Origin of the sequence: Clostridium sp. MCC353 (genome assembly GCF_018785315.1) — a bacterium.
Lineage (GTDB): Bacteria > Bacillota > Clostridia > Lachnospirales > Lachnospiraceae > CHH4-2.
This window is the reverse complement of the sequence record NZ_WQPN01000021.1, coordinates 1-57,671: the sequence shown is the minus strand read 5'-3', so window position 1 is coordinate 57,671 and position 57,671 is coordinate 1. Positions and strand designations below refer to the sequence as shown.

Sequence of the window (57,671 nt, the reverse complement as noted above, 5' to 3'; positions counted from 1 at the left end):
TTTCCTATAAGGCAGAGGACAGCTCTGCTACAAAAACAGCGCTTCGAACAGCAAGCGGTTCTCATCGGTAATATCGAATTCGCCGCCTGTCATAATCCATTTGAGGATAATGCCATTGGATAAGCAGCACAATGAGTCGCCCAGTATCTTGGGAGAGGCGGTGCGCTTAATCTGTCCTTCCTGCTGGGCCCGTTCAAGCAAGCTGATTACGATATCCGTTAGCCCGCCCTGTTCCGGCAGCACAGGGATAACCTGGTCCTTTAGGTATATGCGGTACAACTCTTTTGTCAAAGCGACACCGGCCTTTGTGACATGGCGGATGCGCGTTTCGATAATCCTCAAAACCTGATTCGCATAGTCATGTGCGCTCAGAATAGAGGCTAATTCATCACTGCTCAGCATGTTGTCGGCGGAAAAATAATCGCGAACCAATTCATCCTTTGATTTGTAGTAATAATAAAATGCCGTTTTCGTAACATTAATTTCTTTACAGATGTCATCGATGGTGATGTTTTCAAAACCATGTTTCTGAAACAAATCAATGGCGGCCGTCATAAGCGCCTCTTTGGTAGCTCCCTTTTTAGCCATCATAGCACCTCCGTTCAAGTATGTCTTTTATTATAAAATACTTTACTCTAAAAATCAATAACATTACTTGAGTAATAATTTTAATTACTTAGATATTGATTTTTTAGAACAACAGGAGTATAATGTTGCCAATGAAGCCAAAAGGGGGTAATCGTTATGATAGAGACAACAGGGCAGCCGATACTGATTATTGGCGGAACAGGAGTACAGGGCGGCAATGTTGCGCGGGAGCTGCTGAAGCATAATTACCGTGTTCGCATTCTCAGCAGAAACCCACAGTCTGCCGCTGCGCAGGAAATTGCGGCAAAAGGAGCAGAGATTGTGCAGGGCGATCTGGCGGATGTCGATTCACTTGAGCCCGCTATGAGAGGTGTTTCAGCCATCTTTTCCGCCCAATACGCAGACCCGTGCGACCCATCTGTCGAGCTGCGCAATGCGGCGAATATGGTTAAGGCCGCTCAAAAAGCCGGAATTGAGCAGGTGGTTCACACTTCGGTTGCAGGCAGCAACTTATTTCCGCGCTGGAGCAAATACAAAGCATTGACCGGCTATTATGAGCAGAAATACCAGATTGAGGAATTCGTCAGAAGCGGCGGCTTTCGTTATTGGACAATTCTCCATCCATGCCTGTTCATGGAAAGCTTTGAGGAAGAGTCTGCCAAGGTAATGGCGCCGGAGCTGAAAGATGGCGTCCTTTTCGGTGTATTAAAGCCTGATACCCAAATAAAATGGACCTGCGGTGACAATACCGCACAGTTTGCCCGCGCAGCATTTGAAAACCCGGAAGGGTTCAACCGGAGCGATATCGATGTTGCTGGAGATGAATTGTCGATGTCCCAGGCGGCTCAAACGCTGAGCCGCGTGCTTGGAAAAAGCGTGGTTTATGAGGCCGTCAGCCATAAAGAGGCCGTGCGCAGAGGTCTGCTGGAAGGTACGGTATGCGGTCAGGAATGGATGGAGGCCGTCACTCCCAGCTTTGGATTTGATATCGATAAAACCAGGCAGTATGGCGTCCCGCTGACCAACCTCGAAACGTGGGCAGCTACTCACCGGGAAAAAATTTTCATCCGGTAAAGTGCATGCATTTATACCAGTTTAAAAATATGTAGAGAACAAGGAGCTTATAAGAAATGGAACATACAGTGAAATCGTTTTTGATGATCGGTCAATCGAACATGGCCGGCCGTGGTTATCTCCACGAAGTAAAACCGATCGTAAATGAGAGAATTGTCATGCTGCGCAACGGAAGGTGGCAGATGATGGCTGAGCCAATCAACTGCGACCGTTCAGTCGCTGGTATCAGCCTTGCGGCATCGTTTGCGGATGCGTGGTGTCATGAATACAAAGAAGGCCAGATTGGTCTCATACCATGCGCCGAGGGCGGAAGTGAAATCGATGAATGGGATGTCGGTAAAGCGCTCTATAACCACGCGATCAGCGAAGCCCGGTTCGCCATGAAAAACAGTCAGTTGACGGGAATTTTGTGGCATCAGGGCGAATCTGATGGTATGGGAGGCAAGCACGAAAAATATTATGATAAATTGCATAGAATCATGCAGGGGTTTAGGAAGGAACTGGAGGCACCCAATCTTCCGATTATCATTGGCGGATTAGGAGACTTTTTGGGCCGATCAGGTTTTGGAAAGAGCTGCACTGAATATACGCTCATCAATCAGAAGCTGAAACAATTTGCCTTTGAGAACGATAATTGCTATTTTGTGGATGCTGCGGGCCTTACCTGCAATCCCGACGGCATTCATATCAATGCAGTTTCCCAAAGAAAGTTTGGTCTGCGGTATTTCGAGGCATTTTACCACAAGCAACATATATTAGAACCTTTAACAAATGAGGATGAAAAGCTTTTGATTCTGGAAGCGAGAACACACACAAAGGCCGAGAAAATATTCCTTTTAAGTATGAAAATGGCGTTAGGAGATATATCGTACAGAGATTTTGAAGCGCGGATGGCACAGACTCTGGAATGAGTATTTAGAATAATTTAGTAATAAATACGACGCAAGTAACAATGCTAAATCAATACAAACATATTGATTTAGAATTGTATACTTGCTATTCTTATAGTAGAAATAGAGTGGGTATAGGAGGTGGCATAAATGGCAAGTACGATTCAAGTAAGAGTAGATGATGATTTGAAAACAAAGTCAGATGCTTTATTTAAAGATTTAGGAACAGATACCACAACTGCAATTCGTATATTTTTAATACAGGCGCTGGCAGTAAATGGTTTTCCATTTGAAATAAAAAGGGCAAATCCATATGAAGTGTTAACAGAGCATGATATCTTAGATAAGCTGGAAAAATCGCGTGAGCGCGCAGCACAGGGGATGTATAAAGAGGCGACAGATGTTTCTGGTGATATAAGGGCAAAGTATGGATTATAAAGTAGAGACTGCGTCAGCTGGAATATCATCGTATTAACTTCTTAAATCACAGATATTTTATGCTATACCGCATCGTGGATCATATGGTATTTGTGGATAATATTTTTCATGAGTTGCAGGATTATGAAAATAAGATGTATTAGTCCTGGCAAAGGGGGATAACTTTACAAGAGTAATTATGAAATTTAAATTAGATGTAAATTATTCAGAAGAAGAACTGGAATTTATTAAAGAACATAATTGCGGCATTCTTTCCGAGATAAAGCTATCTAAAACAGACTTTACAGGAAGTGAATATCCGCAACGTATGATTAAGTATGGCAGCACCTATATTGCTGAAATCCATGATGATGAGAGTGGTGAGTTGGTGTGGGCCGTTTTATCGAAATGGAAAGGCAGATATCATTTTTCAAGTGTTTATGATAGTTTATGGTTATTAGAACAAGGTTTATAATTTTTGCATTAATAAAAAGCATAATAGCGTGCCAGTTTTGAGCTAAGATGTTTAATCTTACGCTTTGGAATCTATTTATATGAAAATGATTAAAGCTAAGTTTCGCTTATAGCTTACGCAGGGGGTATTATCCTCCTGCCTTTTGTATTTTGGGTAAAATGGCGAATCTTGTCTAAGCAAGAGGAACAAAAAGAAAGGATGTGCTTGTTTTGTTTGTGCCGTAACTGTTATAATAGAGGATAGTGTAAAGTCATGGAGGTCATATTGAGATGGCGGTAGAATTGAAACGTGATATATATGATAAATTGCTGCAGTGGAAAAAAGATGATTCCGGCCAGGTACTTCAGGTCTCCGGTGCCAGACAGGTAGGAAAAACTTATATATTGAAAAAATTTGCATATGAGAACTTTCGACATGTGATTTATATAAGCATGGCGGAATCATCAGGAGAGCAGTTTTTAAAGTGCTTGGATAAAGTGGATGAATGGGAACCAGGGACGCCACGGGAAGAAAAACCGATTCATAAAGCATTTGAACTTTTTGACAGAGAATTTAGAGATACAAAGGATACTGTTATCATCATAGATGAGATACAGGAATCCTCAAGAGTTTTCAATCTGGTACGAACGCTTGCCAGAGAGTTTGACTGCTATGCCATTATTACGGGCAGTTATTTGGGCAGACTGTTGTCAAAGGAATTTTTCCTACCTGCGGGCGATTTTGAGGATCTGACACTGGAAACATTGACATTTCCGGAATTTGCGGAAGTATTTGGCAAACGGGAGTTGTATGAATCCATAGATTTGTTCGGTGGGTCTGATCCGGAACAATATGAAGAATTAAAAGAATGCTTTGAACTTTATCAGAGAATCGGCGGCTACCCATCTGTGGTAAATCTGTATTTGGAACACAAAAGCCTGGAGCGCTGTGATGCAGAGCTGGGCCGGTTAATGAGTATTTTTACCAATGAATCAAAGCGATATTTTGATGATGTGATGGAAACAGATACCTTTGAAAAACTGTTCCATGGAATAGCGGTTACATTGATCCGGGAGAAGCAGGGAGCCGGTGATTTGGTGGAGGATTTGAGCAAAATTGTCTATAAGCAGGAAAGCGGCAGATTCACGAAAAAGATGATTAACCACGCAATCAGCTGGCTGCGGTCTTCACATATTATCGGATATGCAAGTAAAAGCATTGACTGTGATTATTTAAATATAAAAGAGAACGACAGATTTTATTTTCTTGATGTAGGAATCGCGCATTACTTCGTTGCCAGGGCGGGAGCGGATGAAGCGATAATCAGAGGCATTGTAGCTGAGAATTTTGTTTATCTGACGCTGCTTAGGCAAATTTCAGGTGACATAGCAGGGAATGCGCCTTGGTTTGCAACTTATGGGAAGACAAAAGGTGAGCTGGATTTTTATGTCAGAAGTCTTCAGGATTATAAAAACTATGGAATAGAGGTAAAGGCAGGCAGTAACTCCGGTAATACCGTGACACGCTTATTAAAGGATGGCAAGATCGACTATATTTATTATTTGAAGGGGGATACCTACGGAGGAAAGACGGAGGATGGGAAAATTTGGACGGTTCCTCTTTACTTAGCAGACAGGATTGTCTTTGACTTGGGTGTATAGATACACAATCGTTGATAGATTTACTCATGTTACTGTAATACTTGGCCTGGCAGGATGTAGAAATCCAGGCTTTGGGCGATGGCTGACAGTTGGATGAGAAAACGGGATGAGTATTTAGTTGGCAATCATAGAGCACTTCAGAGATGTGAGGACTACTATGAGTTTTAGACTTTACGGATCGTGTTCAATGATGGATAATGCTGTTGCCGTATAGTCAAATTGGTGGATAAAAACTGTATTATACTTGGGACAGATCGTTATCCGAACGCAAAAACTAGAACGTGCCAGGAGGAAATATTTTGCTGCCTCCTGGCAAGATGGATGAGACGTATGATCATACTCGGATAGAATGACAATATCATGGTGCTTGTAAGCATTCTGTAGAAAATCTGAAATTAAATTTCGTCAAATAGATAGTCAATTTCTTCTATCTCTGCTTGCAGCTTTGTAGATATTTCACTTTCAATGAATTCCTGCTTTATTTTTGAGATATAGCGAACATCAGTGAATAAATGCGAAACAGTAGATAATAAACTTCCTATATCGAGATTCTTAGGATTTTTAGTTATTGCTGTATTAATAATACTACTTGTAGAAGCAATGGAATTTGAAATCAGCAGAATCTTTCGAGTCCTTACTTCAAATAAATCTAGCGGTTCCTCTTCTTTGCGGAATAGGCCGTGAACAAGTAATATTAAAATATCAATAATTTTTGAAACTACAAATGAAGCGCCTACAATTTTCAAGTCTCTTGCGAAACATAGCGAATCATAATTACTTTTGTATAGCTTGCTTGCAAAGTTTTCATTAATACTTGACAAAAGGGGTATAGGTAAACCTAGTTTCGTATATTTGTCTGATTTTAAATGTTGTGATTGTGCAAACACAGCGGCAGGTAAATTTAAATAATCGGCATTCGCATATTCATAGCATTCTTGAAACATTTTGCTTAATGGCACAACCTCTGATGTGATTTTCATAGGATCTCTAGCTACTCTTAAAGATAAAAAATTATTAAGGGTAACGACATCCGTGAGGATATTTGCCGTACCGAAAATCCATCCTAAGATGGGGTCATGTCCAAGCGTATAAAGCCTATGATATGCCCCGCCCATATTAATGCCTAAATCAGCAGATCCCTTGGTGATATCATAAGGAGGTGTTTGATATAATATATTAATCCAACGACCAGTTCCGTGATTCTTTAAGTTTTTGTCCCTGAATTTATCGTTTGCTTTTCTATGTGCTTCTTCAATCGACTTGTCATTATGATCAAGGCGTTTGGATTTGTCAATCTGTTCCCCATAGTGGAACTTGTCTGCTACATATGGAAATAGAAGAGCTTTCGTTACCTGCAGGGCTGTTGCAACAGCAAGAAAAGACAAATCTGTCTTATTAACGATAGTTGTCTTTTTTGAAAATACATGGTTAATATCATCTAATTCGCTAAATGCCTCATTGATTTCAGCTTCAGACATAATATCTTCTAAGACAACAGGATTAGGATCATATTCATTCGCCTGAGCGACAATACTTTCCCAACTTTCAATAACAGGACGATGTTCAAGTTTTCGGTCTTTATTTTTTTCTTTAGCCTCTTCTGACAACTTATTAATTGAAGAGCCTTTTCCCAGAGAACGAAGCAATTCCATTGAAGACTCAATATTGTCATCTGCTTGCTTTCTGCTATTACCAATTTCAGAATTATTCAATAGAGATTTCGAAATATCCTGATTCATTTTGAGTATCTTATTAATATCCATCTCATCATTAGAGTACGAGAATTTGCTCATTGATATCCTCCTTGGTTAAGCGGCTATTCCCAAGTCGTGCTGTAATTCTTTGATGGCAGCTTGCAATAAAACATTAAGACCAGTTAAGAGTTCTATTCTTTCTTTATCAGCATTCGATTTATCCTTTAATTCTTTAACTATTGCAGTCTGCTTTGCTAGCGCATTTTTATATACCAGCATCTTTGCATTTTGTAGTTTTTTGTTCTTTATATGAGAAGCAATTCCCACACCTGCACCTCCTAAAACTACAGCAGGGGCTGCTAATACAGCGATACCGGCGACCATGCCACCACCTATTAAGGCTCCGGCTGCTGCTAGACCACTGGTGATACCTGCCGCACTGAGTCCTACAACAGAACCGCCCAAATATAAACCGGCGAATCCAACACCAGCGCCAACACCAGCACCAACAGCTCCAGTAAGTGCTTCATTTAACGGAGAATCTTTTATTGTTCTTGATGTGTCATTTAAAGCTCTATCTGCTTCTGCAATTACATTTTGCACCGCATTCAGAGCCTCCTGACTTTGAAACTTCATATCCTTTTTGCTTTTTACATATTCGCCCATTTCTATTTCTCCTTAAAAATTTTTATTGATATATTTAAAATCATTTATAACATGCTGTGTTAATATTTTATGTGCCTGCCGATCTCTTTTAATAGATTTTCCGGCGTCCCCTTTATGTTGCTGAGAATTAATTTGAGGATAGTTTCTGCTAGGCTAACTGGCAATGTATAGTTATTTGGCTTATGAAAAGTCATATCGACACCACCTTTTCTTTATTCCCATTGATTTCTATGTTTTCGCCTTGTCCTTTCAACCAAAAGTTAAGTCCCTGATTACCATACACTTCCACAGTAACAAGATAACTGCCGCCCTCCTGTCTTTCAGCCATAGCGGTTGGCAGTCTGTCCAATACCGCATTAATATCAGCCCCCTTATAAATAAAACTGGCTTTATGCAGCTTCCCGGTAAACATAAATGGTATTCTCTTCCGAAACTCCCCCTCCTCAAACCGATCCTTATAAGGAACATGAAATCGTTCATCCGTAATCCGATATTTTTTGATACGATCAATCCGGTAAACCGTGGGGTATCCCGGATATTCCTTGTCTTTATCTCCGATATAAGCAATCAAGTAGAAGTAATATTCTGATCCCATGATGCCTACCGGTTTAATATTGACTTTACTGACTTCACCGGATACTTTCTGGTATTCCATCTGAATCATCCGGTGCTGATATACAGCGGCGCCGAGTTCCCAAATCGAATTAATTAATGCTTTGCCATGCCGCGGTTCCACATAATGGAATATTTCATTTTGCAGAAGCTCATACATTTTTTTCCGTTCCTCTGTTGGAAGGCATGCCCCGATTAAATCGGTTATGATTTTTTCCATTTCTTCCTTACAGAGAGAACGGCTTTCCAGAATGACCTTTGCAACAGTAAATAATTCTGCATTGGTAAGTGTAATTGTTTTTGCACTTACAATGCGAAATCCCTTGGCGATACGGTCATATTGGATTTCCGTCAGTTCCCCGTGGCGGTCCATTCGATTTGCATAAAAATCACGGATGGAATCAATATCGCGTTGAATTGATCGTGGATTAACTCCATATTCATCTGCCAGTTCCTGCTTGCGTATGATTTCGCCGGATAACAGCCGGCTGTAAATTTCCAGCACGCGGTCATGTTTACGGGCGGATTCTTTTACTCCCTCCACATTGTCACCCCCTCTTTTTTAAAACTATTATATCAATTGGCAATGACAGCGCATGTCATCGCAGATAAATAGTCATAATAGTACTGTAACTATTATACAATTATTAATGCTTAAAGGCAATCTAAAATAATGCTATTAGAATATTCAAATGACCTGTATTATCTGTAAAATTGAAATGAGAGAGGGGGTTCATAATGAGAAATGTTGATTATGCAGAGATTGGGGCAAGAATCCGGACGGCCCGGCTCATGCAGAAGCTAACCCAGGAAGAAGCCTCCGAGAGATGTGATATCACCACTTCATACTATGGTAACATTGAACGTGGTGATAAGAAGATGAGCGTGGAAACGCTGATTAAGGTTGCAAAGGGATTGAATATTTCTACGGATGAGTTATTATTCGGTGATGCAGCCGGTGAATGGACTGAGGCCGATGAATTTTTAAAGGAAGTGCAGAGAACCGTTGAGCGGGAATATTTTACAAAGTATTTAACCGTCATGAAAGCCATTGCGTCAATCATTCATAAGCTGTAGCGTGAATATAAGTGAAAAGTCCTCTTTTTCAGAAAAATAATATAATAGTGAATGACACCAGAAAGATTTCAGCCATTATGGCTGATTTTTTTTGCCCAAAAACCGGCAAGAGACATCTGCTGTCATCCGAAACAATTATGCTGGAATCAGAAGGAGGATGAAGAAATGGAAACGCACAAAGAAATGAAACCGGAGGAGAAATGTTACAGGATTACATTGCTGCGCTTTGGAAAAGCAGTTGTCAGCGCAAAATCCCAGAATGACGCTGCCCGGAAAGCACTTCTTTTGAAGGAAACAGATATTCACTGGCTTTCCGATCAGGATGGGATACCGGGAGGGCGTCTGGTCAGCTTGGTAGAGCCGCTTGATGAGTCAATGTAAAAGTAAACAGAGGAAGGAGATTATGAGTAATGAATAACTATGACGTAAAAGGAATTTTAATGAAAACAGAAGCTCCATTCGAAAATGCCATGGAGCCGCTTGATAAGGGGTATTATATCCTGGGTGTAATCGGCCTGGCAGTTGGCTTTATCCGCTCCGGAGTGGACGGAGCTGCGCTCATGGCCCTTTTGGGGCTGTTTTTGTGGTGGATTATCAAGGCGAATATTGCTTTGGCAAAGTGGAGAAAACTGCGGACCCGGCAATTTCATATGGACAAACAGATGCCTGGAGAAGAGCTTCTTGGCCATTTGGCTGCTGTTTTGACACCCTATGGACTTCGTGTTGATTCTTTGGAGGGAATGCCCTCTGTGATCTACAAGAATATTCGGATTAAAGTTGTTTATAATGAAAATGGCACCTTTTCTCTGCCTTGGAGCCAAAATCCGGGATTTTTCTTGTTCGATCACCGCTATATTACCAGCTATCTGAACACGGTAGCAATCATGTCCATCGTAGCGTATCATGTACAAAACGCCGGATCTGCTGCAGAAGCGGGAGCGGAACATACCGCCCAGAGAACCAGCTGTGCAGCACAAGGATTCTTTCCGCCCGTTAAACCGGTGAAGAAGAGAATCATACAGTCAGTTGTGATTGGGGTGTTGGCGCTTATAACCGTATTAGGATTGGCAGTGAACGGCGGCGATAAAAAATACATTGATTCTGTTAAACAGGGTTCACCGATTGCATATCCCCAAATTACATATGGAGAAGCGTTTGAGAATTTCTTTAAAAAACCGAGGTGGAGGTATTTTAAATCTGAGGCCGGAGATGATGTTGTGGAATTTTTGGGGAGATGTATGTTCCAGGATACGGAGGTTGAAGCTGTTTTCCAGTTTATCTTATCTAAGGATGATGATACATTTGAAATTGCTTACCTGGGACTGAATGATATTCCTCAGAATCAGCTTGTAATTCTGGGTGTTGTATCTAAAGCATTTGATGAGTATGGCAGCAGTCATGGAGGACTATCAGAGAATACGGAGAACGATCCGGGCGAATCTGAGGCGGACGAAATGCGGGAAGAGGAAGAAATGGAAGAAAGCCGGAAAGCGGCTGAAACAGAATCTAAAGAATTTTATGGGAAAGCAGAGCCAGAAACAGAGCCAGAAACAGAGCCGGTAATTGGTAATATAGCCCAGGAAAGTGATGGAACCGTTCAACCCGGAATGGTTTACGGTATCTACGAGTACCATGATGAATACATGGATGCTGCTGCAGAGATTGGCTGGAACCAGGAAAAGGGAACGGAATATATTTATTTGTCGGGAGTTTCAAAGGATGGAAGGGGTGCGGGAGAATTTTCCGGCGATGTGGTTTCTACAGCCGATAATAATTATACGGCTGTGGACACAGACGGAAATGTAATTGATTTCTATCATAATGGCATAGATACCATAGAGATTCAGAATGATGCCAATTCCGGTTTATATGGCTTGTATTTTCCAGGGTTTAACGGCATTTACCGAAAAACAGAAGAATTGTCTCCGACGGCCAACATAAAAGATCATGGAGATGTAGGGGATACTTATGAGGGTAACTATATTATTCCATACAGTGATATTCAATCCATTGCTGAGATGGGGAGTTTGGCAGAAAATATGTCCAGTGAAGACCTGCGCCTTGCAAAAAATGAGATTTATGCCAGGCATGGAAGAAGGTTTAAGGATTCCGAACTGCAGGGGTACTTTGATTCCCAGCCTTGGTATAATGGAACCATAGAACCGGAGGCATTTGACGAAGGTGTTCTGAATGAGATTGAAAAAAATAATATTAAAATATTAAACAGTTTGCTTGGTAATTAGATCAGGGAAAACAAATAAATCCGGAAGTTTTAAAAATTTCAATCAGATATTATAACCGTAAGAATATTTTCAGGAGGTGAATAATCTATGTATCATCAGATTCTCACGGTTATTCTGCAAGCAATTTCTTGTATCTTTGAAATCTTAGGAAAAGATGAATAACCAAATCATGCCCCAGGCGCTTGGCAGTCTGGAGCATTTTTTTCTGCGGATATTGACTCATTTTAAGGCGAATAGCAGCTTGCAGTAAAGATATAATTTTCCAGAGCAAGTCGGGTAATACGCCATTCACGTCCGGGCTTAAAGGCTTTGATCTCACCATTCCGGCAAAGTCTGGCTGCGGTGGCGGCTGCAGAAATCTGGAGGAAATGGTTAAACTAATTGCAGCCGTCTATCAGGATTGCCGGCAGGAAGCGGAGCAACTGTACAGCAGCCTTGGCGGATTACTGGACTACGAGACGGTCAAAAATAAGATTATTTATAAACGTTCGGAGGATCGAATGATTGTCGCGGAGTAGAATAAAAATGATGTCCACAAAGTGAGCATACCTTTGTGGAGAACTACAAAACGATATCTGTGGAAAGCCGTTTTGAAATATGATATGATGGTGACAGGCAGAGAAATAGGAAAGAGGGTTGAGAGTATGGAAGGAAGAAAAAACTTACCCATCGGAAATGATGATTTCGCAGAGATAAGAAGAGATAACTGCTATTACGTTGATAAAACACTGATGATAAAAGAGTTTCTGGATATGAATGATAAGGTGGCTCTGGTGGCTAGGCCCAGGCGGTTCGGGAAGACGCTCAACATGACGATGCTTCGTGAGTTTTTCGACCTTACAAAGGACAGCCGGGAACTTTTTGAAGGTCTGGCGATTATGAAGACAGAGTATGCGGAGCAGATCAATTCCCGCCCGGTTATTTATTTCACCTTCAAAGACTGCAAAGGCGCAACTGCTGATGAGCTGATGATTCTTGTAAAACGGAATCTGTATCAGGAATATTTACGATACGAGAAGCTGTTGAGAGATAAGATAGATAAGAGTTCCTTTGAAACACAGGATTTTTATGAGATGATAGATGTTCTGAGAAATCCCCAGGCGAGTTATGGGCAATATTCTTTTTCGATACAACTGTTGACACAATTTGTTAAGGATGGCTATGGTGTTGCGCCAATTCTTTTAATTGATGAGTATGACCAGCCGATTATGAGTAGTTATGAATATGATTATCACGATGAGGTGGGCGTGTTTTTCTCTAATCTTTATGGCAGTGCTATGAAGGGGAATCCGAATCTGGATCAGGCGTTAATGACAGGAGTTCAACGTGTAGCTAAGGAAAGCATTTTTTCCCAGTTTAATAATCCGCAAGTCTATACAGTAGTTGATAAAGAATATGCTCCATACTTCGGTTTAAATGAAGAAGAAACGCAGACATTGTTAGAGGCGTATGGACTTGAGTTAGACGATAAAGTGCGCCAAATGTATGACGGCTATCAGATTGGCGGCATGGATATGTATAATCCATGGTCGATTATCTGCTATGCTAAAAAAGGCCGTTTGGAAAATTACTGGCTGAAGACCTCCGCCAATTTCCTGATAAAAACTGCACTTAAATCTGCGGATAAAAACTTTTGGAAGACCTTTGACAAATTGGCGGCAGGACAGGAAGAAATGGTTTTTGCCACCTTGGACACCTCATTTGCGGAACGTGGCAGCCTATATAGTTTATGGGGATTATTGGTTAACGCCGGATACTTGACGGTTACGAAATGGATTGATGCCGAAAGCTGCATAGTTAAAATTCCGAATGGAGAGGTTCTATCTGAATTTCAGACATTGATTACCGAGTTGTCCGGTATGGACAGACTGGATTTACTGCAAATGTTTCAATATCTGATGGATAAGGATATGAATAAGTTTCTTGCCATATATCAAGATATCGTTATATCCTGTACCAGTTATATGGATGCCAAGGAGAATGCGTATCATATGCTGTTCCTTGGTATGTGTATCACACTGCGAGGTTCCTATAAGGTGACAAGCAATCTGGAAGCCGGTTATGGAAGAAGCGATATTACACTGCATGCATTGTCCCCCAAAGATACCAATGTAATTCTGGAATTTAAGCAGGGAGAGGATATTGAACACCTAAAAGAACAGGCATTGCAGCAGATTCTGGAGCAGAAGTATTATTCGGGACTATCGGGAGAAGTGTTGTGCGTGGGCGTGGCTCATCATAAGAAACGGTGTGAAATAGCGCATAAAGTGATTAGCATATAATGGAAAGGATAATTCAATAAAAGTTTGCGTACAGCCATTATCAAATGAATCAGGATGCATTTATGAATCTTTACTGTCGCCGGGAATGCATTTTGCTGAAGGGATACTTACAGAGACGTTTGCGTTTACAGAGTTAAACCGCCTGTATCAGGTTTCGGCTGGGAGAAAGTTAGTGTTGGGGTATAACCGGGCCATACCGTCTAAGGGAGGATGTGGGGAATTGTTGGAGACAATTTCTGTTTATACGGTGGGGAGCAGGTTTCCTTATGGCAAGTAGATAAAAGGGCTGAAACCCACATGATTTTCAAATGGTGAAGGGAAAAATGCAGTGAAGCGCGGAAAATCTGAATTTTTTCAAGGGGAATTTATTCGGAGTATTCATAAAACCGCCATGGATATTACGGTGAAAAAGAGAAAGGAATAAATTATAAGATTTTAAGAAAAAGGATTGAAGATATGACGGCAAACACAATGTCTCAAGCGGACATATGGTTTTTCAAAAATGTTTTTGATCCGGAATTATTTACTTGTGTATACTTAGCATTATGTGCTAGAAGCAATTCAGCCCTGTTATCGTTATATAAAAAAATACTTTAAATCAGATGATATAATAATGGATTTCTTTTTAGAAAAATTATCCCTTGTTATTAATAGGATTATAGTGAATATATGCTGGAGACAGAGGAACAGTGTATGAATAAAAATGCTTATTGTGTTATAGCAGCATTAAATGGGCAATGGAGTTTTTGAGGGGAAAAAATTGCCCCTCTTTTTTGCGCTTTCAAATGAGCAAGTGCTTTCTAAAAAAATATTTTTAGATTCTTGAGGATTTTAACCATTTTGTAATCTAAATGTGGATACAGACCTGAGAAAACTTATTCAAATTAGGAGGTACAAATCGTGAAAGACACCGGAGAGTAGGAGGAGAAGTGATGTGTAATTTGATTGAAATAGGCATCCATGCAGATGGAAAAGTTATGCTGGATATGGATAAATCCAGTAATCCCCATATTGCAATATCCGGAAGATCAGGAGCTGGAAAATCGGTAGCCGGACAGAAAATCATTCGAAATATTGCAGTTAATGGAGCGGGTTCTATTATTGTTTTTGATATGCACCGCTTATTCAGTGATGAAAACATTTTTCCAGAGTATAGAAATGATATAAAGGAAAAGAGTCATGACATCCGCTGTTTAGTCCATTAATGTATACGGATGGGAAAGCGGAAGAAATGCTGGATGTGATAACATCAATCGAATGTTTTAAGCAGTGCTATAAGGCTTGGCGCCAGACAGAGGGAATATTTGGCGCACTTAAAATTAAGATCTGATAAACCGAAGATATATTTTATTCATAAGAAAAAGGTGTAAGACAAGATGTTGATCCGTATACATATAGTAAAAGGCAGAATTGGCGGTGAGGAATATGCAGTTAAGCACTGGTGTGATCCTGGCCATTCGGGCGGCGTATAAAAGCGGCGTAATAAACTTCGAAACGTATCGTGAAATTAAGAAAAAATATGGATTTTAAGATCAGAGGGCCTGGCTGTTATAAGCCGGGCTTTCTTCAAGGAGACCGGCGATGGAAAAAAGGAGAGTAGTTTTTTACGGCAGGGTAAGCACCCAGAGCGATGAACAGCTATCTGCTTTCGACAATCAGATGGTCTGGTACAACCAGCTGCTGGCGCTTCATCCGGAGTGGACCGTTGTGGGGGAATATGAAGATGCCGGAGTAACAGGAACCAGCGTCAGAAAAAGAAAAGGATTCCAGCAGATGCTGGATGACGGAATCAAGTTTCACAAGTATGATCTGATTGTAACGAGGGAAACCAAACGGTTTGCCAGAAATACGGTGGATGCCTTGTCCTATGTACGGCTATTGAAGCAGCACGGTATTGAGATCTATTTTGTCAATGACGGGATTTGGACCATATCGGACAATGACGGCGAACTTCGCCTCAGTATTATGGCAACAATCGCCCAGGAGGAAAGCCGTAAAACCTCTGAGAATGTGCGGGCGGGCCAGAGGATTTCCAGACAGAAGGGAGTGCTCAGGGGAACCGGCAACATCCTGGGGTACCGGCGAGTGGGAAGAAACCAGTATGAGATCGATACGGAGCAGGCGATCATTGTCAAAAAAATTTTCAAGTGGTATTTAAGCGGAGATGGAATCAGGACAATCAAGCGAAAGCTGGAGGAGCATGGATATAAGACGGCTACGGGTAAAAGCAAGTGGCAGTTTCAAGTGATTGATGATATTTTAAAAAATCCTTTTTATACAGGCAGGCAGCGGCAGCTGGGGAAGATTTCTGATGGCTATCTGACTCAGAACCGGGTTAAAAACAGCCCGGATCAGGTCGAATATATCCAGGGAGATTATGAGCCGATCATCTCCAAGGAGGCTTTTGAGGAAGTCGAACGCCTTCGGGAACAGCGTTATAATAAGATGAACAGCAAAGGGAAAAAGGAGAGCAGGAGCGTCTGGTGCGGAAAATATCTTTGTGGCTGCGGCTGCGGTACGGTGCGGAGAATTGCCAGCGGAAATGAATATATTTTCATCTGTCATTCGCAGCATACCCAGGGAATAAAGAAGAAAAGCATGGGCGGCGAGACTGTGGATTCCTGTTCCTTGAGAACCATTCTGGAATGGAAACTTGATATGATCGCCTGGCATGTAATCAACGATGTATGGGGAAGCAGCAAAACCGATATGAGTCAGGCATTAAAAATAATCGAAGAATGCTATAGAGAAGAAACTACGCTGAGTCAGTTGGAGATCAGTGCGATTAAGGACAAAATAGAAAAGCTGGAAAGGAGGAAACGGGGCCTGCTGGATATGAGGGCCGATGGGGAGATCACCAAAGAGGAGTATGCTGTCAAGAGAAATGAGTACGAAACCCAGATCAATAAGCTGAATGTTTCGATTGCGGAAGTGGAAACGAGCCAGATTGCTTCTGCTGATTACAATAAGAAAATCAGCAGCATGAAACAGGCTTTGGAGAAAATCCTGGATTTATCCCAGCCAAAGCTAAACCGCGATATCGTGGATGGCTTTGTATGGAGACTGGTACATATTTCTGATAATGAGTTTGATATCTACTTAAGCATGGGAAATGATAGCTTTGGCGATGTGGGTTCCGAAGAAAAGGTAATTAAATACAAGGTATTTGAAAGCTCAAATCCAAAGAGAGAGGAGCGGGTGAAATGCACAAAGCTAAAGTCCATCCGGCTGACGTATGATGACGCGGTAAGATACCGGACAATGAGCGGCAAACGGGTTCTGAAGCACAAGTGGGAGGATCTTGAAGTTAATATTTACATTTGATGCGGAATATCTTAACAGTCAGGCCTGCCGAAGAATTAAAACATACAAAAACGGAAAACAATTCTTGTTTTGTATAAAAACTTTGGCTATATCCGATAATCATTCTATAATAGAGATAGAATAATGAACGGGGATATAAGAGAGGAGGTTCCATATGTATATTCAACGCGCAATGGAAGAACGGATTGAAAAATTAGCGGACTTTTTCCCTGTACTCTTGATATGTGGTCCCAGGCAGGTTGGAAAAACAACTATGTTAAAGGAGCTTGCCAGAAGGTGGACACGACAGGTGGGTTATGTTACTTTGGATTACCCACAGATCAGGGCGCTTGCCAAGGAAGATCCGGAACTTTTTTTACAGCAGTATACTCCTCCTGTAATTATTGATGAAATACAGTATGCGCCGGAGCTGCTGCCGTATATAAAAATCAGGGTAGATGAGAATCCTGAAAAGGGACAGTATTTTCTAATCGGCTCCCAGATGTTTCATATGATGAAAAATGTAAGTGAATCCCTGGCTGGCCGGGTTGGAATTATGACGCTTCATTCACTTAGCCAATCGGAGCTGGAAGGAAGGGAAAATGAGGCGTTCCTGCCTTCCAATGTAAAAATGCAGGGAGGTAACCGAACTGTTTCAGAGATTTTTGAATGCATTTATCGGGGCAGTATGCCGGCGGTTAAGGTAAATGAAGGGATGCCGATTGAAGAATATTACGGTTCTTATATGCAGACGTATTTAGAACGGGATATCCGGGATCTGGTAAAGATAAAAGATGAATCCAGATTTTTGAGATTTATTGCATGTGTGGCAGCCCGTACCGGTCAGGAAGTAGTTCTGGCAGATCTGTCCAGGGATACGGAGATTGATGGAAAGACGGCGGAAAACTGGTTGTCTCTTCTCCAGTCTTCCGGGCTGATCTATCTTCTTCCGCCATATTTTAACAATACAATCAAACGGATTGTAAAGCGGCCCAAACTTTATTTTATGGATACGGGTCTGGCCTGCTATCTAAGCCTTTGGAACAATCCCAGAGCCCTGGAGTTGTCCGCTATGGCCGGAGCCATGTTTGAAACATATGTAATATCTGAAATTGTTAAAAGCTATGCCAATGCGGGAATGGATACGAGAAACCGCCTGTGTTATTACAGGGACAATAATAATAAAGAGATTGACCTGATTATACTGGAGAATGGAAAAGCTTATCCGGTGGAGATTAAAAAGAGCGCGAATCCAGGAAAAAGTGCTGTTAAACATTTTGGAGTTTTGGAAGATATGGGACTGGATGTTGGGGAAGGCGCGGTTATCTGCATGACTCCTATGATTGTGCCCATTGACGGGAAAAACAGGTTTATTCCTGTTGGATGTATCTGAATGTTTCTCTTCTGATTTCTCTAAGATAGAATTGTTCATGCGTTGGCATTTGAAAAAGCAGGTGTATAAGGTTAATATGAGTAAATGATTGGCATCGGCTGAATAGCTGATGCCATTTTAGTGTCATTTGTTCAGCCCCATTTGGATTGCATTCGTAAACTTTTGAACAGTCTCAGGATTCTTCTCCATATAGCTTTTTTTAGCGCTGTACGCGGTATAAGGTACATAGCCGGAATCAGTCCCCAGGGAGGCGACTACATAGCCGCTGCCTTCCAGTTCCAGGCCTGTGGCAAAGGGTTCGAATTCAACCGTATTAGGTTAAATACTGCCCTTATAAGGTGAATGTAACGCTGCTGATCTGCCGCGTACCAGGATCCACGTTTATCTCTTCTATTATCTGTTTCCAGAAAGCTCTTTTATGTGTGTTATCGAGTTTCAGATAGAGTTCTTTCCAATCCCCTTGAAATTTTTGTGAAATGGCGGACATCTTCTTTTGTTTGAGTTCAGGACTGGGGCTGTTCAGACCCGAAATTGCCGATGAGAGCTTTTTATATTCGGATTCGTAGTATGTTTCAGAGATACGCCCTTTTTGATACATGGTATTGAGACGGTCCAGCTCATCGTTTAAAGAACGCGCAGATTTAACCGGCTTTGAATGAGGCTGTGGGGAAAGATCGTATTCGATCAATGCGGGCTGAACGGTTCCGTTGATATTGTCCAGCAGATATGATTCGATTGAACATTCCCTGAGGGAGGCTCCGGGGTGATATTTAAATTTTCCCATACAGTTGTAACGGGTGTCGCAATAGACGGATCCGTCTGAACGTGTGCGCTTTCTCTGACGGCCGGAAAATTTGCAGCCGCATATGGGGCAGGTGATCAGGGAACTGAAAAGATAAATATGGCCGCTGGAGGTGTAGGTCTTTGCCTGTCTGGACTTTAAGAGAGTATTGGATTGCTCCGGCGTTAAATATGGTTCACAGTAAGGGACGCCTTCATTATTGATCCCTGCATATTTAGGATTGTGGAATATTTTATCTATTTTGCAGCGGCTTGGTGCCTCGTCCCCGTATTTATCTGTAATAAATTGGACGGTAGAGCGGATGGAAAAGCAGGCGAAGTAATGGTTTATGGCATCTTCTACAATATGTCTGACGGCCGGATCCTTTTTTATATACCCGTTTTCAATGATATATCCGTAAGGGGCGCACATTCCGGTGACACACATTCCTTTGGAACGTTTGTAGTCAAACACGGCTTTGATCCGTTCGGAAGTCCGGTCGCATTCTGCCTGGTTGACGGACAGCATGATATTGATGACCATTTGGCCGTTGGCAGTGGATGAATCGTAATTTTCAAAAATGGTTTTCCAGTGGCAGTTGTGGGCCTTCAGGATTTCTTCCGTTATGTTGTAATCCTTAATATTGCGGAACCACCGGTCTAATTTAGTCACAAGAACCATGTCAATTTTATCCTGTTTAATGTCCTCTAAAAGCCGCAGAAGCTCTTTCCGGCGGGTCATGCTTTTTCTGGCGGAAATACCTTCGTCCGCATAGATGCCGGCGATCTCATAACCGTGTTTTTGAGCGTATTCTTCAAGGGCCAGACGCTGTGCAGGAAGCGACAAGCCGTTTAAATGCTGTTCTTCTGTGCTGACCCGTATGTAAATGGCACATCGTTTGTTTGCATTCATTCTATCAAACCCCCTTATTGATTGTATGTAAAAACGGGCATAAAAAATGCATCCTGTGAGGATGCTGAAGGACTGATATGAATTCAGAGTGTGTCAGAAAGCGGCATTCTGACACACTCCGGTAATGATGTCTGGTTAAAATGTAACTTCCGGTGAGATATTAATTAATATCCATATCAGCGAGTCCAAAGCGGTTTTGAAGCGGCTGCGGCGATCCGCCATGGTGATAAACGATCGATCCTTCATAGCCATCGTTTGTTGACTGAGTTTGATCTGAAAGCCGTTTTTGAGCTTCGAAGTTTTTCCTGATCTATTATTGACTGGCAGTCAGCATCAAAACTGCTGTCACCGTTGGGATTAGTGCTGAAACCATTGGAATCAAAGAGACAGTTCTTTCCATCAATGTCCAGCCACTTAATAAGAGCGCCGGTTTGCAGCACGAATAAATGGAAACAAGTACAACCTGCAGCACATACACTTTACCAGAGGAGGCATAAAAATGGATCTTGAGCGTATTGTATCAATCCTGATCCACCTTTTAGAGGATCAGGAAAATGCAAAAATATCATACCGGATCATACCGTCTGGTGAAGAAATGAAGCGGAAAATGGAACTGCCGGGCGTTAAAAGTTATACAGATCAGGCCTGAAAAAGCGTTTAAATTCCAGGTAAAATCGAAGCTGTTCCAATCTGACCGTCGAACATTGTCGAATTATAATGATTGTTTTCCAGTATCTTCCAATTTAGGATAGTTAGTGTGCCCTTACGGAAGGAAATCATTAGTTAAGGAGGCATTTTCATGGATGATGTGGAAATAGTCAGAGATATTTTAAAGCGTTTTAACATAACTGCTCTATATCAAGGATACGACTACACAATCCATGCAGTTAAAATAACTATGAAGGACAGGGAATGTCTCAGATTCGTTACAAAACAGCTGTATCCTGAAATAGCGAGGGAATACAACACCAGTTGGAAATGTGTAGAGCGGGATATCCGTACAGTAGTGGAAATTGTCTGGAAAAATGGAGGAAAGGAATTTTTCTATGATTTCACAGGAGAATACATAGAAACCCGTCCGAGAAATGCCAAATTTCTGGAACTGATGGCAGAATATATCATGCATACCAGGTCGATGGATAAAGATTTGAAAGAGAAGTGCAGAAACTGCCTGATTGTTAAAAAACTGGAAAAGGATAATACAGAGTTAAAAGATGAAGTCCAAACGTTAAATAATACGATAAAGTGGATGCATGATCTGATTTGGGAATTAATGAATAAGAGGAAAGCGGATGGGCATCAGGAAGAATAAACAATAGTTAAGCGGGAGCGGGGGACCATTCCCCGCTTTTTTTGCGCTGTGGTTTTGGTATGCCGCAGACAGAGATTTTCATGAAAAGGCTTTTTTTGAAATTTCCGGGGGCAGTATTTTGCATTATTCAACCGTATAATCAGAATCATCACTGGTAAATGCCGCTGCGGTCAATCCGAAGTTAATGCTCTGGTCGATGGTTAAATCGGCTTTCGGATCGATTCCATTTTTCTTTAAGATATACTCGAATACCATCTGGGGCATTCCGCCGGCTCTTCCGCCCAAAACTTTGGTCCCCTTCAGTTTATCCCAACTGAAAGCCGTGTCCGGCTGGCGGCCCACTAAGAAGTTTCCGGCTCTCTGGGTGAGCTGGGCGAAGTTTACCGCATAATCATCGGAACCGTTGGCATATGTGTAGATGCTGGCCTCAGACCCCATAAAGCCGATATCGGCGTCGCCTGAAATCAGTGCGGTCATAACCTTATCCGCTCCTGCGCCGTTAACCAGCGTCAGGTCAAGGCCTTCTTCTTCAAAATATCCCAGCTCAATTGCCGCATACTGCGGAGCATAGAAAATGGAATGAGCCACCTCATTTAATGTAATTGGGGTCAGGCCGTTTTTGGCATCCGCTTTCTTACAGCCGGAAAGCGGCAGGCAGACCAGACTGACGGCAGTCAATATGGTTAAAATTTTTCTCATAAAAGCCTCCTGGTGGTGTTTTGCTAATAATACATTGTATTAGAAAAAGCCGGGAGTGTGCCTGTCTGCGGTCATTTTGAGGCCGTTTTAAATCTGGACGGCAGGGAGCATACAAATTGAAAGAGGAAGTCCATGCAGAGCACAACGGTATTGTCATAAAAAAGGGAGAAGGCCAGGCTTAGGATCAGAGTGAGCAGGATGGTGAGCGGGGTTCCGCCTGCAATCCCAAAACTCAGCCCATTGATGCCCAATTGTTTGTCCACCACTTCAAAGAGGATCAGCCAATGGATCAGAAGGATAGAAAAACTGTATTTGCTGACCATTGACAAAGCGGCTGGAATCTTTGCAAACCAGGTGCAGCCGTGTTTTTTGAAAAACATGAAAATGGAGCAGGATAAAAACATCATAGGAGGAGCGTTGTTGTACAACACAGCGCCGTAATCGTCAAAGCTGTGAACCGTTACAAGGAATACCAGAACGGACAGCGCGCCAAGCCATGAAATCAGCCTGTAACAGCGGTCACTGGTTTTACGGGTACAGAAATACCCCAGAATAAAAATGGATTCCCAGGAGGCCAAAAATGTGGACGCGGCGAACCCCAGATTCAGATACGGTGCATAAGTGAAGAAAAAATGGAGGCAGAAGATGACTGCCACCAAAGCCCCCAGCATCTGGTCGGACATATGCTTCATCATAATTTTGATAAATGGCGCCGTAATGTAAAACATGAGGATCACAAACACCAGCCAGAAATGAGGCGTCAGGCCGCTGTCATTCATCAAAAAGCTCCGGAGCAGGTTTTTCCAGTTTTGAGGATAGAGCACGGAAAAACCGGACGCATAAAAACGGTAAAACAGATAATAGGCGAAACAGGGAATGAGCACCTTGGAAAGCCTTTTTTTATAAAACAACCACACCGGTTCGTCTTTTCCGTTCAGCAGAAGGGCTCCGCTCAGCATCATGAATAAAAGGTTGCAGCTAAGGCACAGACTGGCTGTAAAGGCCAGGACTTCCCAGGAAAAGGTATGGGGCGTCAGACGTTCATAGGCGGATTCCATAACATGGACGCAGATTACAAACAGGGCGGCTAATACCCTGAGCCAGTCCATGTAGACGATCCGGTTTGGTGATCCGGCCGCGCCGGTCAGAAGCATTTTCCCATATGACGGGATTTGGAGGGAGCGTTTATGGTGAATATACAGGGAACATGATATGAGGATCGCGATAACGCAGTAATTTTTCGCGCTGAAAGGACGGCTGAAAAGGCCGTGTCTCATTTCAGTCATCAGATAGACCAGGGTGGTGGCCAGTATGGTCAGCAGAAATGCTGCTAAAGGAAATTTCAGTCGTTTCATGGAAGTATTTTCTCCTTTATAAATCGTATGATCGGCTTCTAAGTTTTTAGTATATCATCAAACGCTAAAATATGCTATAATCCCAGTAGTAAATTCAAGGAGACGCAGTATGGATTATCAGATGATCGTGCTGGATTTAGACGGCACATTGACAAATCGTGAAAAAATTATCACTCCCCGGACAAAAGAGGCGCTGATGAAGGCCCAGGAACAGGGGAAAATCGTAGTTCTGGCGTCCGGACGCCCTACATACGGGATCATGCCTCTGGCAAAGGAACTGGAGCTGGAAAAATTCGGCGGTTATATTTTATCCTTTAACGGCGGAATTATCATTAACTGCAAAACGGAGGAAGTGGTATTTGAGCGCCAGCTTCCCATTGAGGCCAATGCTGGGATCATACATCTGGCGGAGCATCACAGGGTGAATATTCTTACCTATGAAAAAGACTGGATTGTGGTGACGGATGATCAGGACGAATATGCGAAAAAGGAATCGGCCATCAACCATCTTCCCCTCCATCAGGTGGATATGATGGAGTATGTAAAGTTCCAGGTCCCTAAATTCCTCATGCTGGATGACGGGGACTACCTGGCGATGGTGGAGCCGAGAGTGAAGGCGGTGCTGGGAAAGAATTTCAGCGTCTACCGTTCAGAACCCTATTTTTTGGAGATTCTGCCCAAGGGAGTGGACAAGGCCCAGTCTCTGGCCCGGCTGCTGGAGAGGCTGAATCTGAAGAAAGAGCAGATGATTGCCTGCGGGGACGGGTATAATGACTTGTCCATGATCGAGTTTGCAGGGCTGGGCGTTGCCATGGAAAATGCGGTGCTTCCGGTGAGAAATGCTGCTGATTACATTACTTTGTCCAATAATGAGGACGGAGTCGCCCACGTAGTTGAAAAATTTATGCTTTCTTAATGAATGGGGGATGGACTTTACAACTTTAATATGCTAAAATGTCCAAAGAAAGCAAAATAATTCTTAAAAAGAGGATTTGATTTTATGAATAAAAAGATAAGAACAGAAGCGGTAGACCATCTTTTCCAGGCCATACTGACTTTAAAAGACGCAGAAGAATGTTATACTTTTTTTGAGGACGTTTGTACCGTCAATGAACTTCTGTCTTTGTCCCAGCGCTATGAAGTTGCCAAGATGCTGAGAGAGGGCAAGACCTATCTGGAAATTGCGGAAAAGACAGGCGCTTCCACAGCCACCATCAGCCGCGTAAACCGTTCCTTAAATTATGGAAATGACGGATATGATATGGTATTCAACCGGTTGGAAGAAAAGGGATAAGAGCATATAAAAAAGAACTTACCGGAAGATGGAGAAGCTTTTGGTAAGTTCTTTTTATCACTTTTTCTTTTTGCGGTCGGGGAATTCCGTTTCCTGTTCTTCACGCATCTGGTCAATTATATTCTCAATCATCTGTTTTTTCAGATAGACGTCAAAGCTGAGCTCACAGATGAATGCAAATAGCTGAAGGTATTCCTGGTCCTTATATTCAGGATCGGTAAATGTGGTTTTGGAATTCTCGTATTTGACCAGTACATCCTGCTTTAAACGGTCCATCTGGCCTTTTTCCAGAGAAAAAATCTCTTCGTAGATCTTCTGCAGGGGCGGATTGGAATCGGGGTCAAAATGATTCTCCGTAAGCGGCATAAACAACTGCTCGATATCGTTGATAGAAAGCAGGTTCTTATAGTAATAAATAAAGATCAGAAGCAGAATATGTTCTTTGGAGTACTTCTTCTTGTTAGGGGGAGGAAGCAGGTTGTTCTTGGCATAGTTGTTGATCATGGTTTTGGTCAGAACCTTGTCTTCCGGATAGCGTTTGGCTTTTCGGAGATTTTCATCCATGAATGTGGTAACCTGATCCATGTATAATTCGATATTGGGGATTTTGGCGGATTTTACGTAGGACAAACTCTCTAACCGGTCTAAAATCCCTTGTAATCTTTCGTCGTTGCTTTTCATTTCTTCACCTCATGTTTTATTATATAGTATTCAATACTAGATGACAAGAGGTAAATGCGCGAAAACATAAGATAAAAAAGATTGTATTATCCTAAAAAATTTTGTATAATGAGTGAATCAGAATGTTTGCAGCAGTTCAGGCAGTTTCCAGACCATTTTTTCGGTCAGGAAAGTGAGGCGTTTGAACCGTTGCGAATTTTAAAATAATTAAGGAGGAGATATTATAATGAAGAAAGTATTTGCAACAGACAATGCACCGGCAGCAATCGGACCATATTCCCAGGCAGTGCGCGGAGGCGATTACGCGTTTGTATCAGGACAGCTTCCAATCGATCCTGCAACAGGCGAGTTCGCAGGCCCTGATATTAAGTCCCAGACAGAGCAGTCTTTAAAGAACATTAAGGCTATTCTGGAAAGCGAAGGATTATCCATGGCTAATGTGGTGAAGACCACAGTGCTTCTGGACAATATCGCTGATTTCGGCGCTATGAATGAAGTTTATGCGACCTTTTTCTCAGGCGCATGTCCGGCAAGAGCTGCATTCGAAGTGGCTGCGATTCCTAAGGGAGCCCTGGTTGAGATTGAAGCGGTTGTTTACTGCGGAGAATAATGAAAAAATGATTTATGGGCAACAGTTCAGACGGCGGGAAAATTGATAAAGAAAGCGGCGTCAAGCTCGCTTGTAAGCAGCTTTTTTTATCAATTTTCACATCGGATGTCCATCCGATGCTTCTTGACCGGCTTTTTTGGTCAAGAAGATAAGCCGTCTGAACTGTTACATTTATGGAGCGCTGGGGCAGGTTTGCTGTAGCGCTCTTTTCTTATTTATGGTATACTATAGCCCTAGCTGTTTTACGCTGCAGTTTGACCGTCCAAAGTTTGCGGCTCCTGTAATGCGGCGTTTACGGCAATGAATGGATAAAGGCGGTATGACGGTTTATGAACAATATTTATGATTCTTTAAATCCGAGCCAGCAGGAGGCGGTATTCTGTACGGAAGGCCCCCTTTTGGTGCTGGCAGGGGCGGGATCGGGCAAGACCAGGGTTCTGACCCACAGGATTGCGTATCTGATAGATGAAAAAAGGGTGAATCCATGGAATATTATGGCCATTACATTTACCAATAAAGCGGCCGGGGAGATGAGGGAACGTGTGGACAATATTGTGGGCATGGGGTCCGACAGCATTTGGGTCAGCACCTTCCATTCCTCCTGCGTGCGCATTTTGCGGAGGCATATCGAAGCCCTGGGGTATACGACCAACTTCACGATCTATGATTCCGACGACCAGAGAACCCTGATGAAGCAGGTGTTCAAACGGCTGGATATCGATCCCAAGACTTTTAAGGAACGGAGTATGCTCAATTACATTTCCAATATGAAAAATGAGCTGATAACCGCCCAGGAATGCGAACTGAACGCGGGCGGCGACTTCCGGGAGAAGAAGCAGGCCCAGATCTATAAAGAGTATCAGAAGCAGTTAAAAGACAACAATGCATTGGATTTCGACGACCTGATCATGAAAACCGTGCAGCTGTTCCAGAATTCTGAAGAAGTCCTGGATTATTACCAGGAACGCTTTAAATATATTATGGTGGATGAGTATCAGGATACCAATACGGCCCAGTTTAAGCTGATTTATCTTCTGGCGTCCAAGCACCGCAACCTCTGTGTGGTTGGCGACGATGACCAGTCCATTTATAAATTCCGGGGGGCGAATATTGAAAATATCCTGAATTTTGAGCAGGCGTTTCCCGGCGCGAAGGTGATCAAGCTGGAGCAGAATTACCGTTCCACCCAGAACATCCTCCATGCGGCCAATGAGGTGATTAAACATAACCGGGGGCGTAAGGATAAGACGCTGTGGACGGCCAATGACGAAGGTCAGCTGGTGCGTTTCCGCCAGTTTGAAACAGCCAATGAAGAGGCGGAAGCCATTGTCCGGGATATTAAGGACGGCGGTTATGCCTTTGAGGACTGCGCGGTTCTCTACCGTACCAACGCCCAGTCCCGTCTTTTGGAAGAGCGGTGCATTGCCCATAACATTCCTTACCGCATGGTGGGAGGCGTCAACTTCTATCAGAGAAAAGAGATCAAGGACATTTTATGCTATTTAAAAACCATTGCCAACGGCCAGGATGATTTGGCGGTGCAGAGAATCGTCAATGTGCCGAAACGGGGCATCGGCGCCACCAGCATGGGAAAGGTGATCAGCTATGCTTCGGCGGAGAATTACAGCCTGTATCAGGCTCTAAGCCGCGCGGCTGCGGTGCCCGGACTTGGTAAAGCTGCGGAAAAGATCAAGAAATTTACGGAACAGATTGAGGATTTCAGAGGGCGGATGGAGGATGAAGATTATTCGATCCGCGATTTAATTGAAGATATATTGGAAGAAACGGGCTATAGGAAGGAACTGGAGGCGGAAGGGGAGATCGAATCCCAGACCAGGCTGGAAAATATCGAGGAATTGATCAACAAAGCGGTCAGCTACGCGGATAACAGCGAGCATCCGGATCTGAATGAGTTTTTGGAGGAAGTGGCTTTGGTGGCGGATGTGGATTCTCTGGATGAATCGGAAAGCCGCGTCACGCTGATGACTTTACATAGCGCCAAGGGACTGGAATTTCCAAGGGTCTATCTGGCCGGATTGGAAGACGGTCTGTTCCCCAGCATGATGTCCATTATGTCGGATGATAAATCGGATGTGGAAGAGGAACGCCGCCTCTGTTATGTGGGGATCACCAGGGCGCGCCAGGACCTGATGATAACGGCCGCGCGCCAGAGGATGATTAACGGTGAAACCAGGTATTCTAAGGTGAGCCGGTTTGTGGAAGAGATTCCGGCCTACCTGCTGGACCAGGAGAAACTTCCGTCCAGGTTATCGCCGAAAAAGGACAGTTTTAATGATTCCGCCCTTCCGTGGGGCAGCTATAAAAAGCCTGCGGGGGTCAGCAGCTTCGGCAAGCCGGCCGGCTCGGCGTTCAGCGCGTACAGCGGTTCAAAAGCGCCCCAGCCCTCATTTGGCAAGGCATTTACTGTTCAAAAGGCATCTTCTTTGGATTATGGAGTGGGAGACAGGGTAAAACACATTAAGTTCGGAGCCGGTACGGTCAAAGCAGTCAAGGACGGCGGCAAAGATTTTGAAGTGACGGTGGAGTTTGACGGCGCCGGAATGAAGAAAATGTTCGCTTCTTTTGCGAAATTACAAAAGATATAAGCGGTCTGGTTCGATTTTGACAATTGGCGCATAAAATAAGTTAAAATGTAAAAAATGATTAAAATAGATAGAAAATTTATTGGAACTATGATATTATGATCAGTAATAAGCAATGTATTGTAACCGTTCAGATGGCTGGAAAAATCAGCCGCCTGAACTGTTACAATGTATTAACAGGAAAGGATGTGGATGATATGAATAAATTTGACACTATGAGCAAAGACGCCATGAACCGTGTAGAAGAGATTATGAACTCAACCAGGCTGAACGAGTTCCTGCACAGGAAAGAACAGGAAGAAAAGAAGAAAAACAACATCCTCTGGGTATTTGCGATTATCGGTGCGGTAGCAGCAGTGGCAGCCATTGCCTATGGAGTTTACCGTTTCTTCACTCCGGATTATCTGGAAGATTTTGAAGACGATTTCGATGATGATTTTGACGATGATTTTTTTGAGGATGATTTGGATTCCACAAGCAAATAGTTAAATGATGAAATGGTTTGGAAGAGCGTGTCTCGCATCTTGAGACACGCTTTTCTTAGAGTTTGGGGGAGAAGGGTGAGGAATCTGGTTTGTCAGGTTCTTTATTTTATTAATGACAGAAGCGCTGTTTAGGCGGCGGTACAGCGGGGCTGAATGCAATCTCAAATTACATAACAGGCATACGCTTAGTTGATAACAGGAAGGAATTGAAAATATGAAAAAAGGTGATATTTATGAGGGAATCGTGGAGAAAATCGAATTTCCCAATAAAGGTATATTGACTGCAGATGGTGAAAAAGTGGTGGTAAAGCACGCTGTCACAGGCCAGAAAATCAGTTTTGTGATCAGCAAGAAGAGAAAAGGAAAATGTGAAGGCAGGCTGTTGGAGGTGCTGGAACAATCACCGGTTGAAACCGCTGAAAATCCCTGTCCCCATGCCGGAATCTGCGGAGGATGCGGATATCAGACCCTTTCTTATGAAGAGCAGTTAAAGATCAAAGAAGAGCAGGTGAAAGCGCTGATCGACAGCGTTTGTGACGAATATGAATTTGAAGGCATTGAAGGCAGCCCAATTTCAGACGGATACCGCAATAAAATGGAATTCTCTTTCGGCGATGAGTACAAGGGCGGCCCGCTGGCATTGGGAATGCATAAAAGAGGGAGTTTTTATGATGTGGTAACAACGGATCAATGCCATATCGTAAATGGAGATTTCTGCCGGATTCTGGCGGCCACCCAGGAATATTTTTCTAAAGCGGGGGTGGGCTTTTATAAAAAGATACAGCATGTGGGATATCTGCGCCATCTGCTGGTCAGAAGAGCGGTTAAAACCGGAGAGATCCTGGCTGCCCTGGTGACAACCAGCCAGACTGAGGGGCTTTCTGTGAAGGAAGAAGAGCTGTTAGAAGGCTGGCTGAACGTTTTAATGAAGCTGGAGCTGGAAGGCAGGTATGCTGGGATTCTGCATATTGTGAATGACAGCCTGGCGGATGTGGTGCAGAGTGACAGGACGGATGTTTTGTATGGACAGGACTATTTTTATGAGGAGCTTTTAGGGCTCAGGTTTAAAATATCGCCGTTTTCATTTTTCCAGACGAATTCACTGGGTGCGGAAGTGCTCTATGAGACGGCCAGGGAATATGTGGGGGACACCAAGGATAAGGTGGTATTCGATCTCTACAGCGGGACCGGAACCATTGCGCAGATAATCGCCCCGGTGGCTAAAAAGGTAGTGGGCGTGGAGATTGTGGAAGAGGCTGTAGAGGCGGCCAGGGTCAATGCAGAGCTGAATGGTTTGGACAATTGTGAGTTCATCGCGGGGGATGTGCTTAAAGTGATCGATGAGATCAAGGATAAGCCGGATCTCATTATTCTGGACCCGCCCAGGGACGGGATACATCCCAAGGCGCTGGACCGGATTATTAATTTCGGAGTGGACAGGCTGGTATATATTTCCTGTAAACCGACCAGTTTGGTGAGGGATTTGATTGTGCTGCAGGGGAGAGGGTATCGAGTGGTGAAGGGGAGAGCGGTGGATATGTTCCCTGGGACTTACAATGTAGAAGTGGTGATAATGATGACGTATTGTGGTTAGGATAAGAAAAACAGGGGATAAACCATAAGATATTGTGGTTTCAGAGACGAAAATGGGGTCAAAAACAGGGCGAAAAACAGTCGTTTTTGACCCCTTATTTTTGCCCTCTCCACAGATGACATCGGAGATTTGGAGGTGAAAAGAGAAAATGCAAGGGATGGGAGATGAAAATTTCCTGTCCTTTTTATCTATCAATCAGCCAATGCCTTGTATAAGTGATAGAGCGCTTGTTTTTGGGTTGAAGGGGATAACTCCACAGCCAGTTTTTTTATTGTCTAATTTTATCAGGATAATGCCAGTGATTTGTTGGGTTTTATATATAGCTTTTTCCAGCGGAGATGGTATAGTGTTGTGTTGACAACTGATAATTATAGGAAGGAGGAACAGAGGATGTCATTGGTAAAGAAACGGACAGGCACAGCCGGAGAAAAGCGAAACTGCTGGAGCAGGGGAAATGGTGCATACAGTTATCGAGGGGAGCTGAAAACAAGTCTCTCTCTCAATAAAAAGCTTCTGAATCGAAAGGCTCGCCGTAATTCAGACATAATCTTCAAAGGCAATGCTTATCGGAAAATATGTAAAACAATCTATATCGTGAAATTCACTTAAAAGCGGCTATGTTCTTTTTATGGAGAGCATAGCTCTTTTGTTTTAATAGGACTATTAAATTAGAAGGTGAGGTGGAAGGATGTCCCAATATGTGGATAAGATGAACCTCCCCCAATATAAATATTTTAATAACATGATGGTGAAGAAGGAAGCAATTCAGGACTTAGTCAGTGACGCCTTGACCGGAGAGATGCTGTTGAGGCGAAACGGAAAAAAGGAGCGCAGTGAAGGATTTTTTCTTCTGACAAAATCCAGAAAACAGATTGCTGAATTTCTTTATCGTCAGGAGGAAGATCAGAAAAGATGCAGACAGGAATTGGCGGTTAAAGACATCAGGCAATTACAACGAACGATGGACTGGTATCTTGATACTTTGATGATACTTCCCTACTTTCAGGGTCTGGCAATGGAAAAAAAGAGGTTTCTAACCGGGGAGGCACAGTCATCGTTAAAAGAGGGAGAACTGGCGCGGAGGTATAAACTGGATAAAGAAACTGGAAAATACTATGTGCCATATACCAGCGTCCCCGAATTGCTGTTAATAAAGGAATCCCTGCATCGGGGATACTGCCAAAGTATGTTTGACGATAGAGCAAAAGAGGGGTTAGAACGGCTGGTATCTGAGGATGTTCATTACATCATCAATGTACAGGGTAGCAGCCAGGAGGAAGTGGCTTATATAGCCGGAAAGGAGGACGGTCTTTATATCCAGAGTTTAGACCACAAAAATGGAACGAAAAAGATTTTTGTAGAAAAACTTTTGTCGGAGCAGAATGATATGACTGCGGTACTGTTGTGCCTGCAGGATTACTTGCAAGAAATTGAACTGGCAGAAAAGCAACGCCACAGCTACAGTGAACTCCTACCAGACAAAGGTGGACATGAGAAAAAGCAAGACCGCTGTGAACGTTTTATAGATAAGAATCAAATTAAGGTGTTTGACATAAAAGACGGGAATGGATTGTCCGGCTACTATCTTGGCCTAAGTGGCGGGAGCTTGCAGAGAAGCATCGGTTATGAAGTGACGCCGCATATCAGAAAAGGACATTATAGGACTTACAAAAATGGAAAAACAGTGTATGTCAGAGCATCCATTGTCCACAAAGAAAAATACGAGGGTATCCAGTCGGCTCACAGAATGAATCTGATGGGAGATAATGCGATACCGGAGCAAGAAACGGATACGGAAAATTTCTTCACACAGGGAATGCCAATGTAAATTTAGGAGAGAGGATATGAGAGAATGGACTATGAAGTAAGGACTAAGGGCGAGTAGTAATGCCAATTGAGTATTGCTCCCATATAGGCTAAGTTTAATTCCTCCACTGTCTGTTCACCTCCAACACCATTGTACAGTTCGGGTAAAGAAAAGGAACGTACTAATAGTTCGCAAAAAAAAGGAACTATAAAAGCACATATAAATCAAGAGATTTATTTAATTTATTCATTTTTATGATATACTGAAATACAGGTACATTACTTTATTTACGAACATATGCGGAGGATCATGATGGCTATTTTAGAGCAGATTCAGGAATTAGAGAGATTTACCGATACCGAAAAGGTAATCATTCAATATTTTTTAGAGAAAGGGCAGGGGATAGATAAGATGCCAATCCAGGAGATTGCAGAAAGTACCTATTCTTCCAATGCCTCCATCATACGCTTGTGTAGAAAATTAGGTTATAAAGGATTCAAAGAGTTTAAGGTGGCATTGATACGTGAACTGGAATCGAAAAAATTTGTAGTGAATCATGTGGATTACTCTATGCCATTCCAACCGCAGGAATCTACGGAAACGATTGTAAACCGGATTTATTCTTTACATAAGGAGAGCATGGATACGATGCAGTCAGCACTTGATATAAAAGAGCTGGACGCGATGGTACAACATTTACTGCGGGCAAGGCGAATCTTTTTGTTCGGAATCAGTGATGTAAATATCACACTGCGAGGATTTATGAACAAGCTTTTAAAGATTGGGATATTTCCGGTACTGGCAACAGAAAATACAGAGGAAGGGAATATATGCCCGCATATTACAAAAGATGACTGTGCGTTTTTTGTGACATATAGCGGCGCTCATACATCATACTTGTACTGCGCTAAAATTTTAAAGAAAAACCATGTTCCGATTCTGATATTGACAGCAAATCCGGAGAGTCCGATTTATTCTTATAGTACCTGCAGGATATGTGTGCCGGATCTGGAGAAAAAAGAACATATTGCTGTATTCTATTCTCAGCAGGTGTTTATCTATATTCTAAATCTTCTTTATGCACTGCTGTATCGGGAAATAAAACGGAATGAATGAACTTTTTGTGCATAGAAATTTGCGCTTTTTTATGAACTTACGAACCTTCTGACCAGAAAGCAGTCAGAAGGTTTTTTTTGCTGTGAAACTGTGATAAGGTAGGGATATCAAAAATACCTGAAGTGAAAAGTCCGGACTTCCAACAGAGGGGATATAGCAAATCAACAGAAATTCAGGAGGGGTTATTTATGGCATCCAAATATGATGAGTTAGCCAAAGCACTACCAGAATTGGTAGGAGGCTTGGATAATGTTTCGTTTTTTACTCATTGTGTTACAAGGCTTCGGTTCGATGTGAAGGACAAGAGCAAAATCAATCTGGAACAGGTAAAAAAGGCTCCAAATGCAAAAGGGGCGCAGTGGAGCGGAAATCAGCTGCAGATTATTATCGGCGGCGGGGTAGAGGAAGCCTATGACTGTATCAGCAGGGCAACCGGTCTTGGCGATAAAAAGGGCGGAGAGGATGTGCCAAAGGAGAAAAAATTCCGCCCCGCAGCCATTATGGAGTTCATTGCGGCAAGCATAACGCCAGTTGTGACGTTGCTGATTGGCACCGGTATGATTAAGGTTCTGATGCTTTTGGGAACAATGGCGGGATTGATTTCAGCAGATGGGTCTACCTATCAGGTGTTAAGTTTCGTATCAGACTCAGCCTTTTATTTCCTGCCGGTTTTCATAGGATATGCCGCATCTGCAAAACTTGGAATGAATCCTTATATGGGGGCTTTGCTGGGAGCGATGCTTCTTCATCCCAATTTTATCTCGATGGTAGGTTCAGAAAGTGCAATCTCTGTGTTTGGACTGCCAATCAGAGCAGTGACCTACTCAAGTTCCATGTTCCCGGTTATTCTGATGGTGTGGATTGCCAGCTATGTGGAACGCTTTCTGCGTAAGCATACGCCAGAGGTATTGCGGTCTATTCTGGTTCCTTTTGTGACTATTTTGGTTATGACGCCCGTGGGCCTGTGTGTACTGGCTCCTCTTGGAGATATTTTGGGCGTTTATTTCTCAAATGCAATCATCTGGCTGTATGAAACCTTTGGCTTTATTGGAGTTGCGCTGTTTACAGGACTACATCCGCTTCTCGTTATGACGGGAATGCACCATGGGATAGGGCCATATCTGGTTGCGAGTTTAGCCGATCCCGGTTTTGAAGCCCTGGCCTCTCCTGCAACTGTGATTGATAATATTAATCTGGGTGTTGCGTCTTTGGCAGTCGCAATCAAAACAAAAAGCAATCGAGTAAGAGCCAATGCCATTCCTGCCAGCATTACGGCAGCTGTAGGAGGCGTGACGGAACCAGCACTGTTCGGCGTAGTATTACAATACCGGAGGGTTTTAATATCCACCATGGCAGGTGGATTTGTCGGGGGTGCTGTGGCTGGTCTTGCGAAATGTGTAAGCTACGCATTTGCCGGAAGCTATGGTGTATTTGGCCTGTTTACCTTTGTAGGCGAAGATGGAATGGCTAATTTATACTGGATGATTCTCGCAGTAGCGGCAGGCGCTGTGGTTACATTCCTGTGTACGCTGGCTTTATTCAAAGATAATAAAGAGGATTTGGAAGTAACAGAATCCATTGTTGATAAAAGCAGCAGTGAAATTCTTATGGCTCCAATTACCGGAATGGTGAAACCACTTGAGGAATGTCCGGATAAAGTTTTTGCAGAAGGCACGCTTGGAAAAGGCGTGGTGATTGAACCGCTGGAAGGAAAGGTGTATGCCCCGTGCGACGGTGTTGTTTCCGCTATTTTTGATACCCTGCACGCAATTGGAATACAGGCGGATCATGGAGCCGAAGTCCTGATCCATGTTGGCATGGACACTGTCAATTTGAAAGGCCAGGGATTCACTGCTCATGTAAAGAGTGGGGACAGGATAAAAACAGGGCAGCTATTACTTGAATTTGATATGGATTGGATTCGGTCCAAAGGTTTATCGCTTATCACTCCTGTGATTGTGTCTAATCCGGACCATTATCAGGATATGAAAGAAAAATATGGAAATGTGACGCATGGAGAAGAAATGATTCATTTGATTTAATGGAGGAAATATATGACGTTTAAAGCGGATTTTTTATGGGGCGGCGCGATTGCGGCAAACCAGTGCGAAGGAGCCTGGAATATAGATGGAAAAGGAGTTTCCGTTCCTGATGTGATTACGAGCGGAAGTCATACCGATTCCCGAAGAATCGAGCCTGACTTTTTCGGACAATATCTGTACCCATCTCATGAAGCGATTGATTTTTATCATCGGTATGAGAGTGATATTGAGCTGTTTGCAGAGATGGGTTTTAAACTGCTGAGAACCAGCATCAACTGGACAAGAATATTTCCCACTGGGGAAGAAGATGCGCCGAATGAGAAGGGCCTGGAATTTTATGATAACCTATTTGATTGCTGCAGAAAGCATGGAATCGAGCCGATGGTTACCATCAGCCATTACGAACTTCCATATGCCTTGGTAGAGAAATACAATGGCTGGACAGACCGCCATGTAATTGACTGTTTTATGAAATTCTGTAAAGTCATTTTCAAACGCTATCAGGGAAAGGTGAAATATTGGCTTACCTTCAACGAAATTAATGCAGGTACATTATATACGGGAACCACTTCCACAACAAACAATTTTAGAGGCTTTCAGGGTTCTCTATCGGATTTGGAGGATAAACAACAGGAGCGGTATCAGGCGGTCCATCACCAGTTTGTCGCCAGTGCGCGTGCTGTCCGATATGCCCACGAGCATTACCCGGAATTTAAAATGGGATGTATGATTGGTTTCCTGGGATATTATCCATACACCTGCAATCCGGATGATGTATTAGCGACTACGAAGCAAAAGCAGATGGTTGACTGGTTTTGTTCGGATGTCCAGGTTCGGGGAAAATATCCGGGCTACTCAAAGAGATACTTTAAAGAGCATGGGATTGAAATCCGGATGGAGGACGGGGATTTGGAGGAACTTGCTCTGGGAACGGTTGATTTTTATACCTTCAGCTATTATATGACTTTTTGTGTATCTACCGACCCAACCGTGGAAAATACCACGGGAAATCTTTTGGGTGGAGCGAAAAACCCATATTTGGAAGCATCGGACTGGGGTTGGCAGATAGACCCGAAGGGACTGCGATGGTGTCTGAACGAGATTTATGACCGCTATCAGATTCCTCTGATGATTGTGGAGAATGGGTTGGGTGCCTATGATGAAAAGTCCGAGGACGGCAAAATCCATGACGATTACCGCATTGATTATATGCGAAAGCATATTGAACAGATGAAAGAAGCGGTAAAGGACGGGGTTGATTTAATGGGGTATACGCCGTGGGGCTGCATTGATCTTGTTTCGCTTTCCACTGGGGAGATGGCAAAGCGGTATGGACTCATTTATGTGAATAAATTTGACGATGGAACAGGTGATTTGTCCAGGGAACGCAAAGATTCTTTTTATTGGTATAAACGCGTGATTGAAACAAACGGGGAGTGCTTGTGATAAGTGCAGATTGGTTGCAACAAATAGAAAGGAGATATATTTTACCATGAAAACATTGATTTTAGTAGGCGCCGGTAAAGGCTTGGGAAATGCGATTGCAAGGGAGTTTGCAAGTCACGATTTTCGGGTGGTTTTAATTTCCCGCAGTGAAGCACATCTGAAGGAGTATGCGGAGGAATTACATTCTGAGGGAATTGAGACTTACATAAAGACTGCCGATGCCCTTTATCCTGAAACTTTGACCAAGGCGATTAATGAAGTTGTGAAAGAACTGGGAACGCCGGATGCATTGGTCTACAACGTGGGAATTACTCAACCGGATGGGGACCGGGAAATTACAAACGAACTCCTGATGGAGCGCTATCAAATAGATGCGGCCAGCGCATGGCATTGCGCTTCGCTGGTTGCCACGGATGAATTTGCCGCAAAAAGTGGAGCCATTCTTTTTACAGGCGGTGGTTTTGCGAAAACATTTCAGCCGATTCTGTCGTTGAAACCTCTGTGTATTGACAAGGCGGCGCTCAACGCAATGAACATCGTCCTGCACCATGCGTTAGAGCCAAGAGGAATTTTTGTGGGCAGCATTTTAGTGAGCGGCGTTATCGCACCAGGAGATGAGAAGTACGATCCGGCAGTGATTGCAAAACAATACTGGGATATGTACACGGAACGCAGGGCATTTGATATAGCATATTAGGCGTCCGGAAGGAGGAAGGAATCATGATTCGCCATATTTTTATCGGCACATTCAAGGAAGATGTCAGCGAGGAAACCAGGCGCAACGTACTTTCCGATATGCGGGCTATGAAAGATAATATACCCGGTATTGCTGCACAGCAGGTTGGTTTTTCTACCGGATGGGTCGGACAGAAAAATCAGATTGTAATGACTGTAGACTTTTTGAAGAAAGCTGACTTTGATATCTATATGGAACATCCCTATCACATGGATCATGCGGATAAGCTGGGAACAAAGTATTTTGACCGCTCAACTTTTGTGTCGGCACAATTTGAGTTTACACGTTGACAATGAGCCATGTGAAAAAGGGCGAAAGCGAATTTGCGTTGTGCTTGTACATAAGCAAATTTGATTTTGGCCTTTTTCATAGGGCGAAGCCCGTGACCGAGATGAAGCGAAGCGGAATCGAGGTGCATGGCGGACCAGAGCGTGTTTGAAAAACTGGAATTTATGAAACAGACGGGTAACGCAGGAAAATACGAGTGAAGAAGGAGGAAACGTCCATGGCAAAGGGGAATCTCGGTTTTGGCCTTATGCGGCTGCCGCAGCTATCGGCAGAAGCAAAGGATATTGATTATGAACAGTTAAATAAAATGGTGGATTTGTTTTTGGAATCCGGCTTCGACTATTTTGATACAAGCTGGGTTTACCATGATGGGGAAAGCGAGGCGGCAATCAGAAAGTGCCTGGTAGACCGTTACCCGAGAGGAAAGTTCCGGCTTGCTTCCAAGCTGCCTATCTTTGCAATCACCGAAGAAACACAGGTGGAGGAAATCTTTGAACAGCAACTCACCCGATGTGGCGTGGAATATTTTGATTATTATCTGCTGCACAATGTCAATGAGATGCGTTACCAGAAGATTGTAAGTGGTATGCACATGTTTGACTACATGAAAAAATGGAAGGAAGAAGGAAAAATCAGACATATCGCCTTTTCCCATCACGATTCCGCTGAGATTCTGGATCAGATACTGAACGAACATCCGGAAACAGAAGCTGTACAGATTGCGTTGAATTACATTGACTGGAACGCTTATTTTATTCAGGCAAAGGCTTGCTATGACGTTATCCGAAAACACGGGAAGCAAGTCATTGTCATGGAGCCGGTTAAGGGAGGTATGCTTGCCACGGCGCCGGAAGCGGCGGAACAGCTGATGAAAGCAGAAAAACCGGAAGCTTCGATTGCATCCTGGGCGCTTCGTTATGCGGCGGGGATGGATGGCGTTCTTACGGTATTGTCCGGAATGTCTACGCTGGAACAGGTTGAGGACAATGTATCCAATATGAAAGAATTTCAGTCATTGAGCGAAAAAGAAAGAGAAATCTTGCAGCAGGTAGCTCGTATCTACCGGGAGAGCGGCCCAGCAAAGACGGCGGACTTTACGTCATATGAGAAAATAAGTCCCAAAGGGATTTCTGCCGCTGCCATTCTGGATTGTTATAATAGCTGTATGCTTCAGCCTGTTCCGACTTTTGGAGCGGAACACAATTATTTTACTTCTGAAAAAGCCAGGCATGGACTTTTTAAGGAGGATTTGTGTATACCGGGAAAAGTGATATTAGAGGATGGACGGGATATGACCGAATTGGTGCATCGGGCTGAGGCATTTTTAAATGAAAACTCCTTTTTTTAAAAGAGCATTATGAAAATGAAGAAAAAATAAAATGATTCTTAATTAAAAGAAGAATATATACAGAAGGGTGCAATGATTACTGAGAAAATACCTTATGACATGAGGGTATTTTCTCAGCAACGCTAAGTTTTAGCCTCCTTCTTTTTTATATCTCGCAGGCTAACTTTCCATCCGGGATTTCTTTTTCGGTATGAATTTTTTCCGTACCGGCTGCAATGGCTGTTTCATAGTACCAGCATTTATAGTTGATTGTATCTAAAATTTCCTGTAATTCGGAAAGCTGTGCTTCCACAATCCGTTTTCGTTCTAAGAACATTTCGTATCGTTGCTGTAAAGAATCATCGCCCTGTTCAAGCCATTCACTAAATTGGCGGATTTCTTTAATTGGCATTCCTGTTTTTTTGAGACAATCAATAATGCGAAGTGTGGCAATATCCTTTTCTGTAAAAATTCGATAGCCGGATTCCCGTCTTTCCATAAAAGGGAGCAGCCCTTCTTTGTCATAATAGCGAATAGTGCTGGTTGGAACCCCCATCATTTTTGCTGCGTCTTTAATTGTATAACTTCCTGCTTCCATATTGAAGTCCCCCTATGTATGATAATATCTTAAAAAGATTTTCAAAAAACCTTGACTTTAAACTCAACTTTAATGTTAGACTAAAGTCAATCAAAAGTCAAGGAGGATTTTTTATGGAAATCACATTTAAAGGTAAAGTTGCTTTAGTAACAGGCGCAGCACAGGAGGTGGAATATAGATGAATAAGCCTTATATTGTATGTCATATGATGACATCGGTTGACAGCCGGATTGATTGTGACATGACAGGAAAACTGATTGGTGTAAATGAGTATTACAAGACGCTGAATGCATTGGAAGTACCCACTACATTAAGTGGAAGAGTAACAGCCCAGTTGGAATTGGCGTTGCCGGGTGAATTTCACTCTGAATGCAGTGAGATATTCGGAAAAGAAGATTTTTCCCGAAAGACAGAGGCTGACAGTTATGAAGTGATTGTTGACACAAAGGGCACTCTTTTGTGGGATGATGATTCAGCATACGGCAAACCACATCTGATTATTACTTCAGAGCAGGTTTCTAAGGATTACTTAGATTATCTTGATTCAAAAAATATTTCCTGGATTGCCTGCGGAAAAGAAAAAATTGATCTCGCCCGTGCAGCCGCAATACTTGCAGAAAATTTTGGCGTGAAAAGGATGGGCATTGTCGGCGGTGCGGCAATAAACAGCGCGTTTCTTAACGCAGGATTACTGGATGAAATCAGTATTCTGATTGGCCTTGGGATTGACGGAAGAAAAGGAATGCCGGCAGTATTCGATGGCTTCCCGATGGATCAAGAGCTAATTCCTTTGGCATTAAAAGATGTAAAGGTATATGAAGATGGTGCAGTTTGGCTTCGGTATACGATTATTAATTAAGCAGACAGATGACTAGAGGACTATTTTATGTTAGGAAATTTTTCATACTGTAACCCTACAAAATTGTATTTCGGTGAAGAGGCCCTTGGAAATTTGTCTGTTGAACTTGAAAAATATGGTAATCATGTCGCCCTTGTCTACGGGGGCGGCTCCATCAAGAAAAATGGCATTTACGATGAGGTTATCGGCATTTTGAATTCAGCAGGTAAAATCGTTGCGGAGATAGCGGGCGTTATGCCTAACCCTACTATTCACAAACTGTATGAGGGCATTGAAATCGCAAGGAAAAACAAGGTTGATTTTATTCTTGCTGTGGGCGGAGGATCTGTGGTGGACTATGCAAAAGCTCTGTCTGTTTCCATTCACTGCGAGGAAGATCCCTGGGAGAAATACTATGCCCGGTTTGAGGAGCCAACCTGTGAAGTTGTTCCGGTAGGAGCGGTACTTACAATGGTTGGCACAGGTTCGGAGATGAACGCAGGCGCAGTCATCACTTATCCTGAAAAGAAATTGAAAATCGGTCATGTGTTTGCGGATGAAGCGGTTATACCGAGATTTTCTATCTTAAATCCAAGATATACGATGAGTCTCCCGGAATATCAGATGGTTGCAGGTATCTATGATCTATTCAATCATATCAGCGAACAGTATTTTTCCGGAGAGGATGACAATACAAGCGACTATATCAGCGAAGGTCTGATGAAAAGCGTGATTCATTCCAGCCGTATTGCGATTCAAACTCCAGGCGATTATGAGGCCAGAAGCAATATTATGTGGACGGCTACCTGGGCCTTAAACACACTTGTTTCAAGAGGGAAAAGCACTGACTGGATGGTGCATATGCTTGGACAATCGGTGGGGGCGTGCAGCAATGCAACCCACGGTATGACGTTATCAGCAGTTTCTCTGCCGTACTATAATATGATTATGCCTTATGGCATTCAAAAATTTGTTCGTTTTGCTGTCAATGTATGGAATGTTTCTCCTGCCGGAAAGACAGATAAACAGGTTGCCAAAGAGGGTTTGACCGCCATGGAAGCGTGGATGAAAGATCTTGGACTTGCGATGAAACTTTCAGAAATCGGCGTAACATCTGAAATGCTGGATGATATCGTAAACGGCACGCTGATTATGGAAGGTGGTTATAAAGTGCTTTCCAGGGAGGATATACGGAATGTGTTAATTCAGGCAATGTAACGGAAAGGCGGTGCTTGTATGGAATATCGTAAATTGCCTCATGGAGAGGAACAAATAAGTGTGATTGGCATAGGGACTTCTGTAATCGGTGAACGGCCGGAAAAGGAGATCATTGAAACCGTACAGTCTGCACTGGATGCAGGAATCAATTATTTTGATATGGCCGGCGGGCACGCAAGCATTTTTCCAGCCTTTGGGAAAGCCTTGGAAGGGCGAAGAAAAGAGGCCATGCTGCAAGTGCATTTCGGGGCAAACTATGTAACCGGCGAATATGGCTGGACAACGAATCTGAATACAGTAAAAAAGTCCATCGACTGGCAGCTTAAGTATCTGAATACAGATTATATTGATTTTGGATTTATTCATTGTCTGGATGAAGAGCGGGATTTGATTACTTATGAAAGGGATGGGGTACTTAAGTTCATCCAGGATTTAAAGGCGCAGGGGGTGGTAAGGCACATCGGTCTTTCCACCCATGCGCCGGAGCTGGCCAATCTGGTGCTGGACAAGAAGATTCTTGATATGCTGATGTTTTCCATCAATCCCATGTATGACTATGGGCAGGGAGACTTCGCAATCGGAAGCGGCGGGGAAAGACAGAAGCTGTACCGCCGCTGCGAAAAGGAGGGCGTTGGCATCTCGGTTATGAAGCCTTTTAATGCGGGACAGCTCCTGGATGCAAAAAAATCCCCGTTTCATCATGCGTTGACCACAGCGCAGTGTATCCAGTATGCACTTGATAAACCGGGCGTTCTGACAGTTCTTGGAGGTCCCGGCAGCAAACGGGAGCTGGAGGAAATACTGTCCTATTTTGATACAACAGAAGAGGAGCGGGATTATTCGGTGATTCGTTCCCTTACACCGGAAGAATCAATCGGAAGGTGTGTGTACTGCCGGCATTGCCATCCATGCCCGGCTGGTCTTGATATCGGGCTGATTAATAAATATTATGATCTGACGTTGCTGGGGGATACCCTGGCAAGGGAACATTATCTGACCTTGGAAAAGACAGCGTCAGACTGCATCGGCTGCGGACACTGCAATAAAAGATGCCCCTTTAAGGTGATGCAGATGGAACGAATGGAAGAAATTAGAAGATACTTTGGGAAATAACAGGGAGAAGAAGATTTGAATCAATCAGTGGCAAGACTGATGAGACGAGCAGTAATCAGGGTGAAATGACTAGCAAAAACGAAGTTGAAATTGTAGAGAAGGGCTATGGCAAGTAAATATGACGCACTGGCGAGAATCATCGTACCCTTGTAATGGAGGGATGCTATAAAGTGCTGACCCGGGACGAAATTCTGGAGATTTTTAGAGAAAGTATGTGAGAAAATATAGATAAAAAAAGCAGGCATGACGAAGGGCAGGGATAAAAACCTGCCCTTCGTTATGAAAAAATGGAATCCACATATCATTCACCACCATGGAATGCGTCCTGCACCCTGCTCAAAAATAAGTCTGCAGCACGGGAAAAAAGCTGATATTTCTTCCAAACTATGTCTAAATGGGCTTCCATTTTAGGTTTCAGAGGACGGAAACACAAACGGCTATACTCAGACGTATTGACCAATTTGTCAAGGCATAAGGCATATCCCAGCCCTTCCTCTACCATGAGAGATGCATTGTATACCAGGTTATAGGTGGAAACGATATTCAACTTTCCAAAGTCCTTTTTAAGCCAGCCGGAGAACTCATTGCTGACCGTATTTTGCCGGGAGGTAATTAGAGGAAGATTCCAGATGTCCTCAGGGCGGATAAAATCGTGAGAAGCCAATGGGCAGTCTTTGGGCATTAAGAGTCCCCAGGTGTCGGTAGCAGGAATCCGGATATAATCGTATTTCTTCATATCTGCCGGCTCGATGAGAATTCCAAAATCCAGAAGTCCTTTGTCCAACCGTTCCGTGACATCATCTGCGTTCCCGCTGTATAAATGATAGCAGATATTGGGACAGGATTTTTGCAGATCGGTAGCGATTCTGGCAATCAGGCGCATGGCATCCGTTTCGCCTCCTCCGATGTAGATATCTCCGCTTACCGCCTCATCCGGCGCTGTCAGTTCAGCTTCCGTCTTATCTACCAGGTCAAGAATCTCCGCCGCACGTTTGCGTAAAAGCATTCCCTCCTCTGTTAATGTGATTCTCCGGTTCCCCCGAATTAATAGTTTCTTGCCAATTTCATCTTCTAAATCCATTAACTGCCGCGACAGGGTAGGCTGTGTCATGTGGAGGGACTCGGCGGCCCCTGAGATGCTTTCCTCCCTGGTAACAGCCATAAAATATCTTAAAACGCGTAAATCCATGGGCTGCCTCCATTCTGGTTACTTTGATTTTAATTGTATCGTAGCTGTTTTTTGTAGCTTTATTATACTGAATCAAATCCATGCCTGTCAAGTATAGGATTGTATTTAATATAAGTATTTGATATGTGATTAGTTCCGTATTACAATTAAGACATCAAAGAAAGAAGCGGAGGAACAACACAATGAACGAAAGTATGATGGGGACTGTGCCAATCCCCCGGTTGATTATAAAGACATCCATCCCTCTGATTATATCGCTGCTGGTGAACAACCTTTATAATCTGGTGGACAGCATTTTTGTCTCTCATGTCAGTGAGGATGCGCTGACAGGAATTTCTCTGGCGGCGCCGCTGCAGATGATTATGATTGCCCTTGGCTGCGGACTGGCCGTAGGATTAAATGCAATGGTATCCAAGGCAATGGGAGAGAAAAAAAGAGAAGAAGTAAAGAGGACGGCTTCCGCAGCCATTGTGATGGCATTCGGAGCGTATCTGATTAATGTAGTGGTCTGTCTGCTGGCAGTAAAACCCTACTTTTCATGGCAGGCGGGCGGGAACGAAACTATTGCTCGGTATGGAACCGCATATATTCAAATTTGTATGCTTTTTTCCTTTGGGCAGATGATTCAGTGGGTGTTTGACCGGTTTCTGATTGCGACAGGGAAGTCCACGCTGTTCCTCGCCACACTTGGCACTGCCTCTCTTGTGAATGTGATTTTAGACCCGATTCTGATCTTTGGATATTTTGGTTTTCCGGCTCTGGGGACGGCAGGAGCCGCCATTGCTACGGTGACAGGACAGCTTGCAGGCGGGCTTTTGGGAATCTATTTAAACATCCGGCGGAATCAGGAAATTCCTATTCACTTTACACTGCATATCCAACGAAGATGTGTGGTGAATATCCTGAAGGTTGGAATACCGACTGCAATCATGCAGGGAATCATGTCTGTCATGGGAATCTTTATCAACACGATTCTTTACCAGTTTTCTTCCACTGCGGTGGCAATTTACGGAATTCTTTTGAAGGTACAGAATTTAGCTCAGATTGGCGTTCAGGGAATGAACAACGGCCTGATCCCGATTATCGCTTACAATTATGGAGCAAAAAAGGAAAAACGGATACATGAGACAATCCGATGTGCATTCCTCTATGCGGTTGTTATCATGACAGTTATTTTAATCATACTGGAACTGATACCGGATAAGATTCTTCTGCTGTTTGACGCATCGGAACAGATGATGCGGCTTGGGGTTCCGGCGGTGAGAATCATGTCGGTCAGCTTCTTCGTATCTTCCATAGGTATTATTTTTGCGGCAATCTTCCAGGGCTTTGGAAATGGAACCTACAGCATGTATCTTGCCTTTATGCGCCAGGTGATTCTGCTGATTCCCATGCTGCTTTTGGGGGCTTATCTGGGGAATATAACGATGATCTGGTGGGGATTTGCAGCTGCGGAAGCATTGTCGATTCCATTTGGAATCTGGCTTTATAAAAGAAACAAAAGTAGTATCAAATTATAAGCAAAGGAGAGGGGACAGGAGATGGCAAGCAAGTATGATGGATTGGCAAGGATGATCATTCAGAATGTGGGCGGCAGGGAGAATATAAAAAGCCTTACCCACTGTGTCACCAGACTTCGGTTTAAGCTGAAGGATGAGGGGAAAGCAAACACGGATATCTTAAAGGAAACAGAAGGGGTTGTGACGGTAATCCAGGGCGGCGGCCAGTACATGGTGGTGATTGCCAGCAACGGGGAAGCGCTGTAGAGATTTGTTCTTTAGGCGGAAGGAGGATTCGTGGTGAAGAGACTTTTATTGACAGGACTGTGTTCCCTGATATTTATGGGAACCGTTGCCCAGATAACAGCATTTGCGGGAGAATGGAGAACCGGGGCAGTGCCGAATGAAGGCAGATGGTGGTATGCCAACGAAGATGGTATTTATGCAGAAAATGGCTGGTACTGGCTGGATGGAAATAAAGACGACATTGAGGAATGCTACTATTTTGACAGCCAGGGCTGGATGCTTTCCGGCACGACGACTCCAGACGGTTACGCGGTCAATGCAGATGGAGCATGGACGCAGAATCAGCGTGTGCAGGTAAGAAACGCAAATTACGATAGGCCCGATGAGACGGAAGCAGAGGAGAATAACATGATTCAGGTGATAATCCAGGTAGGAGAACGGGAATTTGAAGCTGATTTACTTACAAATGCATCGGTAGAGTCCCTTGTTACCCATTTCCCGCTGACTGTGACTATGGGAGAAATGAACGGCAGTGAAAAATACTATTATCTGCCGACTGCACTGCCGACAGATGCACAGAGCATTGGAACGATTCACGCAGGTGATTTCATGCTGTTTGGCTCTGATTGTCTGGTGCTGTTTTATGAAGATTTCCGCACCTCATACCGCTATACGCGACTGGGACACATATCAACCCCGGCTGGTCTGGCAGAAGCAATGGGAGAAGGCAGTGTTTCCGTGACATTCCGCCTAAGATGACAGGAACAGTCTGATTACCATTGTTTAGAAAAACTTTATGAATTTGTTAGCTGGATGTTATTTCATGAAATTAGAATAGATAAAAAGGAGAATCAATATGAGCGGACACATCTTAGAATTAAGCAGTAACATAGAGAGAAAAAGGGTGGTTTATAAAAACCGCTATGGAATGGATATAGTGGGAGAATTGTATTATAAAGCGGATATGAATTTGGACAGCAGGCATTCTGCGTTGATCGTGGGTGCGCCCTACGGCGGTGTTAAGGAGCAGGGACCTTGTGTTTATGGCAATGAGCTGGCGAAAAAGGGTTTTGTTGTGCTGACCTTCGACCAGTCCTTTATGGGAGAATCCGGCGGTTTTCCGAGGCACGTATCCTCCCCGGATATTTTTACGGAGAACTTCAGTGCGGCGGTGGATTATCTTGGACTGCTTCCCTTTGTGGACAGAGAGGCCATCGGAGTCATCGGAATCTGCGGCTCCGGCGGATTTGCCTTGTCGGCTGCTCAATGTGACACACGAATCAAGGCAGTGGCGGCGGTCAGTATGTATGATATGAGTGCGGCAGTGAGAGGAAACATGAGCAGGGAAGAAATTCAGGCGGTAAAGGAGCGGTGTTCCATGCAGAGATGGATGGATGCAGAACATGGATATCCGGAATATGTACCAAGCTTTCCGGAGCAGCCACTTCCACAGGTACCGGAGGATATTCCGGAGCCGGGCGCGGAATGGTTCCGGTTCTATGCGGTAAAAAGAGGTCATCATCCCAATGCCAGAGGCGGTTTCACCACGACCAGTGATTTGGCAATGATGAACTTCCGGCTGCTGGATTATATTGACGAGATTTCGCCACGCCCTATTCTTTTTGTTGTAGGTGACCGTGCTCATTCCCGCTTTTTCAGCGAAAATGCATATGCAAAGGCGGCAGAACCGAAAGAAATCTACGTGGTGGAGGATGCGGAGCACATCGACTTATATGACAGACGGGACCGGATTCCTTTTGACAAACTGGCGGAGTTTTTCCATCGTATGGCGTAGCAAAGAGAGGGGACTGAACAATGGATTACATGGAAAATACAGAGGCGGTTATTCAAAATTTAAGGGACGCAGGCTGTGACGATGAGATGGTAACCTGTTTTCTGAAAATGACAGAGTGCGGGGAGCGGCAGGGACAGCTGAAGCTGTTGGAGAAGCAAAGAAGAAATCTTCTGGAACAGGTTCATAAAAATGAAAAGCAGATTGACTGCCTGGATTATCTGGTATTTCAAATGAAAAAAGAAAAAAAGACTGAGAGTAGAGGTAAATGATGATGAGTAAAAAGGTCTTAGTTTTATCCACCAGCCCAAGAAAGGATGGAAATTCCGAGATTCTGGCGGACGCTTTTATGAAAGGGGCCAATGAGGCCGGACATGAAACAAAAAAGATTGTTTTGTATGATAAAAAACTTGAGTTTTGCAGAGGCTGTCTGGCCTGCCAGACGACAGAGAAGTGTGTGATTCATGATGACGCAGAGCGGATTGTTGCGCAGATGAAGCAGGCGGACGTACTGGTATTTGCAACCCCCATTTATTTCTATGAGATGAGTGGCCAAATGAAGACGCTCTTAGACCGTACCAATCCGCTGTTCCATACAGAATACGCATTCCGGGATATTTACCTTCTGGCTACGTCTGCGGATGAGGAGCAAACCTCCATGGACGGCGCGGTAAAAGGACTGGAAGGCTGGGTTAGCTGCTTTGAAAAGGCTCATCTTGCAGGTGTTGTGCGGGGAACCGGAGCAGACAAAAAGAGAGAGATTGAAGAACATCAGGAGATTCTATCCGCCGCCTATGAGATGGGCAGGAATATTTAGACAATATTAGAGGGAGTACAACCATGAAACGCAACATGCTTGGAGCGAGTCTTATCCTCCTGCTTCTTTTAACCGGATGCGGAGACGTGCAGCATAAGTCCGCAGCTCAGACAGCCGGTGCGACCGTTACGGAGATGACTGTTACAGAATCCGCAGTCACAGATAAAACTGCTTCAGATACCAGCATCCGGAAAGAATCGGAGACGGGGCGGGCACAAACAAAGGCGCTGGATGAGACATCAGAACAACTGCAATCAGAGAATAGCAGCACACAGAAAGCGGAGCAGGAAATGACCATGGAGATTTCGATTGGAGATAAGACCTACGCAGTGCGTCTGGAGGACAATGAAACAGTAAAGGAACTGACGGCGCGGCTGCCTATGGAACTCACCATGGAGGAACTTCATGGCAATGAAAAGTACAATTATCTGCCGGAAGCCCTGCCAACCGCCGCAGAAGCAATCGGAACCATTCATGCAGGAGATTTGATGCTCTTTGGTTCAGGCTGTCTGGTGTTATTTTACGAAGACTTTGAAACTACATACAGCTATACACGTATTGGACGCCTGGAGAATCCTTCGGGACTTTCCGAAACGCTTGGAAGCGGAAGCGTGATAGTAACATTTGAAAGATGAAGTTCAGAAAGGGAAATCATATGAAAACAATTCATCAGGAATTTTTAACAGGGGAAAGGGCCTTATTTCAGGGAAAGGATTTACAGATCTTCGATACCACCTTTGCCGATGGGGAATCTCCTTTAAAAGAAAGCAGAAACATTGAACTGTACGGAAGTATGTTCAAATGGAAATATCCGCTCTGGTACAGCCGCGACATCAGGATGGAGGATTGTATCCTCTTTGAGATGGGCCGTGCTGGAATCTGGTATACGGAGAATCTTTCCATGAAAAACTGTATTATCGAAGCGTCGAAGACCTTCCGCCGTGCCAGCGGAATCTCACTGGATCATGTCACCATGCCGAATGCGGGAGAGACTCTGTGGAACTGCAATCAGGTTCAGATGAAAAACGTGACGGCGAAAGGCGATTACTTTGCCATGAACAGCAGCAACATGGTAATTGACGGGTTTGAACTGGTGGGGAATTACTCCTTTGACGGAGTGAAAAACGTGGAGATCCATCATGCGAAAATGCTTTCCAAGGATGCGTTCTGGAACAGCGAGAACGTGACGGTTTACGATTCCTTTATTTCCGGCGAGTATCTGGGCTGGAACGCAAAGAATCTGACGCTGATTAACTGCACCATCGAGAGCAATCAGGGAATGTGCTACATTGACAATCTGGTGATGAAAAACTGCCGTTTGTTAAACACGACTCTGGCATTTGAATATTCCACAGTGGATGCAGAGATTAACAATACCATCGACAGTGTATTAAATCCCAGCGGTGGAAGTATTCGGGCGGAAGGAATCAGGGAGCTTATTCTGGAGGCTGACAAGGTGGACGTGGCAAAGACCGTGATTCAGACAGCAGACGCCTTAAAGGAGGCTGTTTAAGATGACCTATGACTTTGACAAACTGACGGACCGGCGGGGAACCAATTCCCTGAAATGGGATGTGGCGGAGAACGAACTTCCCATGTGGGTGGCAGATATGGACTTTGAGACAGCTCCGGAGATCACAGAGGCGCTGAAGAAACGGGCGGCTCACGGAATTTTTGGTTACACCGTTGTGCCGGATGCCTGGAAGGAAGCGGTAAGCGGCTGGTGGGAACGGCGTCACGGATTTAAGATGGAACAAGACTGGCTGATCTTTTGTACCGGTGTGGTTCCGGCCATCTCCAGCGCTGTCAGGAAGTTGACCGCGGTAGGGGAAAACGTACTGGTACAGACTCCGGTTTACAATGTTTTTTTCAATTCCATTCGCAACAATGGAAGAAATATTGTAGAAAACAGGCTGCTGTACCGGGAGGGAGCATATCAAATTGACTGGGAGGATTTAGAAAACAAGCTGAAAGATCCGCAGACCACGCTGATGATTCTCTGCAATCCCCACAACCCCACCGGGTCTATCTGGACCAGAGAAGAGCTTGCGAGAATCGGAGAGTTGTGTACAGATAATCATGTGCTGGTATTATCGGACGAAATCCACTGTGATTTAACAGAACCCGGATATGAGTATACCCCATTTGCTTCTGTGTCAGAGATTTGTGCCCAGAACAGTGTTACCTGCATTGCCCCCACAAAAGCATTTAATTTGGCAGGACTTCAGACCGCCGCTGTGGCAGTGCCAAATGAAGCGGTGAGACATAAGATGGACCGTGCGTTGAATACCGATGAAGTGGCGGAACCCAATGCCTTTGCGATTGACGCAGCCATCGCGGCATTTACAAAGGGGGATACATGGCTGGATGAACTGCGGGAGTATCTGGCAAGAAACAGGAAGATGGTACAGAATTTTCTGGAGCAGGAGCTTCCAAACGTCCGGCTGGTTCCCTCTCATGCAACCTACCTTCTCTGGCTGGACTGCAGCCGTGTGATTGGTGATGCCGTGGAGTTAAGCCGTTATCTGCGAAAGGAGACGGGATTATACGTATCAGCCGGGATTTCCTATGGAGAGGCCGGTCGGCAATTTCTCCGGCTGAACATAGCATGTCCGGGAGAGCGGCTGTCAGAGGGTCTGAAACGGCTGCGGGACGGGATAAAAGCTTATGAGGAATATGTAGTCCAAAGCTGTTAAACAGCAGAAATCGTAGTACTAACAGGTTTATTCAGAGAAAAGAGAACAAAGACAACTAATTTAGCAGTGTGACGATACCACACTGCTAAATGCTATAAAAAAGTAAAAGCAAGGAGTGCGTAAAATTGGAAAAAGCAACCGTATATTTTACAGATTTTAGAACTGTATTGGGAGAAGGTTTACCGACCAAACTGAAACGTTTGATCAAACGTGCAGGAATTCAAAGGATTGAAATGGATGGCAAATTCGCAGCAATTAAGCTGCATTTTGGAGAACTGGGGAATATCAGTTATCTTCGTCCGAACTACGCAAAGGCAGTTGTGGATGTGGTAAAAGAACTTGGCGGGAATCCTTTTCTGACCGATTGCAATACCTTGTATCCGGGCAGTCGGAAAAATGCACTGGAACATCTCCAGTGTGCATGGGAAAACGGATTTACCCCGTTAACGGCAGGCTGTCCGATTCTCATTGGGGATGGATTAAAAGGTACAGATGATATTGCCGTTCCGGTTCCTGGTGGAGAATACGTGAAAGAAGCAAAAATCGGTCATGCAATTATGGATGCCGACATCTTCATTAGTTTGACTCATTTTAAAGGCCATGAAATGACTGGTTTTGGAGGGGCAATTAAAAATATCGGAATGGGCTGCGGTTCCAGGGCCGGAAAGAAAGATCAGCATAGCAACGGAAAACCGCATATTATAGAAGAACAGTGCCGAGGCTGTCAGCGGTGTGCAAGGGAATGTGCCAATAACGGATTAAAATTCCATGAGGATAAGAAAAAGATGAGCATTCACGCAGAGAACTGTGTAGGCTGCGGACGCTGTCTGGGGGCCTGTAACTTTGATGCCATTGTATTTAATGATGATGCGGCTACAAAAGAGCTGAACTGCCGGATGGCGGAATATACGAAAGCAGTTCTTGAGGGACGCCCGCATTTTCACATTTCCCTGGTAGTAGATGTGTCTCCTCACTGCGATTGTCACAGCGAGAATGATACCCCCATTCTGCCCAATATCGGAATGTTTGCCTCCTTTGATCCCCTAGCTTTGGATCAGGCATGTGTAGATGCCTGCATGGCAGCGAATCCACTTCCAAACAGTAAATTGTCGGATAACATGAACGCTCCAGACTTCCATGACCATCATGACCATTTTACCAATTCTACGCCGGAATCAGAGTGGCGCAGCTGTCTGGAACATGCGGAGAAAATCGGACTTGGAACACGGGAATATGAGCTGATAATCGTCAAATAAGAGGATTTTATGTGCTGCAAAATTTCCATAACAGGAAGATATCCGCCCTTGGAATAGGGGGCGCTGCGTCATGCGGAGACATAGGTAATTATGGGAGTATTGAGACAAAAACAGAGACAAAGGAGTGAAGAAAGTGGAAATCATTCGGCGCGAGCTAATCTATATCTGGTACTTTTTTGATATGCAGTTTCGGCAGATTGCAGGCTATTGGATGCTGGGAATTGTGATAGGGTCCTTTGTCTCTGTTTTTTTAAAGAAGTACATACATGAAAGGATGGTATCTCTGCAGAATTGGCGCTTTGGAGTTTGGGGAATTCTTCCGGCATCGGCTCTGGGAATCCTGTCCCCACTCTGCATGTATGGAACGGTCCCGATCGCGGCTTCCTTTTCAAAAAGCGGAATGAGGGAGGATTGGATTGCTGCCTTTATGATGAGTTCCATTCTGTTAAATCCTCAGCTTTTTTTCTATTCCTTTGCACTTGGAACAGAAATCGCCTTTCTTAGACTGGCAGTCTCCTTTGCAGGCGGCTGCATCGCCGGACTATTGGTACGTCTGTTTTTTCAAAATAAGAAATTTTATTGTTTTACTGAGTTTGAACTTCCTGGAAACCGTGATTTGGATGCGAATTTGATTTTGCGTTTTCTTAAAAATATCTGGCGCAATATCAAAGTGACTTTTCCCTATTTTCTGCTTGGGGTTCTGTTGACGGCTCTTTATCAGCGATATGTACCGTCAGCATGGATTGCGGATCTGTTCGGCTCCAATCAAGGATTGGGAGCCCTAATGGCGGCGGCTCTGGGAGTTCCTCTCTACACCTGCGGCGGAGGAACGATTCCCTTGATTGCCGCCTGGCTTGGAGAGGGGATGAGTACGGGCAGTGCCATGGCATTTATGATAGCCGGCCCGGCAACGAAGCTTACAAATCTGGGCGCGGTAAAGATTGCATTAGGAATGCGTAATTTTATCGTATATTTCGTATTTTCTATTGCCATGTCTGCTGTATTTGGCCTGGTAATTGATATGGTTGGACAGGGAGGATTCCGATGAGACGAGCATTAGTTAGCATGATTCTGCTATTGACCATGATTTCAGTATCCGCCTGTAGTCAGTTTGCGGGACGAAACGATGGAACGAAGGAGATTACAATGGAAATAAAGGAAATCAAACTGGTAGAAGCCGGAAGAACACAGACGGAAGATTCTGCCAATCAGGAATTATATGATTCTGTATTTCCCTGGCATGAACCATATGGAAGCGGAATTGGGGCAAAGCCTGGACGTGTGGTCTGGTCCTATAACCCGCAATCGGTCGATTGGGATGGGGAAGGATACTGGTGGGAGGTAAGCCATTTTGATGAAACCGTGATTCAGAACATGGTAGATGACGGTATCGCAAATCTTGCAGGAGAAACAGCAGTACAGGCTGGTTGGGACGCACTTTTTGAGGCACATAATGAAGCCCAGGGAAGAGAAGGCGGTTATCAGAATGGACAGAAAATTGCGGTCAAGGTCAATATGAACGGAGCCGGCGCATATGGTGAGGATTTTAAAGGTGAAACGAGAGAAAGTTATACGAATCCAGTTCTGCTAAAAACACTGTTAATATCTTTGGTAACCCAGGCAGGCGTTTCGCCTGAGAATATTACAGTCTATGACGCAGGGCGGATCATACCGGATTATGTGCAGGAACTTTGCAGCCAGGGCGTTTTGTCCGGTGTCCAGTTTTGTTACCGAGACATATTAGGAGATCAGGATGCAACACCGGATAAAAATGCACCCATTGTCTGGTCGCAAAAAGTAAGCGGAGATACGAATTATCTGCCCTCCTGTGTGACAGAATCGGATTACTTAATCAATTTTGCTAATTTAAAAGGACATGTATATGGAATTACTCTGACAGCAAAAAATCATTTTGGCTCACTGTTAAATTCTAACCGGATGCGGGCGCCGGAAGCAGCCGGTATTCACCGCTATGTATCTCAAAGCAGAATGGATGCATATACCGTATTGGTTGACTTAATGGCAAACCGACAGTTGGGCGGAAAAACGTTTCTGTATATACTGGATGGAATTATCTGTGCGCCAGGAGAGAGTATTCCAATCACGGGGGAGAATTCACGATGGCAACAGGCGCCTTTTCATAACGATTATACATCCAGCGTGTTTTTTTCCCAGGACCCCGTAGCACTGGATTCGGTAGGGGCGGATTTCCTGATGAATGAACCCACCGTAACAGAACGCAATCGTGCATTGAAGAATAATCCGGATGTAGAAAATTATCTACACGAGGCGGGAATGGTGGCAAATGCGCCGTCTGGCGCAGAATATCTCGATGGATATGGAAAAAAAGTTACAAATCTGGGAGTACACGAACACTGGAACAATAAAACAGATAAGAAGTATAGCCGCAATCTGGGAAAAACAGAAGGAATTGAATTGATTTGGCTGAATGAATCTGATTTTGTGATAACGGAATAACTTGGGGATTTGTATAAAAGGTAGAATAAGCAGAGAGGTGAGCCATGAACATTCTAGTATTAAACGGAAGCCCCAGACCTAAGGGGAATACACGGAAAATGGTGGAGGCATTTTGTGAGGGGGCAGTTTCCACAGGACATCATGTGGATGTAATAGATGTGTGCCGCAAAAAAATAAGCGGCTGTCTGGCCTGTGAATACTGTCATACAAAACAGGAAGGAATCTGTATTCAAAAAGATGATATGCAGGAGGTTTATGAGTTGCTGAAGAGTACAGATATGCTTGTGATTGCATCGCCTATTTATTATCACGGAATATCCGGGCAGTTAAAATGTGTGATAGACCGGTTTTATGCATCAGCATTTCCTAAAAAACCTATGCGTTTAGAAAAGGTTGCCATGATTTTGAGTTCAGGGGACCCGGATATGTATGACGGTGCAAGATTTTCTTTTGAAGGAGACTTCCTGGGTTACCTGGGGCTTGAAAGCAAGGGAATGTTTACTGCTCATGGGGAGGAGAATGGTTCTGAGGAGAAGTTGGAGGAACTTAGAGATTTTGGGAAGTCTTTATAGGATGTAAGTGGAGTTTAGAGATTGTTTATCTTTTTGTTATATATATGTTATTTTGAAGGGTTATGATTCTGGAAGTTCTTAAAAAATAAAAAATGACGGACAGGAGATGGAAAACGAACTACTCTTGTCCGGCATACTGCTTATCATTTGATAAGAGATTGTTAAAAGGAACAGTTTGAGAAGGTCATAAGTAACAATATGCTGATTGTATAAGCAAATGGGTGAAAAAATGGTAAAACCTCAAAATAGTAATACGGTTAGAGGTAAGAAGATTAGAGAATTTAGGTGATCTAAAGTATCATATCCAGATAGGAAAGATCGAAGGCTATAGTACGATTAATTCATACAAGTAGGTTAAACTGCAAATAAGCAGTGTCTTTTCTTAGAAGATTAAATGAGAAAAGAGGGAGAGAATGAAAAAGAAGGTTCTGATTATTGATGATGATTTAAACGTCTGCCGACAAATTAAGTATTCTTTACAAAGTGCAACTACTGAGGTATATTACGCACACTCTGTGTCTGACGGTCTGAAGCGATTCATGGAACATGAATACTGTCTTGTAATTATGGACATCGTTTTATCAGAAACAGACGGGCAGAAATTATTAAAATTCATGAGAAGGGCTAAAACAATTCCAATTTTAGTTCTATCCTCAAAACCGGGGCAGGAGTCCAAACTATCTGCCTACCAGGCAGGAGCCCTCGCATACCTGGAAAAACCGTATGAATTAGAGGAATGTCTGGCTCAGGCAGAATCGCTGATGGACTTATACATTAATTTACAGTTCCCAAAGAGTAGATGTTATACATTGGCATTTGGTATGGATCTAATTATTGATCCTGAACGGAGAATTGCCATGTTAGACGGAGAAGAATTAAATCTAACTCGCAAGGAATTTGATTTACTTTTCTGTTTGGCAAGTCATGCAGGCCAGGTCTTGAGCAGAGAGCAGTTGTACGGTATGGTCTGGAATAATGAAAATACATACGATGTGGATGAGGCGGTTAAGAGCCAGATTAAAACACTTCGGAAAAAGATGACAGCTTATAACCGGGAATACATTAAAAACGTCTGGGGAATTGGATATCGCTTTGTTGATGATAGTAAAAATAAATTATTTTAAACTATGCCGAGGAGTTAATAGCTTCTCGGTTTTTTGTCGAAAAAAGGCGAGCCCTTCCCTAAATTCTCCCCTAAAACATCCCTAATATCCCCCTCACGTATTTTATAATCTTTATTAGCTGATATGTAGATTATTTAACATATATGTGACCTGACAGCCCGTCAAAAAAAAGCCGTGCTGAGAGGGTTTTGTTAACATGGTTAAAAAAACAAATCTCCCTAAGCGTAGCAGATGTTTGGGGGGATTTTTTTGCGTTGGATGTTTTCTGCGCCGTTGCTTATTAAAAGCAGCGATATCTGTGGATGGCTGTAGCCCAGAAGTATAAATCAAATTAAAACACAAAAGGGACAGATATAAGGAATCATCTTCGGATGTTTCTGTCCGTAACACCCGGTGTCGTTCACCGCCGGGCTTGTTCTTCATTTCAAATTTCAAGAATTGGAGGACAAGCCCTATGGCGGAAGAAAGGATTTATACCATTATTGTACAGAGAGAACGTGTGGAAGTGAGCAGAGAAGTTTATTATGCCTATCATAAAGCCCGTGAGGCGGAACGATATCAGAATCGTGTCATCCGGCAAATAGAGAGCAGGGGATAGGATACAAACAAAGCCAGAGAGAAGAAAGAATAAAGGCGCCGTTTGTGCTTCCGCCGTCCAATAGCAACATGCGGCGGGTATATGCTTATCTGTTGAAAAACCGGTTTTTGGATCAGGAGATTGTGGATGCATTTGTAAGAAGCGGTCTGATTTACGAAAGTCTGGAGCCGTCAAAGGATGGCGCAAAGCAATTTC

54 protein-coding genes and 3 pseudogenes are annotated in these 57,671 nt (G+C 43.6%); 46 read left to right on the top strand and 11 right to left on the bottom strand.

Going from position 1 to position 57,671, the window contains the following annotated elements; all coding sequences use genetic code 11:
- Nucleotides 1-27: 27 nt before the first annotated feature.
- Complete coding sequence (locus GPL15_RS05355) at nt 28-591, bottom strand: TetR/AcrR family transcriptional regulator (protein ID WP_252198108.1); 564 nt, start codon at nt 589-591, stop codon at nt 28-30.
- Nucleotides 592-744: 153 nt separating this feature from the next.
- Here GPL15_RS05355 and GPL15_RS05350 point away from each other — a divergent pair, with 153 nt between their 5' ends.
- The 5 genes from GPL15_RS05350 (at nt 745) to GPL15_RS05330 (ending at nt 5,084) form a co-directional block, all read left to right on the top strand.
- Nucleotides 745-1,662: an NmrA/HSCARG family protein gene (locus tag GPL15_RS05350; protein WP_215696714.1), complete on the top strand. Its 918-nt coding sequence runs from the start codon at nt 745-747 to the stop codon at nt 1,660-1,662.
- A gap of 56 nt (nt 1,663-1,718) precedes the next feature.
- Nucleotides 1,719-2,573, top strand: a complete 855-nt coding sequence (locus GPL15_RS05345; RefSeq protein ID WP_215696712.1) for a sialate O-acetylesterase — start codon at nt 1,719-1,721, stop codon at nt 2,571-2,573.
- Between the two features lie 129 nt (nt 2,574-2,702).
- Entirely contained in the window at nt 2,703-2,990 is a 288-nt protein-coding gene (locus GPL15_RS05340) for a type II toxin-antitoxin system RelB/DinJ family antitoxin (RefSeq protein ID WP_215696710.1), read from the top strand.
- Nucleotides 2,991-3,168: 178 nt separating this feature from the next.
- Nucleotides 3,169-3,444, top strand: a complete 276-nt coding sequence (locus tag GPL15_RS05335) for a hypothetical protein (RefSeq protein WP_215696708.1) — start codon at nt 3,169-3,171, stop codon at nt 3,442-3,444.
- Between the two features lie 269 nt (nt 3,445-3,713).
- A complete protein-coding gene (locus tag GPL15_RS05330; RefSeq protein ID WP_215696706.1) occupies nt 3,714-5,084 on the top strand; it encodes an AAA family ATPase in 1,371 nt (456 codons plus the stop codon).
- A 395-nt stretch (nt 5,085-5,479) separates the two neighbouring features.
- Here the strand turns inward: GPL15_RS05330 and GPL15_RS05325 are convergent, their stop codons facing one another.
- The 3 genes from GPL15_RS05325 to GPL15_RS05315 all read right to left on the bottom strand — a co-directional run bounded on the left by GPL15_RS05325 (nt 5,480) and on the right by GPL15_RS05315 (nt 8,600).
- On the bottom strand, nt 5,480-6,877 hold the full coding sequence (locus tag GPL15_RS05325; protein WP_215696704.1) for a hypothetical protein: 1,398 nt from the start codon (nt 6,875-6,877) through the stop codon (nt 5,480-5,482).
- Nucleotides 6,878-6,892: 15 nt separating this feature from the next.
- Nucleotides 6,893-7,444, bottom strand: coding sequence for a hypothetical protein (locus GPL15_RS05320; RefSeq protein ID WP_215696702.1), 552 nt, complete (start codon nt 7,442-7,444; stop codon nt 6,893-6,895).
- 190 nt (nt 7,445-7,634) lie between these two features.
- Nucleotides 7,635-8,600, bottom strand: a complete 966-nt coding sequence (locus GPL15_RS05315; protein ID WP_215696701.1) for a WYL domain-containing protein — start codon at nt 8,598-8,600, stop codon at nt 7,635-7,637.
- 194 nt (nt 8,601-8,794) lie between these two features.
- On the opposite strand from GPL15_RS05315, the gene GPL15_RS05310 reads away from it, so the two are divergent.
- The 8 genes from GPL15_RS05310 (at nt 8,795) to GPL15_RS05270 (ending at nt 18,354) form a co-directional block, all read left to right on the top strand.
- Nucleotides 8,795-9,133, top strand: coding sequence for a helix-turn-helix transcriptional regulator (locus GPL15_RS05310; RefSeq protein ID WP_215696699.1), 339 nt, complete (start codon nt 8,795-8,797; stop codon nt 9,131-9,133).
- A gap of 165 nt (nt 9,134-9,298) precedes the next feature.
- Nucleotides 9,299-9,514: a hypothetical protein gene (locus GPL15_RS05305; protein ID WP_215696697.1), complete on the top strand. Its 216-nt coding sequence runs from the start codon at nt 9,299-9,301 to the stop codon at nt 9,512-9,514.
- 29 nt (nt 9,515-9,543) lie between these two features.
- Complete coding sequence (locus GPL15_RS05300) at nt 9,544-11,376, top strand: YARHG domain-containing protein (protein ID WP_215696695.1); 1,833 nt, start codon at nt 9,544-9,546, stop codon at nt 11,374-11,376.
- Nucleotides 11,377-11,744: 368 nt separating this feature from the next.
- Nucleotides 11,745-11,894 carry a hypothetical protein gene (locus GPL15_RS05290; RefSeq protein WP_215696693.1) on the top strand — a complete coding sequence of 50 codons (150 nt, stop codon included), beginning with the start codon at nt 11,745-11,747 and terminating at the stop codon, nt 11,892-11,894.
- Nucleotides 11,895-12,020: 126 nt separating this feature from the next.
- A complete protein-coding gene (locus GPL15_RS05285; protein ID WP_215696691.1) occupies nt 12,021-13,658 on the top strand; it encodes an AAA family ATPase in 1,638 nt (545 codons plus the stop codon).
- 932 nt (nt 13,659-14,590) lie between these two features.
- Entirely contained in the window at nt 14,591-14,863 is a 273-nt protein-coding gene (locus GPL15_RS05280) for a DUF87 domain-containing protein (protein ID WP_215696689.1), read from the top strand.
- Between the two features lie 376 nt (nt 14,864-15,239).
- A complete protein-coding gene (locus GPL15_RS05275) occupies nt 15,240-16,982 on the top strand; it encodes a recombinase family protein (RefSeq protein WP_215696687.1) in 1,743 nt (580 codons plus the stop codon).
- A gap of 154 nt (nt 16,983-17,136) precedes the next feature.
- The gene (locus tag GPL15_RS05270; protein ID WP_215696686.1) at nt 17,137-18,354 is read left to right on the top strand and encodes an ATP-binding protein; all 1,218 of its coding nucleotides are present in this window, start codon (nt 17,137-17,139) and stop codon (nt 18,352-18,354) included.
- 129 nt (nt 18,355-18,483) lie between these two features.
- Here the strand turns inward: GPL15_RS05270 and GPL15_RS27280 are convergent.
- Nucleotides 18,484-18,666, bottom strand: a pseudogene (locus tag GPL15_RS27280) (ABC transporter substrate-binding protein); the annotation flags it as partial.
- A gap of 19 nt (nt 18,667-18,685) precedes the next feature.
- Nucleotides 18,686-20,047, bottom strand: coding sequence for a recombinase family protein (locus GPL15_RS05265; protein ID WP_215696683.1), 1,362 nt, complete (start codon nt 20,045-20,047; stop codon nt 18,686-18,688).
- A 499-nt stretch (nt 20,048-20,546) separates the two neighbouring features.
- Here GPL15_RS05265 and GPL15_RS05260 point away from each other — a divergent pair, with 499 nt between their 5' ends.
- Nucleotides 20,547-20,696: a hypothetical protein gene (locus GPL15_RS05260; RefSeq protein WP_215696681.1), complete on the top strand. Its 150-nt coding sequence runs from the start codon at nt 20,547-20,549 to the stop codon at nt 20,694-20,696.
- A gap of 150 nt (nt 20,697-20,846) precedes the next feature.
- A complete protein-coding gene (locus GPL15_RS05255; protein WP_215696680.1) occupies nt 20,847-21,359 on the top strand; it encodes a sporulation initiation factor Spo0A C-terminal domain-containing protein in 513 nt (170 codons plus the stop codon).
- A gap of 126 nt (nt 21,360-21,485) precedes the next feature.
- Here GPL15_RS05255 and GPL15_RS05250 read toward each other — a convergent pair.
- Both GPL15_RS05250 and GPL15_RS05245 read right to left on the bottom strand, forming a co-directional pair.
- A pseudogene (locus tag GPL15_RS05250) lies at nt 21,486-22,058 on the bottom strand (ABC transporter substrate-binding protein); the annotation flags it as partial.
- Nucleotides 22,059-22,129: 71 nt separating this feature from the next.
- Complete coding sequence (locus GPL15_RS05245; protein ID WP_215696676.1) at nt 22,130-23,413, bottom strand: acyltransferase; 1,284 nt, start codon at nt 23,411-23,413, stop codon at nt 22,130-22,132.
- Nucleotides 23,414-23,522: 109 nt separating this feature from the next.
- Between GPL15_RS05245 and GPL15_RS05240 the strand changes: the two genes are divergently transcribed.
- Complete coding sequence (locus GPL15_RS05240) at nt 23,523-24,329, top strand: Cof-type HAD-IIB family hydrolase (protein WP_215696674.1); 807 nt, start codon at nt 23,523-23,525, stop codon at nt 24,327-24,329.
- A gap of 84 nt (nt 24,330-24,413) precedes the next feature.
- A complete protein-coding gene (locus GPL15_RS05235; RefSeq protein ID WP_215696672.1) occupies nt 24,414-24,707 on the top strand; it encodes a YerC/YecD family TrpR-related protein in 294 nt (97 codons plus the stop codon).
- A gap of 57 nt (nt 24,708-24,764) precedes the next feature.
- Here the strand turns inward: GPL15_RS05235 and GPL15_RS05230 are convergent, their stop codons facing one another.
- A complete protein-coding gene (locus tag GPL15_RS05230; protein ID WP_215696670.1) occupies nt 24,765-25,388 on the bottom strand; it encodes a DUF1836 domain-containing protein in 624 nt (207 codons plus the stop codon).
- Nucleotides 25,389-25,614: 226 nt separating this feature from the next.
- Between GPL15_RS05230 and GPL15_RS05225 the strand changes: the two genes are divergently transcribed.
- The 11 genes from GPL15_RS05225 to GPL15_RS05175 all read left to right on the top strand — a co-directional run bounded on the left by GPL15_RS05225 (nt 25,615) and on the right by GPL15_RS05175 (nt 39,463).
- On the top strand, nt 25,615-25,998 hold the full coding sequence (locus GPL15_RS05225) for a RidA family protein (RefSeq protein WP_215696668.1): 384 nt from the start codon (nt 25,615-25,617) through the stop codon (nt 25,996-25,998).
- A 329-nt stretch (nt 25,999-26,327) separates the two neighbouring features.
- Nucleotides 26,328-28,604, top strand: coding sequence for a DNA helicase PcrA (gene pcrA / locus GPL15_RS05220; RefSeq protein WP_215696666.1), 2,277 nt, complete (start codon nt 26,328-26,330; stop codon nt 28,602-28,604).
- Between the two features lie 194 nt (nt 28,605-28,798).
- Nucleotides 28,799-29,086: a DUF4366 domain-containing protein gene (locus GPL15_RS05215; protein WP_103226995.1), complete on the top strand. Its 288-nt coding sequence runs from the start codon at nt 28,799-28,801 to the stop codon at nt 29,084-29,086.
- Nucleotides 29,087-29,300: 214 nt separating this feature from the next.
- Nucleotides 29,301-30,680, top strand: a complete 1,380-nt coding sequence (gene rlmD / locus GPL15_RS05210; protein WP_215696664.1) for a 23S rRNA (uracil(1939)-C(5))-methyltransferase RlmD — start codon at nt 29,301-29,303, stop codon at nt 30,678-30,680.
- A 700-nt stretch (nt 30,681-31,380) separates the two neighbouring features.
- Nucleotides 31,381-32,508: a hypothetical protein gene (locus GPL15_RS05205; protein WP_215696662.1), complete on the top strand. Its 1,128-nt coding sequence runs from the start codon at nt 31,381-31,383 to the stop codon at nt 32,506-32,508.
- Between the two features lie 291 nt (nt 32,509-32,799).
- Nucleotides 32,800-33,603 (top strand): MurR/RpiR family transcriptional regulator, encoded by an 804-nt coding sequence (locus GPL15_RS05200; RefSeq protein WP_215696660.1) that lies wholly within the window; start codon nt 32,800-32,802, stop codon nt 33,601-33,603.
- A gap of 188 nt (nt 33,604-33,791) precedes the next feature.
- Nucleotides 33,792-35,645 carry a beta-glucoside-specific PTS transporter subunit IIABC gene (locus GPL15_RS05195; protein WP_215696658.1) on the top strand — a complete coding sequence of 618 codons (1,854 nt, stop codon included), beginning with the start codon at nt 33,792-33,794 and terminating at the stop codon, nt 35,643-35,645.
- A 12-nt stretch (nt 35,646-35,657) separates the two neighbouring features.
- A complete protein-coding gene (locus tag GPL15_RS05190) occupies nt 35,658-37,091 on the top strand; it encodes a 6-phospho-beta-glucosidase (RefSeq protein WP_215696656.1) in 1,434 nt (477 codons plus the stop codon).
- A 46-nt stretch (nt 37,092-37,137) separates the two neighbouring features.
- Complete coding sequence (locus tag GPL15_RS05185) at nt 37,138-37,788, top strand: SDR family NAD(P)-dependent oxidoreductase (protein ID WP_215696654.1); 651 nt, start codon at nt 37,138-37,140, stop codon at nt 37,786-37,788.
- A 23-nt stretch (nt 37,789-37,811) separates the two neighbouring features.
- Nucleotides 37,812-38,117, top strand: coding sequence for a Dabb family protein (locus tag GPL15_RS05180; protein WP_215696652.1), 306 nt, complete (start codon nt 37,812-37,814; stop codon nt 38,115-38,117).
- Nucleotides 38,118-38,332: 215 nt separating this feature from the next.
- A complete protein-coding gene (locus tag GPL15_RS05175; protein ID WP_215696650.1) occupies nt 38,333-39,463 on the top strand; it encodes an aldo/keto reductase in 1,131 nt (376 codons plus the stop codon).
- 145 nt (nt 39,464-39,608) lie between these two features.
- Here the strand turns inward: GPL15_RS05175 and GPL15_RS05170 are convergent, their stop codons facing one another.
- Nucleotides 39,609-40,040: a MerR family transcriptional regulator gene (locus GPL15_RS05170; RefSeq protein ID WP_215696648.1), complete on the bottom strand. Its 432-nt coding sequence runs from the start codon at nt 40,038-40,040 to the stop codon at nt 39,609-39,611.
- 178 nt (nt 40,041-40,218) lie between these two features.
- Between GPL15_RS05170 and GPL15_RS05165 the strand changes: the two genes are divergently transcribed.
- The 3 genes from GPL15_RS05165 to GPL15_RS05155 are packed head-to-tail and all read left to right on the top strand — an operon-like array spanning nt 40,219 to nt 43,209.
- Complete coding sequence (locus GPL15_RS05165) at nt 40,219-40,899, top strand: dihydrofolate reductase family protein (RefSeq protein WP_215696646.1); 681 nt, start codon at nt 40,219-40,221, stop codon at nt 40,897-40,899.
- Between the two features lie 27 nt (nt 40,900-40,926).
- Nucleotides 40,927-42,096, top strand: coding sequence for an iron-containing alcohol dehydrogenase (locus GPL15_RS05160; protein WP_215696644.1), 1,170 nt, complete (start codon nt 40,927-40,929; stop codon nt 42,094-42,096).
- 18 nt (nt 42,097-42,114) lie between these two features.
- The gene (locus tag GPL15_RS05155; RefSeq protein ID WP_215696642.1) at nt 42,115-43,209 is read left to right on the top strand and encodes an aldo/keto reductase; all 1,095 of its coding nucleotides are present in this window, start codon (nt 42,115-42,117) and stop codon (nt 43,207-43,209) included.
- A 301-nt stretch (nt 43,210-43,510) separates the two neighbouring features.
- Here the strand turns inward: GPL15_RS05155 and GPL15_RS05150 are convergent, their stop codons facing one another.
- Complete coding sequence (locus GPL15_RS05150; RefSeq protein WP_215696640.1) at nt 43,511-44,398, bottom strand: LysR family transcriptional regulator; 888 nt, start codon at nt 44,396-44,398, stop codon at nt 43,511-43,513.
- A 182-nt stretch (nt 44,399-44,580) separates the two neighbouring features.
- Between GPL15_RS05150 and GPL15_RS05145 the strand changes: the two genes are divergently transcribed.
- The 15 genes and pseudogenes from GPL15_RS05145 to GPL15_RS05075 all read left to right on the top strand — a co-directional run bounded on the left by GPL15_RS05145 (nt 44,581) and on the right by GPL15_RS05075 (nt 57,476).
- Complete coding sequence (locus GPL15_RS05145; RefSeq protein WP_215696638.1) at nt 44,581-45,918, top strand: MATE family efflux transporter; 1,338 nt, start codon at nt 44,581-44,583, stop codon at nt 45,916-45,918.
- Between the two features lie 21 nt (nt 45,919-45,939).
- A pseudogene (locus GPL15_RS05140) lies at nt 45,940-46,149 on the top strand (PTS transporter subunit EIIB); the annotation flags it as partial.
- 48 nt (nt 46,150-46,197) lie between these two features.
- On the top strand, nt 46,198-46,902 hold the full coding sequence (locus GPL15_RS27900) for a cyclophilin-like fold protein (protein WP_346344897.1): 705 nt from the start codon (nt 46,198-46,200) through the stop codon (nt 46,900-46,902).
- A 97-nt stretch (nt 46,903-46,999) separates the two neighbouring features.
- The gene (locus GPL15_RS05130; RefSeq protein ID WP_215696636.1) at nt 47,000-47,938 is read left to right on the top strand and encodes an alpha/beta hydrolase; all 939 of its coding nucleotides are present in this window, start codon (nt 47,000-47,002) and stop codon (nt 47,936-47,938) included.
- 20 nt (nt 47,939-47,958) lie between these two features.
- Complete coding sequence (locus tag GPL15_RS05125; protein ID WP_215696634.1) at nt 47,959-48,207, top strand: hypothetical protein; 249 nt, start codon at nt 47,959-47,961, stop codon at nt 48,205-48,207.
- Nucleotides 48,204-48,752, top strand: a complete 549-nt coding sequence (locus GPL15_RS05120; RefSeq protein WP_346344896.1) for a flavodoxin family protein — start codon at nt 48,204-48,206, stop codon at nt 48,750-48,752. The genes GPL15_RS05125 and GPL15_RS05120 overlap by 4 nt, the downstream gene beginning before the upstream one ends.
- Nucleotides 48,753-48,775: 23 nt before the next feature.
- Entirely contained in the window at nt 48,776-49,387 is a 612-nt protein-coding gene (locus tag GPL15_RS27275; RefSeq protein WP_252198107.1) for a cyclophilin-like fold protein, read from the top strand.
- Between the two features lie 20 nt (nt 49,388-49,407).
- Nucleotides 49,408-50,265: a DUF3737 family protein gene (locus GPL15_RS05110; RefSeq protein WP_215696633.1), complete on the top strand. Its 858-nt coding sequence runs from the start codon at nt 49,408-49,410 to the stop codon at nt 50,263-50,265.
- 1 nt (nt 50,266) lies between these two features.
- A complete protein-coding gene (locus GPL15_RS05105) occupies nt 50,267-51,448 on the top strand; it encodes a MalY/PatB family protein (protein WP_215696632.1) in 1,182 nt (393 codons plus the stop codon).
- 125 nt (nt 51,449-51,573) lie between these two features.
- On the top strand, nt 51,574-52,704 hold the full coding sequence (locus tag GPL15_RS05100) for a DUF362 domain-containing protein (RefSeq protein WP_215696630.1): 1,131 nt from the start codon (nt 51,574-51,576) through the stop codon (nt 52,702-52,704).
- Between the two features lie 133 nt (nt 52,705-52,837).
- Nucleotides 52,838-53,752 (top strand): permease, encoded by a 915-nt coding sequence (locus GPL15_RS05095; RefSeq protein WP_346344895.1) that lies wholly within the window; start codon nt 52,838-52,840, stop codon nt 53,750-53,752.
- A complete protein-coding gene (locus GPL15_RS05090; protein WP_215696628.1) occupies nt 53,749-55,182 on the top strand; it encodes a DUF362 domain-containing protein in 1,434 nt (477 codons plus the stop codon). The genes GPL15_RS05095 and GPL15_RS05090 overlap by 4 nt, the downstream gene beginning before the upstream one ends.
- 44 nt (nt 55,183-55,226) lie before the next feature.
- Complete coding sequence (locus GPL15_RS05085; RefSeq protein ID WP_215696626.1) at nt 55,227-55,754, top strand: flavodoxin family protein; 528 nt, start codon at nt 55,227-55,229, stop codon at nt 55,752-55,754.
- A 413-nt stretch (nt 55,755-56,167) separates the two neighbouring features.
- On the top strand, nt 56,168-56,878 hold the full coding sequence (locus GPL15_RS05080; protein ID WP_215696624.1) for a response regulator transcription factor: 711 nt from the start codon (nt 56,168-56,170) through the stop codon (nt 56,876-56,878).
- A gap of 454 nt (nt 56,879-57,332) precedes the next feature.
- Nucleotides 57,333-57,476, top strand: a complete 144-nt coding sequence (locus tag GPL15_RS05075) for a hypothetical protein (RefSeq protein ID WP_252198106.1) — start codon at nt 57,333-57,335, stop codon at nt 57,474-57,476.
- Nucleotides 57,477-57,671: the final 195 nt, after the last annotated feature.

Excerpts from the sequence above, each read along its gene's own strand:
- GPL15_RS05355 (WP_252198108.1), bottom strand. The coding sequence starts at position 591 with ATGATGGCTAAAAAGGGAGCTACCAAAGAGGCGCTTATGACGGCCGCC.
- GPL15_RS05350 (WP_215696714.1), top strand. The coding sequence starts at position 745 with ATGATAGAGACAACAGGGCAGCCGATACTGATTATTGGCGGAACAGGA.
- GPL15_RS05345 (WP_215696712.1), top strand. The coding sequence starts at position 1,719 with ATGGAACATACAGTGAAATCGTTTTTGATGATCGGTCAATCGAACATG.
- GPL15_RS05340 (WP_215696710.1), top strand. The coding sequence starts at position 2,703 with ATGGCAAGTACGATTCAAGTAAGAGTAGATGATGATTTGAAAACAAAG.
- GPL15_RS05335 (WP_215696708.1), top strand. The coding sequence starts at position 3,169 with ATGAAATTTAAATTAGATGTAAATTATTCAGAAGAAGAACTGGAATTT.
- GPL15_RS05330 (WP_215696706.1), top strand. The coding sequence starts at position 3,714 with ATGGCGGTAGAATTGAAACGTGATATATATGATAAATTGCTGCAGTGG.
- GPL15_RS05325 (WP_215696704.1), bottom strand. The coding sequence starts at position 6,877 with ATGAGCAAATTCTCGTACTCTAATGATGAGATGGATATTAATAAGATA.
- GPL15_RS05320 (WP_215696702.1), bottom strand. The coding sequence starts at position 7,444 with ATGGGCGAATATGTAAAAAGCAAAAAGGATATGAAGTTTCAAAGTCAG.
- GPL15_RS05310 (WP_215696699.1), top strand. The coding sequence starts at position 8,795 with ATGAGAAATGTTGATTATGCAGAGATTGGGGCAAGAATCCGGACGGCC.
- GPL15_RS05305 (WP_215696697.1), top strand. The coding sequence starts at position 9,299 with ATGGAAACGCACAAAGAAATGAAACCGGAGGAGAAATGTTACAGGATT.
- GPL15_RS05300 (WP_215696695.1), top strand. The coding sequence starts at position 9,544 with ATGAATAACTATGACGTAAAAGGAATTTTAATGAAAACAGAAGCTCCA.
- GPL15_RS05290 (WP_215696693.1), top strand. The coding sequence starts at position 11,745 with ATGGTTAAACTAATTGCAGCCGTCTATCAGGATTGCCGGCAGGAAGCG.
- GPL15_RS05285 (WP_215696691.1), top strand. The coding sequence starts at position 12,021 with ATGGAAGGAAGAAAAAACTTACCCATCGGAAATGATGATTTCGCAGAG.
- GPL15_RS05280 (WP_215696689.1), top strand. The coding sequence starts at position 14,591 with ATGTGTAATTTGATTGAAATAGGCATCCATGCAGATGGAAAAGTTATG.
- GPL15_RS05275 (WP_215696687.1), top strand. The coding sequence starts at position 15,240 with ATGGAAAAAAGGAGAGTAGTTTTTTACGGCAGGGTAAGCACCCAGAGC.
- GPL15_RS05270 (WP_215696686.1), top strand. The coding sequence starts at position 17,137 with ATGTATATTCAACGCGCAATGGAAGAACGGATTGAAAAATTAGCGGAC.
- GPL15_RS05265 (WP_215696683.1), bottom strand. The coding sequence starts at position 20,047 with ATGAATGCAAACAAACGATGTGCCATTTACATACGGGTCAGCACAGAA.
- GPL15_RS05260 (WP_215696681.1), top strand. The coding sequence starts at position 20,547 with ATGGATCTTGAGCGTATTGTATCAATCCTGATCCACCTTTTAGAGGAT.
- GPL15_RS05255 (WP_215696680.1), top strand. The coding sequence starts at position 20,847 with ATGGATGATGTGGAAATAGTCAGAGATATTTTAAAGCGTTTTAACATA.
- GPL15_RS05245 (WP_215696676.1), bottom strand. The coding sequence starts at position 23,413 with ATGAAACGACTGAAATTTCCTTTAGCAGCATTTCTGCTGACCATACTG.
- GPL15_RS05240 (WP_215696674.1), top strand. The coding sequence starts at position 23,523 with ATGGATTATCAGATGATCGTGCTGGATTTAGACGGCACATTGACAAAT.
- GPL15_RS05235 (WP_215696672.1), top strand. The coding sequence starts at position 24,414 with ATGAATAAAAAGATAAGAACAGAAGCGGTAGACCATCTTTTCCAGGCC.
- GPL15_RS05230 (WP_215696670.1), bottom strand. The coding sequence starts at position 25,388 with ATGAAAAGCAACGACGAAAGATTACAAGGGATTTTAGACCGGTTAGAG.
- GPL15_RS05225 (WP_215696668.1), top strand. The coding sequence starts at position 25,615 with ATGAAGAAAGTATTTGCAACAGACAATGCACCGGCAGCAATCGGACCA.
- pcrA (WP_215696666.1), top strand. The coding sequence starts at position 26,328 with ATGAACAATATTTATGATTCTTTAAATCCGAGCCAGCAGGAGGCGGTA.
- GPL15_RS05215 (WP_103226995.1), top strand. The coding sequence starts at position 28,799 with ATGAATAAATTTGACACTATGAGCAAAGACGCCATGAACCGTGTAGAA.
- rlmD (WP_215696664.1), top strand. The coding sequence starts at position 29,301 with ATGAAAAAAGGTGATATTTATGAGGGAATCGTGGAGAAAATCGAATTT.
- GPL15_RS05200 (WP_215696660.1), top strand. The coding sequence starts at position 32,800 with ATGGCTATTTTAGAGCAGATTCAGGAATTAGAGAGATTTACCGATACC.
- GPL15_RS05195 (WP_215696658.1), top strand. The coding sequence starts at position 33,792 with ATGGCATCCAAATATGATGAGTTAGCCAAAGCACTACCAGAATTGGTA.
- GPL15_RS05190 (WP_215696656.1), top strand. The coding sequence starts at position 35,658 with ATGACGTTTAAAGCGGATTTTTTATGGGGCGGCGCGATTGCGGCAAAC.
- GPL15_RS05185 (WP_215696654.1), top strand. The coding sequence starts at position 37,138 with ATGAAAACATTGATTTTAGTAGGCGCCGGTAAAGGCTTGGGAAATGCG.
- GPL15_RS05180 (WP_215696652.1), top strand. The coding sequence starts at position 37,812 with ATGATTCGCCATATTTTTATCGGCACATTCAAGGAAGATGTCAGCGAG.
- GPL15_RS05175 (WP_215696650.1), top strand. The coding sequence starts at position 38,333 with ATGGCAAAGGGGAATCTCGGTTTTGGCCTTATGCGGCTGCCGCAGCTA.
- GPL15_RS05170 (WP_215696648.1), bottom strand. The coding sequence starts at position 40,040 with ATGGAAGCAGGAAGTTATACAATTAAAGACGCAGCAAAAATGATGGGG.
- GPL15_RS05165 (WP_215696646.1), top strand. The coding sequence starts at position 40,219 with ATGAATAAGCCTTATATTGTATGTCATATGATGACATCGGTTGACAGC.
- GPL15_RS05160 (WP_215696644.1), top strand. The coding sequence starts at position 40,927 with ATGTTAGGAAATTTTTCATACTGTAACCCTACAAAATTGTATTTCGGT.
- GPL15_RS05155 (WP_215696642.1), top strand. The coding sequence starts at position 42,115 with ATGGAATATCGTAAATTGCCTCATGGAGAGGAACAAATAAGTGTGATT.
- GPL15_RS05150 (WP_215696640.1), bottom strand. The coding sequence starts at position 44,398 with ATGGATTTACGCGTTTTAAGATATTTTATGGCTGTTACCAGGGAGGAA.
- GPL15_RS05145 (WP_215696638.1), top strand. The coding sequence starts at position 44,581 with ATGAACGAAAGTATGATGGGGACTGTGCCAATCCCCCGGTTGATTATA.
- GPL15_RS05130 (WP_215696636.1), top strand. The coding sequence starts at position 47,000 with ATGAGCGGACACATCTTAGAATTAAGCAGTAACATAGAGAGAAAAAGG.
- GPL15_RS05125 (WP_215696634.1), top strand. The coding sequence starts at position 47,959 with ATGGATTACATGGAAAATACAGAGGCGGTTATTCAAAATTTAAGGGAC.
- GPL15_RS05120 (WP_346344896.1), top strand. The coding sequence starts at position 48,204 with ATGATGATGAGTAAAAAGGTCTTAGTTTTATCCACCAGCCCAAGAAAG.
- GPL15_RS27275 (WP_252198107.1), top strand. The coding sequence starts at position 48,776 with ATGAAACGCAACATGCTTGGAGCGAGTCTTATCCTCCTGCTTCTTTTA.
- GPL15_RS05110 (WP_215696633.1), top strand. The coding sequence starts at position 49,408 with ATGAAAACAATTCATCAGGAATTTTTAACAGGGGAAAGGGCCTTATTT.
- GPL15_RS05105 (WP_215696632.1), top strand. The coding sequence starts at position 50,267 with ATGACCTATGACTTTGACAAACTGACGGACCGGCGGGGAACCAATTCC.
- GPL15_RS05090 (WP_215696628.1), top strand. The coding sequence starts at position 53,749 with ATGAGACGAGCATTAGTTAGCATGATTCTGCTATTGACCATGATTTCA.
- GPL15_RS05085 (WP_215696626.1), top strand. The coding sequence starts at position 55,227 with ATGAACATTCTAGTATTAAACGGAAGCCCCAGACCTAAGGGGAATACA.
- GPL15_RS05080 (WP_215696624.1), top strand. The coding sequence starts at position 56,168 with ATGAAAAAGAAGGTTCTGATTATTGATGATGATTTAAACGTCTGCCGA.
- GPL15_RS05075 (WP_252198106.1), top strand. The coding sequence starts at position 57,333 with ATGGCGGAAGAAAGGATTTATACCATTATTGTACAGAGAGAACGTGTG.